69 protein-coding genes, 1 tRNA gene and 1 pseudogene (1 of these 71 running past the window's edge) are annotated in these 53555 nt (G+C 67.9%); 20 read left to right on the forward strand and 51 right to left on the reverse strand.

Going from position 1 to position 53555, the window contains the following annotated elements; all coding sequences use genetic code 11:
• The first annotated feature begins 158 nt into the window (after nucleotides 1-158).
• Nucleotides 159-554 carry a hypothetical protein gene (locus tag ABZS69_RS34030; protein WP_355379477.1) on the forward strand — a complete coding sequence of 132 codons (396 nt, stop codon included), beginning with the start codon at nucleotides 159-161 and terminating at the stop codon, nucleotides 552-554.
• A 45-nt stretch (nucleotides 555-599) separates the two neighbouring features.
• On the opposite strand, the gene pyrE is transcribed toward ABZS69_RS34030, so the two are convergent.
• Entirely contained in the window at nucleotides 600-1121 is a 522-nt protein-coding gene (gene pyrE / locus ABZS69_RS34035) for an orotate phosphoribosyltransferase (protein ID WP_355379478.1), read from the reverse strand.
• 504 nt (nucleotides 1122-1625) lie between these two features.
• Here pyrE and ABZS69_RS34040 point away from each other — a divergent pair.
• The gene (locus ABZS69_RS34040; protein WP_355379479.1) at nucleotides 1626-1973 is read left to right on the forward strand and encodes a hypothetical protein; all 348 of its coding nucleotides are present in this window, start codon (nucleotides 1626-1628) and stop codon (nucleotides 1971-1973) included.
• Nucleotides 1974-2251: 278 nt separating this feature from the next.
• Here the strand turns inward: ABZS69_RS34040 and ABZS69_RS34045 are convergent, their stop codons facing one another.
• A complete protein-coding gene (locus ABZS69_RS34045; protein ID WP_355379480.1) occupies nucleotides 2252-2515 on the reverse strand; it encodes a hypothetical protein in 264 nt (87 codons plus the stop codon).
• Between the two features lie 196 nt (nucleotides 2516-2711).
• Nucleotides 2712-3050 carry a hypothetical protein gene (locus ABZS69_RS34050; protein ID WP_355379482.1) on the reverse strand — a complete coding sequence of 113 codons (339 nt, stop codon included), beginning with the start codon at nucleotides 3048-3050 and terminating at the stop codon, nucleotides 2712-2714.
• 100 nt (nucleotides 3051-3150) lie between these two features.
• Here ABZS69_RS34050 and ABZS69_RS34055 point away from each other — a divergent pair, with 100 nt between their 5' ends.
• Nucleotides 3151-3555 carry a hypothetical protein gene (locus ABZS69_RS34055; RefSeq protein WP_355379483.1) on the forward strand — a complete coding sequence of 135 codons (405 nt, stop codon included), beginning with the start codon at nucleotides 3151-3153 and terminating at the stop codon, nucleotides 3553-3555.
• A gap of 233 nt (nucleotides 3556-3788) precedes the next feature.
• On the forward strand, nucleotides 3789-4094 hold the full coding sequence (locus tag ABZS69_RS34060) for a hypothetical protein (RefSeq protein ID WP_355379484.1): 306 nt from the start codon (nucleotides 3789-3791) through the stop codon (nucleotides 4092-4094).
• Between the two features lie 299 nt (nucleotides 4095-4393).
• On the opposite strand, the gene ABZS69_RS34065 is transcribed toward ABZS69_RS34060, so the two are convergent.
• Nucleotides 4394-5506 carry an MFS transporter gene (locus ABZS69_RS34065; protein WP_355379485.1) on the reverse strand — a complete coding sequence of 371 codons (1113 nt, stop codon included), beginning with the start codon at nucleotides 5504-5506 and terminating at the stop codon, nucleotides 4394-4396.
• A 637-nt stretch (nucleotides 5507-6143) separates the two neighbouring features.
• Between ABZS69_RS34065 and ABZS69_RS34070 the strand changes: the two genes are divergently transcribed.
• Nucleotides 6144-7259: a DUF418 domain-containing protein gene (locus ABZS69_RS34070; RefSeq protein WP_355379486.1), complete on the forward strand. Its 1116-nt coding sequence runs from the start codon at nucleotides 6144-6146 to the stop codon at nucleotides 7257-7259.
• 589 nt (nucleotides 7260-7848) lie between these two features.
• On the opposite strand, the gene ABZS69_RS34075 is transcribed toward ABZS69_RS34070, so the two are convergent.
• The 5 genes and pseudogenes from ABZS69_RS34075 to ABZS69_RS34095 form a co-directional block, all read right to left on the reverse strand.
• Nucleotides 7849-8610 carry a hypothetical protein gene (locus tag ABZS69_RS34075; RefSeq protein ID WP_355379732.1) on the reverse strand — a complete coding sequence of 254 codons (762 nt, stop codon included), beginning with the start codon at nucleotides 8608-8610 and terminating at the stop codon, nucleotides 7849-7851.
• 249 nt (nucleotides 8611-8859) lie between these two features.
• Nucleotides 8860-8967 (reverse strand): annotated as a pseudogene (locus tag ABZS69_RS34080) (hypothetical protein); the annotation flags it as partial.
• Nucleotides 8930-9457: a helix-turn-helix domain-containing protein gene (locus ABZS69_RS34085; RefSeq protein WP_355379487.1), complete on the reverse strand. Its 528-nt coding sequence runs from the start codon at nucleotides 9455-9457 to the stop codon at nucleotides 8930-8932. The pseudogene ABZS69_RS34080 and the gene ABZS69_RS34085, both read right to left, overlap by 38 nt.
• 72 nt (nucleotides 9458-9529) lie before the next feature.
• Nucleotides 9530-10126 (reverse strand): hypothetical protein, encoded by a 597-nt coding sequence (locus tag ABZS69_RS34090; protein ID WP_355379488.1) that lies wholly within the window; start codon nucleotides 10124-10126, stop codon nucleotides 9530-9532.
• Between the two features lie 274 nt (nucleotides 10127-10400).
• Nucleotides 10401-11000 carry a DUF6461 domain-containing protein gene (locus ABZS69_RS34095; protein ID WP_355379489.1) on the reverse strand — a complete coding sequence of 200 codons (600 nt, stop codon included), beginning with the start codon at nucleotides 10998-11000 and terminating at the stop codon, nucleotides 10401-10403.
• Nucleotides 11001-11409: 409 nt separating this feature from the next.
• Between ABZS69_RS34095 and ABZS69_RS34100 the strand changes: the two genes are divergently transcribed.
• Entirely contained in the window at nucleotides 11410-11592 is a 183-nt protein-coding gene (locus ABZS69_RS34100) for a tyrosine-type recombinase/integrase (protein WP_355379490.1), read from the forward strand.
• 84 nt (nucleotides 11593-11676) lie between these two features.
• Here the strand turns inward: ABZS69_RS34100 and ABZS69_RS34105 are convergent.
• Nucleotides 11677-11766, reverse strand: a tRNA-Ser gene (locus ABZS69_RS34105).
• A gap of 162 nt (nucleotides 11767-11928) precedes the next feature.
• Nucleotides 11929-12495 (reverse strand): YceI family protein, encoded by a 567-nt coding sequence (locus tag ABZS69_RS34110; RefSeq protein ID WP_355379491.1) that lies wholly within the window; start codon nucleotides 12493-12495, stop codon nucleotides 11929-11931.
• A gap of 109 nt (nucleotides 12496-12604) precedes the next feature.
• Here ABZS69_RS34110 and ABZS69_RS34115 point away from each other — a divergent pair, with 109 nt between their 5' ends.
• Complete coding sequence (locus ABZS69_RS34115) at nucleotides 12605-13180, forward strand: MarR family transcriptional regulator (protein WP_355379728.1); 576 nt, start codon at nucleotides 12605-12607, stop codon at nucleotides 13178-13180.
• A 1-nt stretch (nucleotide 13181) separates the two neighbouring features.
• Here ABZS69_RS34115 and ABZS69_RS34120 read toward each other — a convergent pair whose 3' ends face one another.
• Nucleotides 13182-13688 carry a SigE family RNA polymerase sigma factor gene (locus ABZS69_RS34120; protein ID WP_355379492.1) on the reverse strand — a complete coding sequence of 169 codons (507 nt, stop codon included), beginning with the start codon at nucleotides 13686-13688 and terminating at the stop codon, nucleotides 13182-13184.
• A gap of 216 nt (nucleotides 13689-13904) precedes the next feature.
• Here ABZS69_RS34120 and ABZS69_RS34125 point away from each other — a divergent pair, with 216 nt between their 5' ends.
• On the forward strand, nucleotides 13905-14852 hold the full coding sequence (locus ABZS69_RS34125; RefSeq protein ID WP_355379493.1) for a hypothetical protein: 948 nt from the start codon (nucleotides 13905-13907) through the stop codon (nucleotides 14850-14852).
• 7 nt (nucleotides 14853-14859) lie between these two features.
• Nucleotides 14860-15651, forward strand: a complete 792-nt coding sequence (locus ABZS69_RS34130) for a MauE/DoxX family redox-associated membrane protein (protein ID WP_355379494.1) — start codon at nucleotides 14860-14862, stop codon at nucleotides 15649-15651.
• A gap of 103 nt (nucleotides 15652-15754) precedes the next feature.
• Here ABZS69_RS34130 and ABZS69_RS34135 read toward each other — a convergent pair whose 3' ends face one another.
• On the reverse strand, nucleotides 15755-16936 hold the full coding sequence (locus ABZS69_RS34135; RefSeq protein WP_355379495.1) for an ATP-binding protein: 1182 nt from the start codon (nucleotides 16934-16936) through the stop codon (nucleotides 15755-15757).
• A gap of 263 nt (nucleotides 16937-17199) precedes the next feature.
• Between ABZS69_RS34135 and ABZS69_RS34140 the strand changes: the two genes are divergently transcribed.
• From ABZS69_RS34140 to ABZS69_RS34150, 3 genes are read left to right on the forward strand one after another with little or no spacing between them, the layout of a single operon-like run.
• Nucleotides 17200-17658: a MaoC family dehydratase gene (locus ABZS69_RS34140; RefSeq protein ID WP_355379496.1), complete on the forward strand. Its 459-nt coding sequence runs from the start codon at nucleotides 17200-17202 to the stop codon at nucleotides 17656-17658.
• Nucleotides 17659-17697: 39 nt separating this feature from the next.
• The gene (locus ABZS69_RS34145; RefSeq protein WP_355379497.1) at nucleotides 17698-18165 is read left to right on the forward strand and encodes a SigE family RNA polymerase sigma factor; all 468 of its coding nucleotides are present in this window, start codon (nucleotides 17698-17700) and stop codon (nucleotides 18163-18165) included.
• Nucleotides 18162-19373, forward strand: coding sequence for a hypothetical protein (locus ABZS69_RS34150; RefSeq protein WP_355379498.1), 1212 nt, complete (start codon nucleotides 18162-18164; stop codon nucleotides 19371-19373). Before ABZS69_RS34145 ends, ABZS69_RS34150 begins: the two co-directional genes overlap by 4 nt.
• A 5-nt stretch (nucleotides 19374-19378) precedes the next feature.
• Here ABZS69_RS34150 and ABZS69_RS34155 read toward each other — a convergent pair whose 3' ends face one another.
• From ABZS69_RS34155 to ABZS69_RS34185, 7 genes are all read right to left on the reverse strand, one after another.
• Entirely contained in the window at nucleotides 19379-20911 is a 1533-nt protein-coding gene (locus tag ABZS69_RS34155) for a radical SAM protein (RefSeq protein ID WP_355379499.1), read from the reverse strand.
• A complete protein-coding gene (locus ABZS69_RS34160; protein WP_355379500.1) occupies nucleotides 20908-21639 on the reverse strand; it encodes a prolipoprotein diacylglyceryl transferase family protein in 732 nt (243 codons plus the stop codon). Before ABZS69_RS34160 ends, ABZS69_RS34155 begins: the two co-directional genes overlap by 4 nt.
• A gap of 1 nt (nucleotide 21640) precedes the next feature.
• Nucleotides 21641-21934 carry a hypothetical protein gene (locus ABZS69_RS34165; protein WP_355379502.1) on the reverse strand — a complete coding sequence of 98 codons (294 nt, stop codon included), beginning with the start codon at nucleotides 21932-21934 and terminating at the stop codon, nucleotides 21641-21643.
• A 402-nt stretch (nucleotides 21935-22336) separates the two neighbouring features.
• Complete coding sequence (locus ABZS69_RS34170; RefSeq protein WP_355379503.1) at nucleotides 22337-22969, reverse strand: response regulator transcription factor; 633 nt, start codon at nucleotides 22967-22969, stop codon at nucleotides 22337-22339.
• Nucleotides 22966-24183: a histidine kinase gene (locus ABZS69_RS34175; protein ID WP_355379504.1), complete on the reverse strand. Its 1218-nt coding sequence runs from the start codon at nucleotides 24181-24183 to the stop codon at nucleotides 22966-22968. The genes ABZS69_RS34170 and ABZS69_RS34175 overlap by 4 nt, the downstream gene beginning before the upstream one ends.
• Nucleotides 24184-24616: 433 nt before the next feature.
• On the reverse strand, nucleotides 24617-24880 hold the full coding sequence (locus ABZS69_RS34180; protein WP_355379505.1) for a winged helix-turn-helix domain-containing protein: 264 nt from the start codon (nucleotides 24878-24880) through the stop codon (nucleotides 24617-24619).
• A gap of 150 nt (nucleotides 24881-25030) precedes the next feature.
• A complete protein-coding gene (locus ABZS69_RS34185; protein WP_355379506.1) occupies nucleotides 25031-25780 on the reverse strand; it encodes a GntR family transcriptional regulator in 750 nt (249 codons plus the stop codon).
• Between the two features lie 133 nt (nucleotides 25781-25913).
• Here ABZS69_RS34185 and ABZS69_RS34190 point away from each other — a divergent pair, with 133 nt between their 5' ends.
• From ABZS69_RS34190 to ABZS69_RS34215, 6 genes are all read left to right on the forward strand, one after another.
• Nucleotides 25914-26291 (forward strand): hypothetical protein, encoded by a 378-nt coding sequence (locus ABZS69_RS34190; RefSeq protein WP_355379507.1) that lies wholly within the window; start codon nucleotides 25914-25916, stop codon nucleotides 26289-26291.
• A complete protein-coding gene (locus tag ABZS69_RS34195; RefSeq protein WP_355379508.1) occupies nucleotides 26288-26620 on the forward strand; it encodes a hypothetical protein in 333 nt (110 codons plus the stop codon). Before ABZS69_RS34190 ends, ABZS69_RS34195 begins: the two co-directional genes overlap by 4 nt.
• An 86-nt stretch (nucleotides 26621-26706) precedes the next feature.
• On the forward strand, nucleotides 26707-27561 hold the full coding sequence (locus ABZS69_RS34200; RefSeq protein ID WP_355379509.1) for a DUF2637 domain-containing protein: 855 nt from the start codon (nucleotides 26707-26709) through the stop codon (nucleotides 27559-27561).
• Nucleotides 27558-27794 carry a hypothetical protein gene (locus ABZS69_RS34205; protein WP_355379510.1) on the forward strand — a complete coding sequence of 79 codons (237 nt, stop codon included), beginning with the start codon at nucleotides 27558-27560 and terminating at the stop codon, nucleotides 27792-27794. The genes ABZS69_RS34200 and ABZS69_RS34205 overlap by 4 nt, the downstream gene beginning before the upstream one ends.
• Nucleotides 27785-28150 (forward strand): hypothetical protein, encoded by a 366-nt coding sequence (locus ABZS69_RS34210; RefSeq protein WP_355379511.1) that lies wholly within the window; start codon nucleotides 27785-27787, stop codon nucleotides 28148-28150. The genes ABZS69_RS34205 and ABZS69_RS34210 overlap by 10 nt, the downstream gene beginning before the upstream one ends.
• Nucleotides 28150-30144 carry a hypothetical protein gene (locus tag ABZS69_RS34215; protein ID WP_355379512.1) on the forward strand — a complete coding sequence of 665 codons (1995 nt, stop codon included), beginning with the start codon at nucleotides 28150-28152 and terminating at the stop codon, nucleotides 30142-30144. The genes ABZS69_RS34210 and ABZS69_RS34215 overlap by 1 nt, the downstream gene beginning before the upstream one ends.
• Before the next feature lie 502 nt (nucleotides 30145-30646).
• Here ABZS69_RS34215 and ABZS69_RS34220 read toward each other — a convergent pair.
• From ABZS69_RS34220 to ABZS69_RS34325, 22 genes are all read right to left on the reverse strand, one after another.
• On the reverse strand, nucleotides 30647-30946 hold the full coding sequence (locus tag ABZS69_RS34220; RefSeq protein WP_355379513.1) for a hypothetical protein: 300 nt from the start codon (nucleotides 30944-30946) through the stop codon (nucleotides 30647-30649).
• A 67-nt stretch (nucleotides 30947-31013) separates the two neighbouring features.
• A complete protein-coding gene (locus ABZS69_RS34225; protein WP_355379514.1) occupies nucleotides 31014-31397 on the reverse strand; it encodes a hypothetical protein in 384 nt (127 codons plus the stop codon).
• Entirely contained in the window at nucleotides 31394-32140 is a 747-nt protein-coding gene (locus ABZS69_RS34230; protein WP_355379515.1) for an N-acetylmuramoyl-L-alanine amidase, read from the reverse strand. The genes ABZS69_RS34225 and ABZS69_RS34230 overlap by 4 nt, the downstream gene beginning before the upstream one ends.
• Nucleotides 32141-32142: 2 nt before the next feature.
• A complete protein-coding gene (locus ABZS69_RS34235) occupies nucleotides 32143-32415 on the reverse strand; it encodes a hypothetical protein (RefSeq protein ID WP_355379516.1) in 273 nt (90 codons plus the stop codon).
• Between the two features lie 87 nt (nucleotides 32416-32502).
• Entirely contained in the window at nucleotides 32503-32781 is a 279-nt protein-coding gene (locus ABZS69_RS34240; RefSeq protein WP_355379517.1) for a hypothetical protein, read from the reverse strand.
• Nucleotides 32781-34604, reverse strand: coding sequence for a hypothetical protein (locus tag ABZS69_RS34245; protein ID WP_355379518.1), 1824 nt, complete (start codon nucleotides 34602-34604; stop codon nucleotides 32781-32783). The genes ABZS69_RS34240 and ABZS69_RS34245 overlap by 1 nt, the downstream gene beginning before the upstream one ends.
• 15 nt (nucleotides 34605-34619) lie before the next feature.
• Nucleotides 34620-36473, reverse strand: a complete 1854-nt coding sequence (locus tag ABZS69_RS34250) for a hypothetical protein (RefSeq protein ID WP_355379519.1) — start codon at nucleotides 36471-36473, stop codon at nucleotides 34620-34622.
• Between the two features lie 69 nt (nucleotides 36474-36542).
• Nucleotides 36543-36980, reverse strand: coding sequence for a hypothetical protein (locus tag ABZS69_RS34255; protein WP_355379520.1), 438 nt, complete (start codon nucleotides 36978-36980; stop codon nucleotides 36543-36545).
• Nucleotide 36981: 1 nt separating this feature from the next.
• A complete protein-coding gene (locus ABZS69_RS34260) occupies nucleotides 36982-37527 on the reverse strand; it encodes a hypothetical protein (RefSeq protein ID WP_355379521.1) in 546 nt (181 codons plus the stop codon).
• Nucleotides 37527-37787: a hypothetical protein gene (locus tag ABZS69_RS34265; protein ID WP_355379522.1), complete on the reverse strand. Its 261-nt coding sequence runs from the start codon at nucleotides 37785-37787 to the stop codon at nucleotides 37527-37529. The genes ABZS69_RS34260 and ABZS69_RS34265 overlap by 1 nt, the downstream gene beginning before the upstream one ends.
• 15 nt (nucleotides 37788-37802) lie before the next feature.
• Nucleotides 37803-40979 (reverse strand): phage tail tape measure protein, encoded by a 3177-nt coding sequence (locus ABZS69_RS34270; RefSeq protein ID WP_355379523.1) that lies wholly within the window; start codon nucleotides 40977-40979, stop codon nucleotides 37803-37805.
• 147 nt (nucleotides 40980-41126) lie between these two features.
• Entirely contained in the window at nucleotides 41127-41306 is a 180-nt protein-coding gene (locus ABZS69_RS34275; RefSeq protein ID WP_355379525.1) for a hypothetical protein, read from the reverse strand.
• Nucleotides 41307-41323: 17 nt separating this feature from the next.
• On the reverse strand, nucleotides 41324-41794 hold the full coding sequence (locus ABZS69_RS34280) for a hypothetical protein (protein WP_355379526.1): 471 nt from the start codon (nucleotides 41792-41794) through the stop codon (nucleotides 41324-41326).
• 35 nt (nucleotides 41795-41829) lie between these two features.
• Entirely contained in the window at nucleotides 41830-42297 is a 468-nt protein-coding gene (locus ABZS69_RS34285) for a hypothetical protein (protein ID WP_355379527.1), read from the reverse strand.
• Nucleotides 42298-42308: 11 nt separating this feature from the next.
• A complete protein-coding gene (locus tag ABZS69_RS34290) occupies nucleotides 42309-42752 on the reverse strand; it encodes a minor capsid protein (protein WP_355379528.1) in 444 nt (147 codons plus the stop codon).
• Entirely contained in the window at nucleotides 42749-43099 is a 351-nt protein-coding gene (locus tag ABZS69_RS34295; protein ID WP_355379529.1) for a hypothetical protein, read from the reverse strand. The genes ABZS69_RS34290 and ABZS69_RS34295 overlap by 4 nt, the downstream gene beginning before the upstream one ends.
• Before the next feature lie 13 nt (nucleotides 43100-43112).
• The gene (locus tag ABZS69_RS34300; RefSeq protein WP_355379531.1) at nucleotides 43113-43430 is read right to left on the reverse strand and encodes a hypothetical protein; all 318 of its coding nucleotides are present in this window, start codon (nucleotides 43428-43430) and stop codon (nucleotides 43113-43115) included.
• Nucleotides 43423-43827, reverse strand: a complete 405-nt coding sequence (locus ABZS69_RS34305; protein ID WP_355379532.1) for a hypothetical protein — start codon at nucleotides 43825-43827, stop codon at nucleotides 43423-43425. The genes ABZS69_RS34300 and ABZS69_RS34305 overlap by 8 nt, the downstream gene beginning before the upstream one ends.
• A gap of 69 nt (nucleotides 43828-43896) precedes the next feature.
• Complete coding sequence (locus ABZS69_RS34310) at nucleotides 43897-44253, reverse strand: hypothetical protein (RefSeq protein ID WP_355379533.1); 357 nt, start codon at nucleotides 44251-44253, stop codon at nucleotides 43897-43899.
• Between the two features lie 2 nt (nucleotides 44254-44255).
• Nucleotides 44256-44582 carry a hypothetical protein gene (locus tag ABZS69_RS34315; RefSeq protein WP_355379534.1) on the reverse strand — a complete coding sequence of 109 codons (327 nt, stop codon included), beginning with the start codon at nucleotides 44580-44582 and terminating at the stop codon, nucleotides 44256-44258.
• The gene (locus ABZS69_RS34320; protein WP_355379535.1) at nucleotides 44582-45802 is read right to left on the reverse strand and encodes a DUF5309 family protein; all 1221 of its coding nucleotides are present in this window, start codon (nucleotides 45800-45802) and stop codon (nucleotides 44582-44584) included. Before ABZS69_RS34320 ends, ABZS69_RS34315 begins: the two co-directional genes overlap by 1 nt.
• Before the next feature lie 17 nt (nucleotides 45803-45819).
• Nucleotides 45820-46482: a hypothetical protein gene (locus ABZS69_RS34325; RefSeq protein WP_355379536.1), complete on the reverse strand. Its 663-nt coding sequence runs from the start codon at nucleotides 46480-46482 to the stop codon at nucleotides 45820-45822.
• 139 nt (nucleotides 46483-46621) lie between these two features.
• On the opposite strand from ABZS69_RS34325, the gene ABZS69_RS34330 reads away from it, so the two are divergent.
• Nucleotides 46622-47014, forward strand: a complete 393-nt coding sequence (locus ABZS69_RS34330; protein WP_355379537.1) for a hypothetical protein — start codon at nucleotides 46622-46624, stop codon at nucleotides 47012-47014.
• Here ABZS69_RS34330 and ABZS69_RS34335 read toward each other — a convergent pair.
• Nucleotides 47011-48234, reverse strand: a complete 1224-nt coding sequence (locus ABZS69_RS34335) for a phage minor capsid protein (protein ID WP_355379538.1) — start codon at nucleotides 48232-48234, stop codon at nucleotides 47011-47013. The genes ABZS69_RS34330 and ABZS69_RS34335 overlap by 4 nt on opposite strands.
• A gap of 21 nt (nucleotides 48235-48255) precedes the next feature.
• Nucleotides 48256-48510: a hypothetical protein gene (locus ABZS69_RS34340; protein ID WP_355379539.1), complete on the reverse strand. Its 255-nt coding sequence runs from the start codon at nucleotides 48508-48510 to the stop codon at nucleotides 48256-48258.
• A 93-nt stretch (nucleotides 48511-48603) separates the two neighbouring features.
• Here ABZS69_RS34340 and ABZS69_RS34345 point away from each other — a divergent pair, with 93 nt between their 5' ends.
• Nucleotides 48604-48771 carry a hypothetical protein gene (locus ABZS69_RS34345; protein WP_355379540.1) on the forward strand — a complete coding sequence of 56 codons (168 nt, stop codon included), beginning with the start codon at nucleotides 48604-48606 and terminating at the stop codon, nucleotides 48769-48771.
• A 26-nt stretch (nucleotides 48772-48797) separates the two neighbouring features.
• On the opposite strand, the gene ABZS69_RS34350 is transcribed toward ABZS69_RS34345, so the two are convergent.
• The 7 genes from ABZS69_RS34350 to ABZS69_RS34380 form a co-directional block, all read right to left on the reverse strand.
• A complete protein-coding gene (locus ABZS69_RS34350) occupies nucleotides 48798-50357 on the reverse strand; it encodes a hypothetical protein (protein WP_355379541.1) in 1560 nt (519 codons plus the stop codon).
• A 12-nt stretch (nucleotides 50358-50369) separates the two neighbouring features.
• A complete protein-coding gene (locus ABZS69_RS34355; RefSeq protein WP_355379542.1) occupies nucleotides 50370-50573 on the reverse strand; it encodes a hypothetical protein in 204 nt (67 codons plus the stop codon).
• Nucleotides 50573-50803, reverse strand: a complete 231-nt coding sequence (locus ABZS69_RS34360) for a hypothetical protein (protein WP_355379543.1) — start codon at nucleotides 50801-50803, stop codon at nucleotides 50573-50575. Before ABZS69_RS34360 ends, ABZS69_RS34355 begins: the two co-directional genes overlap by 1 nt.
• A gap of 105 nt (nucleotides 50804-50908) precedes the next feature.
• Nucleotides 50909-52180, reverse strand: a complete 1272-nt coding sequence (locus tag ABZS69_RS34365; RefSeq protein ID WP_355379544.1) for a PBSX family phage terminase large subunit — start codon at nucleotides 52178-52180, stop codon at nucleotides 50909-50911.
• On the reverse strand, nucleotides 52177-52656 hold the full coding sequence (locus ABZS69_RS34370) for a winged helix-turn-helix domain-containing protein (protein ID WP_355379545.1): 480 nt from the start codon (nucleotides 52654-52656) through the stop codon (nucleotides 52177-52179). Before ABZS69_RS34370 ends, ABZS69_RS34365 begins: the two co-directional genes overlap by 4 nt.
• 112 nt (nucleotides 52657-52768) lie before the next feature.
• Nucleotides 52769-52942 carry a hypothetical protein gene (locus ABZS69_RS34375; RefSeq protein ID WP_355379546.1) on the reverse strand — a complete coding sequence of 58 codons (174 nt, stop codon included), beginning with the start codon at nucleotides 52940-52942 and terminating at the stop codon, nucleotides 52769-52771.
• Nucleotides 52939-53555, reverse strand: the 3' portion of a protein-coding gene (locus ABZS69_RS34380) for a hypothetical protein (RefSeq protein ID WP_355379547.1). Its footprint extends 52 nt past the window's final position; 617 of the gene's 669 nt are visible here — the last part of the coding sequence; its start codon lies off the right edge, out of view — the gene reads right to left on this strand; the stop codon is at nucleotides 52939-52941. The genes ABZS69_RS34375 and ABZS69_RS34380 overlap by 4 nt, the downstream gene beginning before the upstream one ends.

A 53555-nucleotide genomic window follows, 5' to 3' on the forward strand; every position in this document is an offset into this window, starting at 1 on the left:
CCCTGAACGCCTTCGCCATCACCTTCGAAGGCCGCTTGACCCCGACCATCCGATAACTAATCAAGATCGAGATACACCGTTAGCTGGACACACCCCATCGCGCTCATGGTCACAGGCTGGCCCTTCTCGAAGGTCGGAGGCTGAGCCGGGTCCTCCTGGTGTGGGACCTCGACGAGGATGCGTGGTTCTCCGACGGCCTGGTCCTGCTGGACTTCGAAGGCGAGCAGATCGAGATCGTTCACCAAAGATTCGATGACCTCTCGATCACGTGGAACACCGTCGACGTGACTCAGCCCTTGGACTGGGCGGAGGAAGGATTCCGGCTGGGGTGGCGAGAGGACGCGCCCGGTGAGTTGGCCGCGCTCAAAGGGCAGCGGTTGCGCGGCGTAGAGCTTCTCGAATGGGCAGACCAGGACATGGCACAAGGCATGGTGGCCGTCAACTTCACCTTCCCGAACGGCCAGGTGACGATCTACAACGCTCTCGACGAGAACGGCATGGAATTCGACTCCCCCGATCCACGGTACGCGCGGCACAAGCTCGACCGGCCCTGATCCCGTCGAAAAGAGGAGCCGGCGCTCACCAGTGGGCCCGGTGAATCAGTTTGTCGCGCGCAGATCGGTGGCGGTCAACAACGATGAAAGACTGATGCCTTCCGCCGCTAACGCCGCCGCACCTCCCTGTTCGCGGTCGATAACGCACAATGCCTCGCCGACCTGGGCCCCAATGCTCCGCAGGTCAGCAGTTGACCGGACGATCTGGCCGCCGCTGGTGACGACATCTTCAACCACCAGCACCCGCCGCCCCACCACATCGGCACCTTCGGCCAACCGGCAGGTCCCGTAGGTCTTGGCCTGCTTACGAACGAACGCGCACGGCAGGCCGGTGTGCCGCCCGAGGGCGGTGACCACCGGGATCCCGCCCATCTCAAGCCCGGCCAACACCTCGATACCGTCCGGAACCATTGGAGCCATCGCCCGAGCGATGTCATCCAGCAGAACGGGGTCGCCCTCGAACTTGTACTTGTCGAAGTACTCGGTGGCGGTAAGTCCTGAGCGAAGCACGAAGTGGCCAGTGAGGTGAGCTGCAGAGTGAATCCTTCGAGCCAGGTCAGAGCGCATCACAGATACCCATTCTCCCAGACAGCCGCGATTTCTCCACAGCCGATTCGGTCATGAGAACTCACCTGCAGAACCACAGCCCCGGGCGCGGGCACGAGGGACACACTCAGAGCCACTCACTACATCGCCTCACCACGGAAGTCGCCGCCCAACCGACCACCCGTCTTCACGCGCCGCCGCCCAGTAATGACCACCGTCCCGATGGCGTCGACCTCCACGTCGGCCATCCATCCCCTTCCTGCGCAGCCCTTGCAGGGTTGTCGATGAGCCGTCGTTGGTCACCTACTGGCGAAAACCCACATACTTATGCCGTGCACCATCGTCCCGATCCCCTGCCCGAGTTCTATGACTGCGACTGTCCAGACGTTTACTATTGTCCTCAGGTCGGCGAGGTCGAGTGTCCCCGCCATAGTGGCTTCGCTGTCTGCCGCAACGCACCTGATCACCACGTAACAATACGGGCATGAACTATTCTCGTTCCGCCTTGAGACAGGGAGTCAGCAAGTGGACGTTAAGCGCGCGCGATTCGCGCTGATGTGGATCGGCTTCCTGGTTTTCGTTCCCAGCATCCTTCTGGAGCGCTATGCGCTGGACGCCAGAAAGAGCGCCAGATATAGCGAATACTGGAAGCTGTTGCGCGGGCAGGAGTATTTCGGAAGCACGCCAAACGCCGATGCATCCTATGAGACTTTGATCATCAGCGGATGGATCGGCATCGGCCTTGGCGCTGCCTGGATCCTGGCTGCCATTACCTGTTTCTTCCTCTCCCGCCCCCCATTGGACCTCATGCCTTCTACCAGGAGGCCCAAGAAATCCGGGGCGAACACTCCCCTCATCCGATTGTTTCCGTGACTTCCCCGTCCGCCTCGTCGCTTATGAGGCAGCAGTACGCGGCCAGGGGGTCGGGCCGGTAACGTGGCCACCGTCGCCCGCTTCCGGTCCGGTGAGCGACCACGCCTGCTATACGGCCTGGGCGTGTACCGCAACCGCATCGAGCCTTCTCCTGGCGTGACTACCGAGATCCGGTCAGCCCACAGCAAGGCCGTGGGCTGACTTCATTGTCGCCACCAACCGGATGCGCCCGAATCGTGCGCCTGGACACCCCGACAAGCCCATGTTCGCCATGCGAACTAATGTCCCGGCGGTTCGGAAAGGTTCTGTGGTGCCGTCCGCGACCGACGTACGAAGAAGCCGGCACCCCACCGCAATCCGCGCAGGAGAAGCCGGACCACACCGAAAACGAAAGCGATCTGGAACACCGCAGAGCACATGAACAGGACTTCGCCGAGCGACTCCCGGCCACTCTCACGTGCCCATTCAATGAGCACGGACGTGGCAATCATGCCCAGCACGTAGCCGAGCATCGCCAACGCCTCGTTGTACCCGGCCCGCATGAACCAATCGTAGGCCCGCCGCAGTCTTCAACGCAGCGTAGGTACACTCGCCCCGTGTCCAGCATGCGTTGGCCGGACGAGCGACAGGCGCGACTGGCACACTCACCCCCTGGCCCTCTGCCCCGTCCGGGGCCGCCCATAGGCTGTGGCCGTGAGTTGCTTCGCGTTTCGCATAGAGGCCGTGTACCCAGATCTCTTAGACGACTTTGATGGCATTCTGCTCGCCGGTCCTGTTCTGAGTCGCGGGCAGGACTTCGGCGTAGGAGATCCATTGACAGTGCCCACCGAAACCGGGCGAACCATCGGGCGCTGCACCGGCTTTCCACTCATCCGGTGGAGTGAGGATAGACGGGGACGGGTTGGCGTCATGGTGACCGACGTCAGAGCCGACAAGGTTCTGCTTGGCCAGATCGCTGAAGCGGTCGAATAGCCAGTTTGGATCCAGCACATCGGCCACGCCGACGCCGAGTGCGGCCCACTCGTCAGTGGGGCAGGGACGGACCTCCTTCAGAGGAGGGGAATCCTGGAAGTTCACGACCTGATTGTGCCCGCCAAGTGCATCAGTGCCAGACCTGAACTCCGTGATCAGCACCTTCTGCTTCCCCAAGCCCAACGTCTCCAGAGACAATGAGTCAATGAGCTGGGTAGCCAACGTGATGGTGTCGGTCGACTCGTGGGACCGTGCGAATGTGGAGTCGTTGAGTGAGTGGCTGCGTACGCAAGCTCCACTTCGGTGGGATACGCCGGCGCGAGGGTGCGGCTTTCTGCGTGACACCACTGGCCAGGACACGACATGGGGTGGATGGAAGTATCCGGAGTGTGACGTGTGGGCCGGCGCGCTCAACCATGCCGACGTGAAGGCCGTCCTTGATCATATCGCGCAGATGCCCTGGCGCTGCCCCAACGCACTGCAGGTCTTTGTGATGGATCAGGAGGAGTCGTTCTTCAGGGTGTGGATGTTGAGGGATGGCGAGTTGCGGCAGTACGCACCGGTCGAGCCCGACGAAGAGGATGAGGACTTCTACCCGGCCGATCTCTGAGCATGTCCGCACGGAATTGCTCCGGATGTGGCCGAGCTTATGGACATCATGGCAATCGCGGCCACACCGGATGCGCTCTTGACCCGGCGACCTCAACCGGGGCATTCAACCAGCGAGGAGGACGGACCTCCGAATGAAAAGTGCATCGCCCAGTCGCTACCACCATCAGCGGTGTTGATCTTGTCGTGATCGTCTGCCTGTGCTTACGTGTTCGGGTGAGGGCTGATTCGGATATGAGCGCGCGTCTCGAACCCGTTCCGGCGAAAATGAACCCGGCAGGCGGCAAGGCGCAGTACATCACGCCGGCCCTTGCCCTGGGCGCGGTTCCCCTTCTGGTCGCCAACTGGCTCATCACGGCCGTGGTTCTTGGGCGCGAATGCGTCGTGTTGTATGAGGGCGGCAACATAACGGAATGTGGTGGCGGGCTTTCGGAGGAAGAGGTGTCCGCCTCATCGGGAATGATCGCACTGGTGATGCTCGTCATCCAGATAGGACTGACCGTCCTGGTGAGCCGGCGCATCCGCTCTGGCCGGCGGTGAGGTTGCATGGCCTGCGATGGGTGCTTGATACGGCCGAGCGGGCCGCGTTCTCGCCGCCGGTCAGGACCGGCGCCCACACCGCGCGCCCGGCCGAGCGAGCGGCGAGCCGTGCGGCGACGCGGAGCGCTGTCGCCTTGATGCCGCGTGGGCGACCCACGCATCCACACCCCTGATGCTCGGCTGGCCTCCGCTCTTTGGGGAAGTCCCTGGCCGCGGCAACAAGCCCCGCGACTACACCGTCCTCGAAGATCAAAAGGCTCTCTCCCCGGTCAAGCGAGAGGGCATCGCCTCGTGGTAGCTCAAGGATCGGGTGTACCGAAGCGTTGGACGATGATGATCGCGATTACGAGGAGCGTGCCGCACACCGTCAGCGCGAGGAATACCCCGGCGAGGTCGGCGATCGCGGCGACGGCGAGCCCGCAGGCGATCTTCCCCGCGTACTCGGCCTGGGCGAGCAGCGAGTGCACGGTGGCCCTGACGGCACCGACGGTCTGGTTGTTGACCCAGATGGTGCCGAAGCTGCGGGTCAGCGGCAACGCGCCTGCGGCCAGCAGTACAGCGAGGCTGCCGCTGGTCGCCTCGTATGCGAGGGCGAGACCGACGGCACCGGCCGCGGCGACGGCGCACGCGACGATGTAGCCGCGCCGGGCGGTGTGCGGGCCGCCGATCCTGGGCTGCGCGATGCGCAGGGCGGCTGCACCCGCGAGGCACATCAGCACACCCAGGCCGGTGAACCAGACGACCGGATCGACGTTCGGTGCGAGGGTCACCAGCCGCAGTGGATACAGCCGGCCGAAGGCGTCGGCGACGCCGTTGACCAGGAACGTCGCGGCGAAGACGGCGAGCAGCGTGCGACTGCCGCGTACCAGGCGTGACCCGCGGGCCAGGATCGACCAGGCAGCCGACCACCGTCTTACTGGGACCGGGGTGAAGCGCCGCTCACGGAAGCCGACGACGACGTACAGGCCCAGAAGCAGCATGGCCGCTCCGGCGAGCACCATCGCCGTACTGCGCTCGGTGAGCCAGGCCAGTCCGCCGATGCCGGCCAGCCCGGCGACGGTCCCAGTGAGCTGGGCCTGCTCCGCCCGGATCAGCACCACCGGGACGCGCGCCGGATCGTCGAGTTCGTCGCTGATCCACGCCACATCCGCGCCGCCGGCGAAGGTCCACGACAGTCCCCACAGCATCTGTGTGGCCATCAGCGAACCGAAGTCACCGACCAGGCCGGTGGCGAGCATGGCGATACCCATGAGCACATGGGAGACCACCAAGGACCACTTGCGGCTGAGGGTGTCGGCGACGACGCCGGCGGGAACCTCGAACACCAGCGCGGCGACGGCTTGCGCGACGCCGATCAGCACCAGCTGCGACGCCGGCAGACGCGCGTCTACGACGAGGTAGACGCTGGTCACCAGCCACCAGCCGCGATGCAGTACGGCTCGGCACCAGGTCCACCGCACGAACATGGTGCCGTGGCCTGGGCGAGTGCCGCTCACCAGGCCGGTCTGCGTTGCTTGTCCAGCGACACCGGCACGATCACGATCGTACGAACCGGCCGACCGGCTGTGCCAGCGAGCAGGGGACCGTCAGGCGGTGAACCGGAAGGCTGGAGCTCTTGCTCTGGCCAGAAAGGATCATCCATGAGTGCGCAACGACCCCCAAGAAGAGATCAAGGCCCGGGTCGGGAATCATCCTCTGAGCTGGGCGGAAGGCCAGTCCTGAGTGACCGTGGTCGACCCCTCTCAATGGCCCGGCGATCAGCCCGCGACCTGGTATTTCTCGCGCAACGCGCGCATCCCGGCAGCCTGACGCTCCTGTTGGGTTGATACCTCGTGGTGGCTCTGGGACGTCCCGGGGCCGTCGGCACGTGTCCTTCTTGTCAGCCGCCGCACCCGCACACCTTGGGACTACCAGGATGGAGCCTCAGTGATCGCTTGAGGCCGGGCGCCCGCCCTCGCCGACGAACCGGCCGAAAGTATGATCTCGGCCGCCACGGACCCTGCTTTCGACCGGTGCCAGCCCCTGGGTGGCCCTGCAGGATGAGGCCCCATGCCACGCGAAGAACTCCCCCACGAATCGCCTCCCAAGGGGCCCGCCGGTCATCCCGGCCACCGTCTCCCGCACAACGGGCCCGCTGTCTCCCCCGATCCGCCTCAGACTGCCGCGTTCGCGTCGGGCCGGCCCCAGACCGCTGTGCTCTCCTCGGGTCGCCCCCAGATCATCGCGCTCGACGTGCTGCGCGGGTTCGCGCTGTGCGAAATCCTGCTCGCCAACATCCAGCTCATGGCCACCGGCAACTCCGCCGTCGTGGCGCCGCCCATGGGCGACTGGGACCCCTGGCTCGGACTGCCGATCTTCTCCCTGCTGTTCGGTATCGGGTTCGCGCTACTGCTGAACTCCGCCACGAGCCGCGTCCCCCGCCCACGCCTGGTCCTGCTACGCCGGCTTGGGGCGCTGCTCGCGATCGGCCTCGTGCACATGTTGCTGTGGCCGGGCGAGATCCTGACCGACTACGCCGTCGTCGGCATCCTGGTGCTACTGCCCTCGACCTGGCTGCCGCGGTGGGCCATGGCCGTTCTCGCCGCGACGCTCATCCCGGCGGCGCTGATCTTCGGCGGGGGCGGGCCCCTGCTGATCGCGGGGCTGTTCCTGCTGGGCTCGGCATTGGTCCGCTACGGAGTGATCGAGCGCATCGAGCGTTCCACCCGAGGGCCGCTCCTGCTGGGCCTGGTCTTCGCGGCGGGACTGGCCTCTGCCCTGTGGGTACAGGCCGGCATGCGGGCCGTGGGGGCCACGACGTACCTGTCTTCCACGTCCAGCCTTGCCGATCTGCTGCTCGTCGGTGTGTACGTGTGCGGCCTGCTGGTCCTGCTCAGAACGCCGCTGCGACCGGCGTTGCAGTTCGTCTTCGCGCCACTGGGCCGAATGGCACTGACCAATTATCTGACCTCCACACTCCTCGTACTGGCGGCCAGTCACATCCTCGGCCTGCCGATCGACCAGTCCTTGACCGCGGCGTACTGGACCGCAGGAGCCATCCTCACGGCCCAGTGGCTGTTCTCCACCCTCTGGCTGCGCCGCTACCGTCAGGGCCCCATCGAATGGCTCTGGCGCTGGGCCACCTGGGCCCACCGCCCGCCCCTCAGCCGGGCCAGGACGTCATGAGCTCGGGGCCGGAGTCGGTGACCTCCCAATTGGCGCCGCACGCCAGAACAGCATCCCAACGGTGTTGATCGCGGCGATCCGTTTGCCTACCCGGCGTTTCTCTACGTCATCAGGCGAACGCCGAACTCACGATCATGCTGCCACCAGCCGCAGCAGGGCCGGGAGCGGGCGCGGTGGCGTCTCCTGGCGGTAGGGCTCGGAGCCTGTCCTCCGCCGGTTTCCCGCTCCCCCCGATGACCATGGCCAGGTTCATGGCTCCGTTTCCACGTGCATGCGGTTTTCCCTCACACGGCTCACCGACGGCATTCGGCTTGTCCCGCCAGTACACGGACAAGTGCCCGAAGCGCACCTGCGGCGGTCCGATCTTTCAGCAACCCCAACAAGAAGCTCCAAGCCGCCGAACGGCTCGTTGCGGGGCGTTCGGCGTTGATCGGCCCCATGGTGTTTCAGGAGGTCAGGGTCCGTTGCTTGTGCGGTTTGGTTCGGGCTTACGTGGCACGGCGCTGAGTCGTTTGTGCCGTCACAGTGCCATCTGGCACAGCGACATGAGGGTGATGTTGGCGGCGCTCGGGACGCGTCGGCGGTGGGCTCATTCAGCCTCGACCACGAGCTTCTTGGGAGGGGCGATGATGTGCACAGGCGTTCCCCAGCCCTTGTAGAGGACGTTCATCCTCACGGTGTCAGCTATCTGCTTCGCGCCATAGGGCTCGTACACGATCTCGGCCTGGAAACGCCTGGGCAGGTTATCCGGGCCCAACCAGAGCTTCCACTTGACGCGGCCTCCGTCCCAAAATCCTTCTCGCTCGCTGTAGTAGATGCCGGCCCAGCGCGAGCCAATAGAACCGACTTCCACCGTGCCGTCGTAGCGGGAGGTGCGGACGCCGTCGTAACGGTCCTTGGTGGGTACTTTCTCGGCGCTGGCGGAGATCAGTTGCAGGAACTTGGGGTTCAGAGCGTCCACCAGGTTTTGTGACCAGAGAAAACCGTCCTTGTCTCGCCAGTGGTTCCATTTCTTGCCCTTGGGTAGGGTGTCCCAGCCGCTTTGGGTGTAGCTATCGCGACCGATGTTGACCACGCGGGAGGGCACCGGGTCTAAGTCACCCACGGTGAAAGCCCCCGTGACATCGCTGGCGTAAACACCTGTCTTTGCGGCGAAGCGGTGCTTTCCATGAGCAACCGTCAGGCTGGCGTCCGAGCCCAAGCCATTACGGGTTTTCTTGGAGAACAGCACACTGCTCTTTTCTGCGAACTCACCCTTGAGCGCCGATATCGCCTGAGCCAGTGAACCGGCCTGTGCGTGCGCCACACCTGCCAGAGGCGATGTGAGCAGCAGGACCAGGACGCTCAGCAACGCGCATAAGGTTCTCATGGGATCATCTTCGGCGACTGCTGATCTCGGCCTTGTCACCGGATGATTGCAGGAGCGACACCGGCTGGGTCTCCCGCCAAATAGCCGCGGGCGGCTTTGCCATACACAGCCAGTTCGGGCGGTCCCGTGAAGATGCGGGAGTACATCGCGATCTCGTGCGGCCGGGTGACCCGTCATGACGTCAGAGCCTCCGATCGGCTGGTGATGAACGTTCTTCTCAAGGACGATGACTAAACGACGATCGCCCTTGTGCAGGACCTGCTGTTTGCCCACCCGGACCTGTACGGCACCCTCGACGTCGTCAGGGAGGTCGCGGCGCCGTTGGAGCGCGGCCGGCACGGCAGTGATGCAGGCGCGTGTCTGGAGCGGGCCGGGTATGAGGTTGCGGCGTAGAAGCGGAACCGGCGCACACGCTCCCAGAGCGGCTAGAACCGACTCTTGTACGTGGCGGAGCCCTGTGCGTTCCATATGCCGCCATTCGACGAGCATGCCCTCGCTGCCTCCAAGGAGGCGATGAGGTCCTCGGCTGCTCCGGTACTCCACAGTGCCGGCACCACGCCCGTACGTCGTGGGTCGAGGACGGCCGATGTACATGCTCGATCCGGCTGACCTTGGATGCGTGCCAACCTGCCAGCCGCCCAAGCTCGCGCCCCCGCAAACGGGCATCCCTCCGGAGCCTGCGGAGCGGGCGGCCAGGATTTCGAGCGCCTCCTGTGCGCTGGATGATGATGAGCGCAAGGGTCAAGTCGTCGTACGGGATGGCGTGATGCCAGACCGCCTCGAAGACCTCGCTGCACAACTCGGATCTGGCCCGTCCCAATTGGTTCAACCTGGACCGACGGGCGCGGACGATCTACCTGGAACGACATCGGAGGGCGCTGGATTGCAACCAGAACTGTAGCTAAGGAGCGATTATCACGGGAGGCATGACCTCGATGATGCGTGCCGTACCAGAGGGTGGCCGCCTCTCATGCATAGTGATCAGGTCACCCGGCTTAAGGCGCCGCCAGTGCCCTGGTGTCAGAGGAAGCAGTCTCACCAGCCCGCACCCGCCCGGCTTCAGGGAGTCTCGGCCCTCCACCCAGAGGAAAGCGATGTTCCACAGAGGCCCACCCTCGGGTATCCGCTGGCCGATGTCCCACATGGGCCGGTGCACATCGCCAGGAGGTATCGCCAGTGCCCGGCCTCCGTCCTCGGTAGAGGTGAGACACAGTTCAGCCCTGAAGGCACCACTACGGGCCTCACCGCGCCGCCATTCGTACCAGGCAGCGTCATTCTTGAGCCACATCAGGCGGGCGGCGTCGGCCAGCCGGCTCCAGAACTCAGGCGGCTGTGGATCCGCATCACCGAGATCCTCAAGAAGGAGGAGGGCCATCTCCCAGTCGTCGTCTTCCAGACACTCCACGACGCGAGTCGCGTTGATACCGGCATCCTCGATACGCGCGCCGGTGAGATAGAGCTGGACAGCCTTACGAAGCGGGGAGTCCTCGGAATCCACAGCCTGATTGTGGCAGGCTCACGAACCCTGAACCTACGAATTAGAAGATCGATCCCGCGCTCTTCCGGGCAGTGCAATGCAGGTCAGGACGGGTAGACGGTCCCTCCTAAACGCCTCTGGACGGCATGGAACTCCCCACGGTTCCCCTTGATCGCTCTACGAACGAGCACGCAACGGGCACGCGAGGCTGACGCATTGTGGACGGCATTGTCGACTGCCTACCCCACGGCTCCTGACCTGCCGCCGCGCCCGACTTTATGGGCGTTGGATCCAGTCACCGGTCACGGACTGCGGCACCGAGGAATCGTGTGCTCAGCATGTCCTCGGAGAAAGAGAAGCCGGTGATCTTCTTCGCCAGGGCGAACGACCGTGGGAAGGGGGCGTCGATGCCGGGCCCCTCCCAGGACAGGCCGACTTCGCGCATCTCACCGACCAGGCGGTCGGGATCACTGCCCCAGCGTGTATCGGGAACCAATTGATCGAAGCGTGTGACCTCTTCGCTGTCGACCGCGTAGACGAAATAGTCCGTGGCATGGAGGTTACGATAGATCGACACGACCTCAGTCGACTGAGAAAGGCTGCGCAGTAGGAGCCTGTTGAGGCCGATCGATCCGGTCCAGAGCTGGATCAGCACGGTCCAGCCGTTCGTCTCGAGGGCGCCCACGTAGCTGGTGCGCATGTTGTCCGAGTCGATGTACTTCATTGTTCGTGCCTGGTGCTCTTCAAAGGTCACCTCTCCGATCCCGTTGCTGTCTGCACCGAGACGCGTCAACGCCTCACGAGGGCTGAGGGATCGGGCGAAGGTTACACAGGAGACGTCGTAGAACGGGCCGTACTTTGCGAGCCAGCCAAATTCTTCGTGCGAGTCCGTCACCTTAACTCCCGTGATCAGTTACATGCATGATGGCAGCGGTCACCGACAGGGGCAGCATTACTCGCAGCACCTCGAAGACATGGGCGTGAGTGACAATAGGCACGGACGGGGCTGAAGCCACGTTCTCCGGTGAGCCAGGGTGAGGAACGAACCCTGGATCGTCAATCGGCCCCCGAGCACGTGCGGCGTCCAGCCATGCAGTGGCGACCGTAGGGCTGGATCTGTGCCCCGGCGCGGCAACCCCCGGTCAGGGCGTTCGGTTCGTACGGCGGCGCGCCGCCGCCTTGATTCCTGTACGCGCTATTCGGCAGCTGTCCATGGGGACTGCGTATCTCGACTACCTGTATCAGACACAACCTTCGCCCTTTGGAAGGCCATCCTCCAGCAGGCCGGCGTCCGGGACGTCCGAGTGTGCGACGCCCGGCACACCGCCGCAACGCTCCTCATCGAGCAGGGTGTGAACATCCGGGTCGTTCAGCAAGTCCTCGGCCACACCAGAGTGACCACCACCGAGCGATACACCCACGTATCCATACCCCTGATGCGCGATGCGGGGGAGCGGCTCGCCTCCGCTCTCTGGGGACATCCCTAGCCGTTGCAACTAGCCCTGCAACTACGACGCCCTCAAAGATCAAAAAGGCCCTCTCCCAAGATCTGGGAGAGGGCCCTCCACCTGCGGAGGATCGGGGATTTGAACCCCGGATGGGCGGTAAACCCAAACCGCATTAGCAGTGCGGCGCCATAGACCTGACTAGGCGAATCCTCCTGGAAGCCTTCGCGGCTCAGGACAGCGTACCGGCCTTCTGGCGAGGCAGCAAAGTGATTGATCCCCGGACTTCGCCAAGAGTTATCAACAGCCTGTGGGTAACTGCCTGTGGATGAAGCCCGCCCAGAGCGTGGGCGGGCTTCGGGGCTGTGGATAACCAGGTTACGCGGCCGGGTTGGCCTCGCCCTCGACCTCAATCTTGATCTTCTTGCCCACCAGTACACCGCCGGCCTCCAGGGCCTGGTTCCAGGTGAGGCCGAACTCCTCGCGGTCGAACTCCGTGGTGATCGAGTAGCCCCAGACCGGAGCGCCCCACGGGTTGGTGCCGGCGCCGCCGTACTCGACCGTGAGCTCGACCTCCTTGGTGACGTCGCGGATGGTCAGGTCGCCGACGACGGTGAACTCGTCGCCCGAGTGGCCGGTCACGCGGGTGCTCTTGAAGGTGATCGCCGGGAACTTCTCCGCGGACAGGAAGTCGTCGCTGCGCAGGTGGCCGTCGCGGTCGGCGACGCCGGTGTCGATGCTGTCGGCCTGGATCGTGAGCTCGGCGGACGACTCCAGCGGGTTCTCGGCGATCGTGACCGAGCCGCTGAAGGAGCCGAAGTGACCACGGACCTTGCTGACCATCATGTGCTTGACCACGAAACCGATGCGGGTGTGAGCCACGTCCAGGTTGTAGGTGCCGGCGGCGGGGATGGTCAGGGACTCCCAGGTGCGGGTGGCGGTCATCGGGGTTCTCCTCGATAGGGGTTCGTTGCTGTGCGGATGTCTGCGGCAACAAATTTCTACACGAGGAATATTCCGCACGTCAACTATCGTCGGTTACGCTATGAGGGTGATGAACTTTGACGACCACCGGCTGACCGCCGTAGGGCTCCTGGCGGAGGTCCATGGCGGCCTGATGGCCAGGTTCCAGCCGGTGCTCAGCGCCGCGGGGTTGTCGGAGATCGACTTCGAGACCGTCATCCGGCTGGGCCGCTCGCCGGGGCAGCGGCTGCGGATGAGCGATCTGGCCGCGCAGACCGAGCTGTCGACGAGCGGGGTGACCCGGGTCGTCGACCGGCTGGAGCGGGAGGGGCTGGTGACCCGGCAGGCGTGTGCCAGCGACCGGAGGGCCTCCTACGCCGTGCTCACCGAGGCCGGGCGGGCGCGGCTGGAGTCCGTGCTGCCGCAGCACCTACAGGACATCGACGACTGGTTCACGGGGCTGCTGGGCACGGAGGAGCGGGAGGTGTTCCTGGCCACGCTGCGGAAGATCAGGGACGTCGTACGCCCCTGTGCCACCGCTGGGGCGAATGAGGCGCAGGGGGCCGCGGCCGCATGCGCGGCGAAGGCCGCGGATCAGCTGCGAGCCGCACGCCAGGTGGAAGCCCCCGAAGCAGAAGCGCATGAGCCGGAGGCCGCGGCCGGTTAGCTCATGCCTCCCGGCTGTTGGGCGGGAGGCCCAGGGCGTTTCTGAGTTTGGCCATCGCCCGTGACACCGTGCTCTTGACCGTGCCCACGCTGATCCCCAACGTCCTGGCGATCTCCGGTTCGGTCATGTCCTCGTAATAGCGCAGCACGATCGCCGCCCGCATCCGCTCCGGCAGCTCCTCCAGAGCCTGCTCCAACTGCTCGTGCACGTCCCCGTGCGGCTCCTCGGAAGTGCACACCTCGGGTAGATCGTCCGACGGATACTCCTCCAGCCTGCGCCGCCGCCACTGCGAGATGTTGATGTTCACCATGGCCCGCCGCACGTAGCCGTCGAGCGCCCCCCGGTCCTCGATGCGGTCCCAGGCCAGGTATGTCTTGGTCAGCGCGTTCTGCAGCAGATCCTCCGCGTCCAGCGGGTGTCCGGTGAGTTGGTGGGCCGCGCGCAGCAGAGCAGGACCGCGCGCCCTGACGTACTCGCGGAACTCGTCTTCCCAACCGGTGGTCTGCATCGTGGCCAGAATCGCAGCCGGATGCTCTATTGGGCCTGAACCAGAATTCAGGTTTCGGCCCGCCGACGATAAAGGTAGGTCAAGGTCGGTGGCGGTTTGTACGACGCCGGGTGTCATCTCACTTCCCCGGGGATGCGTATTTTGATCCCCTCTGCGCCACCCCGGTGCGGGCCACGCCCAAGTCGTGTGACTCTAGTACCGACGAGGGAGGGGCCGATGGGGTATCCGAGCGTTGAGCGCCGTCGGGTGCTCGCCGCGGCCGCGCTCGGTCGCGAATCCGGCGTTCCCGGCCCTGACCCGGACAATGGGGAGCCTTTACGCGCCGTCGCCGGCGAGATCCTGGACGTCAGCCCGCATCTGATCATCATCGAGACCCCCGGCGGCGTCGAGGAGCGGCTCGTGATCGCCCCCTGGGCCACCGCCTGGCACGGGAAGGACGCCGCGCCCGCCGATCTGCCCGCGGGTTCCCTGGTCGTCATGCGGACGCGCGACGGACGCGTGGTGGAGCGCATCTGGGCCGACACCACCCGCATCACCGGGACGATCCTGTCGATCAGCGGACGAAGAGACCTGACGGTCGAGCTCGACTGCGGGCCGCACCGGGGCCACCGTACGGTCGTCATCCCCTATCGGGCGTCGGGGCGGCTGCAGGTGCGGCATCCGATGTTCGAGCCCGGTTACCTGTTCGACGCGATCGGGATCAGGCAGGAGGAGGGGGCGAGCCTGGCCCTGCTGCCGGCGACCTCGCAGCCCCCGTACCCGGCCCGCGCGGTGCCGGCCCCGCCGCCCGCGTACGCCGGGCAGCAGTCCCGCATCTCGGGCCCCGCCACCTGGTCGGACACGTTCGACGAGGAAGAGCGCGGCGCCGCGTACCCGATGCTGGAGCGCTCCGACGCCGGCTGCCCCGATGCCGGGGTATCGTGCACCGGGCTGCCATATCTCGCCCTCGGGTCGCTGCTCCAGGTCAAGAACCTGTGCTCGCAGCGGAACGCCAACATCCCCGTGGTCGCGTGCGGTTGCGTGGCGGGGCGCTTCTGCGACCGGTGCGTCGAGTGCGACACGTCGCCGCGCGGGCGGGTCGTGGAGCTGTCGCCGTTCTCCTATGTGGAGCTCGGGGGCGACCTGGTCAAAGGCTGCTTCAACGCTCAGATCGGATTGGGGTGACGGGCACGTGGTCGAATCGCAGTTGCCGCTTCTGATCGGGCTGCTCCTCCTGGGCATGGTGGCCAAGTTGATCACCGTGCGCACGGGAGGCGAGCCCGGCTCGCTGTCCAGGCTGGGGCCCGCGGTCCTGGTGCCGGGGCGGATGCAGGGCATCGCGCTGCTGGTCTGCGCGGCGGGCGAGCTGTTCCTGGCGGTCGGGCTGCTGGTCACGACGCATCCGTTCTTCCGGTGGGGCACGGTCGCCTTCTTCGCCCTGTCCACGTACGTGCTGCTGGAGCTGCGCAGGCGCCGGCCGGACGCGGGCTGCGGCTGCTTCGGCGAGGTGAGCTCGGCACCGGTCGGGTTGCGTTCGGTCGGCCGGACGGTCGCCCTGACCGGGATGGCCGGGCTGTCGGTGTGGGCACCGGCGCCGGGGTGGGCGGCCGTGATCCACCCGTCGTGGCTGACGGTCGCGGGGGTGGCCGTGCTCGCGCTGCTCTCCCCGGAGATCGAGGAGCTGATCGACCGCGTACGGTTCCGCGCCCCCTGCGAGCAGCGCCGCGGCCCCGCCGAGTCGGTCACGCTGGCCAGGCTCAGGTCGAGCGGCACCTGGCGGGCCCACGCGGGCGAGCTGACCTCGACCGAGCCGTACGACACCTGGCGCGAGCTGTGCTGGCGCTTCTTCGCCTTCCGGAACCACGACGCGGACGACGTGGTCTTCGCCGTCTACCTCAGCGGCCGGCGCCCGGCGGTGCGGATGGCCGTGATCGGCACGGCGGACCACGGGTCTCTGCCGGAATATACGCCAGTATCGGCCTGACGCTAGAAAGCCGTAGATTCCGCTCGACAGGCATGGCGATATAGCTCTATTGGGCTGTCTAGCTTCCCCACTAGACAGCCCAATAGAGGTCTAGGGGCGTCGCTCAGATCGGCTGAGCGCGCAGGAACTTCCCGAAGTGCGGCACCGTGAACGCGATCAGGCCGCGCTCGGCGCTGTAGATGAGCCCTTTCTTGATGAGGCTGTCGCGGGCGGGCGAGAGGCTGGACGGCTTTCGCCCGAGGGCGTCGGCCACCTCCGCGGTGGCGACCGGCTCGTCGCCGATCTGCGCCATGGCGTGCATGTAGTCGCGCTCGGCCGGGGTGGCGCGCTCGTAGCGGCTGCCGAAGAACCCGACCGCGAGCTCCTCCTCGGCCTCCGGCGCGGAGACCTTGACGTCTTCGATGGTGATCGGGCTGCGCGGCGCCAGGTCCCAGGCGACCTTGCCGTACGCCTGCACGAAGTAGGGGTAGCCGTCGGCCGCCTCGTAGAGGGCGTCGAGGGCCTCCTGGGTGAACTCCACCTCTTCCTCCCTCGCCGGCAGGATCAGCGCGAGATCGGCCGCATCGCGGTCGAGCTTGTCGATGCGCGCGTAGCGGAAGAGCCGCTCGGAATAGCTCTTGCTGGCCGACAGCACGCTCGGCAGGTGCGGCAGCCCGGCCCCCACCACGATCAGCGGCCCGCCCGTCTGGGACAGCTCGTGGCAGGCGGCGCAGAGCGCGGAGACGTCGGCGGCCGGGACGTCCTGCATCTCGTCGATGAAGAGCGCGATGCCCACGGCCAGGTCGGTGGCCACGCTCGCGGCGTCGACGAACAGCTCGGTGAGGTCGATCTCCAGGTCGCCGGAGTCGGCGCGCCCGCGGCTGGCAGGCACCTCGATCCCGGGCGACCAGTGGGAGGTGCCCTTGGCCGCCGCCGGATCGCGCATGGCGAACGCCTTGAGCACGCCGAGGAACTCCTCGATGCGCTCGGGGGCGCGGTGGCGCGGCGCCAGCTCCCGGATGGCCATGTGCAGGGCGGCCGCCACGGGACGCCGGATCGACTGGTCGGGCCGGGCCTCGATCTTGCCCGTGCCCCACAGCCGCTGCATGGCCATGGACTTGAACGTGTTGAGCAGAACGGTCTTGCCCACTCCCCGCAGGCCGGTGACGACCATGCTGCGCTCGGGACGGCCGCGGGCCACCCGCTCCAGCACGACCTCGAACTGCTGCAGCTCTCGGTCACGCCCGGCCAGCTCCGGCGGACGCTGCCCGGCTCCGGGAGCGTAGGGGTTTCGCACAGGGTCCACGCTCTCGGACTTTATTGCCGGATATAGCGGCCGTCTTAGATTTGGGAAGAAAGTGCTACGGCGTGTCCGAGCAGGGGCGGTCGCCAGCACCGTCATCGGACACACCCCCTCTCACCAGGCCGAACCCTTGTTCGATTGCGGTACCTAGAACTGTAGCGCGGACTCGAACACCTATGCGATGGTTTCGAGTAAAGATCTTCGCAACGGGTCGCCGGGGCGCCGAACTTGGCAGCCGTCCCGCCCGCGCAATAGCGTTCGGATCCATGCGGACCTTCGCGAATGTTCAGGAGCTCAAGGCGGCCGTCGGCGAGACGTTCGGTCCGACCGAGTGGCGCACCGTCACCCAGGACCAGGTCAACCTCTTCGCCGACGCCACCGACGACCATCAGTGGATCCACGTCGACGTGGATCGGGCCAAGGAGGGGCCGTTCGGGGGCACGATCGCCCACGGCTACCTCAGCCTGTCGCTGCTGCCGTCGTTCATGTTCTCGATGGTCAAGGTCGAGGGCATCGCCATGGGTGTGAACTACGGCCTCAACAAGGTCCGTTTCCCCCGGCCGATCCTGGTCGGCGCCCGGATCAGGGCCGTGGGCGAGCTGACGGACGTCAAGGGCACCCCGGCCGGCTACCTGTCCAACCTGAAGATGACGATCGAGATCGAGGGCGAGAAGCGGCCCGCCTGCATCGCCGAGACGCTGAGCCTGTACGTTCCCGCCGAGTAGGTTTGCAACAGAAGCGCGTCCCATGTGATCCCTGGGTTCGTGGAGGATTTCGACGAGTTCGTCCGAGCCCGGGGCGACGCGCTGCTCCGGTACGGCTTCGTGCTGGCCGGAAATGCCGAGGACGCGGCCGATCTCGTACAGGAGGCCCTGGCCCGGCTGGGTGACGCCTGGCCCCGCGTGCGCAAGAAACACGACCCCGAGGGGTACGTCCGCACGACCATGGTCAGGCTCCACATCAGGTCGTGGCGCCGGCGGCACCGGGAGGACCTGGTGGCCGACGTCCCCGAGCGCGGCGAGCTCGACCGGTACGGCGACGCCGACCTCTGGGCCGACCTCCAGGAGCTGCCCCGCAAGCAGCGGGCCGTACTCGTGCTCCGGTACTACGAGGACCTCTCGGACATAGAGATCGCCGAGATCCTCGGCGTCTCCCGCGGAACCGTGCGCAGCCAGGCGGCCCGCGCCCTGGACAAGCTCCGGATCAAGCGAGTGCTGCAGGAGACGCGATGAGCGGGGCCTCGGGAAGGCGTGATGACGCGGTGAGGGACGAGCGGGACCTGGTCCGTACCCTGCGGACGGCCGCCGTCCAGGTCGAAGGCCGTGATCTGGCGGACGGCGTGGCCCGCCGGCGCCGCGCCCGGCGTACCAGGAAGCGCGTGCGGGTGGTGCTCGCCGCCGCGGCGGTGGTGGCGGTCGTGGCGGGTACGGCGGCGGTCGTCTCACGCGTCGGCGACGGCCGCCGGGCCGAGCCCGCGACGGTCCTGCACGGCTGGGACTCGATCAAGTCGGCCGCCGAGTTGTGGCCGAGTGCCGTGGTCAAAGTGCCCGCCTACGACTCCGAGGGCTGGCGAACGCAGGTGGCGACCAGCATGAGCGCGACCGAGGTGCTGCTGCTGGCGAAGTCCAAGAAGGACCGGCGGCTGGAGGTGTACGACTCGGCGCGCGGCGCGATCCGGATCCTGGGTTCCATCCCCGAGGCCCAGGATCTGCGATACGTGGCGGTGGGAACGCAATACATCGCCTGGTACACGGGCCCGCTCGCCGGTGGGCCGGTAAATTTCTGGATCATGCCCCGAGCGGGCGGCGTGGCCAGGCGCGTCGGCGAGATCGTGCAGGATGTCCAGTCGGTCGGGATCCCGGGAGACACCCTCGTGTGGTCGGTCAGAGGAGGAGGCGGCGTCTACCGCATGCCCGTGACCGGCGGGGCCCCTCAGCGGCTGCCCGGCACCGACGGGCTCCAGTTGACCTACTGGCCCTGGGCCGCGGGCCAGAACCAGATCGTCAACCTGGAGACCGGCGAGTCGACCGAGGTCTCCCTGCCCGACGGAGTGCGGTCGATGCAGTGCCATCCGGAGTGGTGCGTCGGAGCGCAGGAGCGGCGCGCGATCGTACAGCGCGTGGACGGGTCCGAGCGGCAGGTGCTGCCCCAGCAGCTGCGGCCGATCGGAAACGTCAGGCTTGGGCTGCTGGGCGACCGTTATGCGATCTTCAGCGTGCTGGATGAGCCGATGAAGCGGGGGGTGCCGCTGAACATCGTGTACGACTTCGCGACCGGGACGATGGCCAAGCTCGGGGAGAGGCCGTTCGCCGCGGGGGACGGTTCGGTCGGATACGGATACTCGTCTTCGCCGTCGACCACGCCCTTCTGGTTCACCGCGGCGAGAGTGCAGGACGCCAAGGAGTACATCGTTCTGAACACGGCGGCCATCCCCCGGTGACTCCCCTACAGGGCCGCCTCGAACGGGCCGCGCGGCCGGGCCGCCACCGCCGACAGGCGCTGCCGCGAGAGCTGGGGCCAGGCCTGCACGGCGCAGAACGGCGCGCACTGGTCCTGCTCGGCCCGCGTCCCCACGTGCACGCAGCACTGCGCGAGCCGTTCCTCGATCATGGTCGAGATGTCCATGAACGGCTTGATCGTGATCCGGACCACCCGCTCCCCCAGCATCCTGCGCAGCTTCTTCCGCCTGACGGTCAGGGCGAGCAGCGTGGAGATGCCGAGGTCGCAGTTCTCGCTGATGGTCTGCCACAGGTCGCCGATCTGCGGGTGCGACAGTGACGACTGCTCCGACAGCAGGCCGAGCAGCGACTCCTGTACGGCAAGGCGCAGCTCGCGCGGCAGCTCGGTGTCGGCGATGCGGTTGGAGACCAGGCCCAGGTTCTGCTTGAGGCGGTCGTGGCCGATCAGCGCGGTGAGCGAGCGCCACCTTCTCGAGTCGTCGCGCAGGAGGTAGCCGACCGAGCAGCAGTGGGGGTGGGAACAGGGCAGGGCGGTCAGGTCGCGCCAGGTCACGAGGCCGTCGGTCTGCGGGCCGAGGCGCTTGAGCACGCCGGTGTGGGTGAGCCGGTCCATGGGGTCGATGGCGCCCGACCGGCCGGACCCGAACTGGGGTTGGATCGACACGCCTCCCACGTACGGCGCGTCGAGGGCGAGGCGTACGACGTCGCCGATCTCACCGTCGTTGACGCCCAGCGCGACGGTCATGACGAGGGTCGTGAAGATCTCCCGCTCGGACAGCCTGCTCACGGCCTGGGCCTTGATGCGGGTCAGGTCGCCGCCCCGGTGATGCTTCGAGGACTCCGCCGACGGGCCGTCGTACTGGAGGTAGACCTCCACCCGCTCCCTGTGCTCGGTGAGCAGGTCGAGGAGGGAGTCGTCCCTGGCTACGAGGACGCCGTTGGTGTTGATCAGGATGCGGGTGACCGGGCGCCGTTCGAGCTCGGTGAGGAGGGTTTTCAGCTCGGGGTGGAGCGTGGGCTCGCCGCCGCTCAGCATGAGGACGTCGAGCTTGCCGTTCTCCCGTTCGAGGCGTTGGTCGACGTTCGCGAGGATGTCCGCGACGGGGACGACGCCGGTCAGGTCGGGTGAGCTGTCGGCGAAGCAGGTGGGGCAGCGGAGGTTGCAGGCTTCGGCGATGTCCTCCAGGAGGATGCAGGTGTGCTGGGTCTGCATCTCGGGGAGACCGTGGAGGTAGGCGGAGGGGATCGGGAGGAAGTTCCCGGAAATATCGGGTACGTGCTGCTTTGTCGGGGCAGTCCACTCTTCGAGATATTTCAGGATTTCTGGGTCTTCGTCGTACAACGTCTTGATTAGGCCGTGTTCGCGGCAGCCGCGCTCCAGCCAGATCTTGCCGTCGCGTTCGGCGAGGTAGCCGCTCAGCCGTTCGACCCCGTCGAGGTCCTGGCCGTGGCAGTGGGGGCAGAACGCGTTGACGTACCTGTGGATGCGGTCGCCCCGCAAACCCATGCCTGCACTCATGTCACGACCTTCGCTCGAAAAAGGGGAACATAGTAGCCGCGCCGCCAGCCGTACCCGAGCCTGAGGGCGAGCAGCAGCAGGCTCGGGACGAGGAACCACTGGGGCCTGGTCAGGTCGAGCCACACCGTCTCGTTCGCCCTGGTGAACTCGACGAGGAAGCGGAAGGCCGCGTACGCGGCGAGGTAGAGCGTGAACAACTCGCCCGGCTGGGTGAGCCGCTTGCGCGCCCACTGGAGCGCGGCGAAGGCGGCGAGCTGGAAGATGATCTCGTAGATGAACGACGGGTGCATGGCCTGCCCGGTGAGGCAGCCGGGGCACTCGGGAGTGGTCGGGGGCGCGTGCACTCCCCACGGCAGATCGGTCGGCCTGCCCGGCGCCTCGGTCAGATGGCAGCCGATCCGGCCGACCGCCATGCCCAGCGCGACGGCCGGGGCGAACAGATCGCCCGTCCGCTCCTTGTAGCCGATGATCTTCTTGGCCAGCAGCACGCCCACGTACGCGCCGGTCAGGCCGCCGAGGATGCTGCGGGAGCCGTACAGCCAGAGGTCCTTGAGATCCAGCGTCTCCAGCCAGCCCGCCAGCCGCATCCCGATGGCTCCCCCGACCAGCGCGCCGGCGACGGCGGTCAACGACTGCTCGTTGAGCGCGCCCCTCCGCCGCGCCTCCCGTACGAACACGACGGAGGCCACGAGCACGCCCAGGCCGACGAATATCTCGTGGTAGGGCATGTCAGGTGTACAGGCCGGGGTTGAGGCCCGTGCAGAACCCGGCGGTCACGATGGACCAGAGCGCCCATCCGATCATCAGGCCGAGGCCTATGCCTTTGGTCCACGGCTTGTGTACGAACTGCAGCCCTGCACCGGCGCCCAGGCCGATGAGGGCGAGCGCGATCGCGCCGACCACCAGGTATGGGGTGGTGGCGCTGTCAGATGTGCCGAAGGCGGCGACGAAGACGAGCAGCCCGATGACGATGTTGAAAACGCTGTAGACGGCCACGCCGGCGAACGCCAACGCGACGAACACCCCCGTTGACGTACCCCCAGTCACCGGCGCCCCCTGTGGATAGGGCGGCGGCCCGTACTGGGGCGGCCCGTACTGGGGCTGCCCGTACGGGGGCTGCCCGTGGGGCGGCTGACCGTACGGAGGCTGTCCGTGGGGCGGTTGCCCGGGACCGCTCGGGTACGGCGGAGGCGGCGGTGGCCCGTACGGCGGTTGCCCGGATCCGCCACCCGGAGACGGCGCCGACGACGGGGACGACGACGGGGGCAACGATGGGGGCAACGATGGGGGCTGCGACGGGGGCTGCGATGGGGGTACCCAACCCTCCCGCCCGTCGGATGACCCTTCCCCCGAAGGCGGGGTGGGCTCTCCGGGCTGCTCCGGGGGCGGAAGCGGGGGCATGCTCACAACGCCCAGATTAAGCCTCTACGCCCCTTCTCCCGAGTAGTAAATCGCCGCCTGCACCCGGCTCTTCAGCCCCAGCTTGTTCAGCACCCGGCTGACATGCGTCTTCGTCGTCGCCTCCGCCATGTCCAGCTCTCTCGCGATCTCGGCGTTCGACAGCCCCCGCCCGATGCAGGCCAGCACCTCCCGCTCCCGAGGCGTCAAACTCCCCGGATCGGCCACCGGCTCCCGCCGCGGCGCCTGCCCGGCGAACGCCGCGATCAGCTTCCGCGTGACCCCGGGCGAGATCAGCCCATCCCCTCGCGCCACCAGCCGCACGGCCTCGACCAGCGATTCGGCGTCCGTGTTCTTCAGCAGGAACCCGGCGGCTCCCGCCCGCAGCGCCCCGAAGACGTACTCGTCGAGATCGAACGTGGTCAGGATCAGCACATCGCAGACCCCCGCCAGCTCCCGGGTGGCCGAGATGCCGTCGAGCCGCGGCATCCGCACGTCCATCAACACCACGTCGGGGCGTGCCTCCCGGGCCATGGCCACGGCCTGCTCCCCGTCCGCCGCCTCACCGACGACCTCGATGTCCTCGGCCCCGTCCAGAATCAGCACGATCCCCACCCGCACCGCCGCGTGATCGTCGGCCACCAGCACCCTGATGGTCACCGCGCCCCCTCGGACCGCGCCTCAACCCCGGACTCCCTTTCACTGGACCCAAAACCCAGAACGATCGCGTACGGCCCCGCCTGCTCATCACCGGTGGGCAACTCGGCCGACACCCGCCACAGCTCACCGCCTTCCAAAGCCCCGGCCTCAAACGAACCGCCGACCAACAAGACCCGCTCCCGCATCCCGATCAACCCTGCCCCAGCACCAGGCAGCCGCGCCCCCCGCCCGCCGACCGCGTTCTCGACGACCAACAGAACCCGCCCGACCTCGTACGAAATGACGATCTGGACGGGTGATTCCCCGTGCTTGAGCGCGTTGGTGAGCGCCTCCTGCAGAATCCGATACCCAGCAAGATCAACAGGTGCGGACAGCTCCCGAGGCTCCCCCTCGACCCGCAACTCGGCGACCAACCCGGCCCGCGTGACCCTCTCGACCAACGTCTCCGCATCGGCCAGCCGCGGCCGCATGGCCTCAGCGGGATCATCGCCCTCCTGCCGCAGCAGCCCGATCATCGTCCGCATCTCGGCCAGCCCTTTCACGCTGTTCTCCCGTACGGACTCCATGACCTTCCGAACGGTCTCCCGATCGAGATCCTTACGCGAGAGCGCGGCGGTGGACTGGATGGCGATGGCGCTGAAATGGTTCGCGATCATGTCGTGCAGCTCGCGAGCCATCCGCGTACGCTCCGCCGCGACAGCCGCCTGCCGGTCGAGCTCGGCCAGATGAGCCACCTGCTCGGCCCGCTCCCGCTCCGCCGCCGCCCGATCCCGATGCTCCCGCAACACCAGCGCCGTGGTGACGGGCGTCACCAGCACCAGCCCCGCCTGCACTCCCATGACGGCCAGCAGCCGCCAATCCGCGGCAAGGAACCCGGCCACAGCCCCGGCCGCCACCGCCAGCACGGCAGTGATCCCCAGCAACCACCGAGCGAACCGAGCCGGCCCATAAAGCGCCGCAGCATAGAGGTTGTCAGTAAAAATCAGAACCGTCGCCAGCGAAGGCCCCACGAACGCGTCGATCGTGATCGCCACAACCCCCAGCCCCAGCGAGGCAAGGGGCGCCCGCTGCCGCACCAGCACCCCGGCACAGGTGATGGCGAGCGGCACGCACAACAGCCAGATGGGCACACCCCGCTGGAGCGCGGCCCCACCCGCGATGAGCACCACACCCATCGCAAAGGCCACCCCGGCCCCCAACGCCACCCGATTCATGTCCCCATCTCACCACCCCACACGCCCCGTTCCCTCCTACGCGGGGCCCGCCTGTGGATACACCCTTCGATGTACCACCACCTTGGGGACAACCACCGAGATCACCCTCCACCCCGACGCGCCGCACCCGGCCCCTCGCGGGCCGTGCCGGTCGGGGGAGCGGGTGCAGGCAGCCCATGATTGCCGTATCTGGTTCGAGGCACTCCCCAAAACCCGCTATGCTTGCTTACGCAGCAAGCGGCCGTAGCTCAATGGATAGAGCATCTGACTACGGATTAAATACCGTATAGCAGCGTACGACAAGCCGTTTGACCAGGTCCGGCATAAGCAGCGTACGCGCCGAATCAGAACGCTAAACAGCGATCAAGGAATCCGCAGGTCAGACACCGAGAACCCTCGCCCAGCACCGCACTGGCGAGGGTTTCGAGCGTCGCTAGTCCTCGTCTTCAGGCTCGGGGCCAACGAAAGAGCCGAGACGGAGTCGCGTATATATCAGCCCCTGCTCGCGCAAATCCGTGAACGCTTTCCGCACCGTATTCGGCGCAACCCCGAATTCCTGGGAAATAGTGTTTTGGGTAAGCATGTGGCCGGGCCTGTATTTGCCTTCACGAATGCGTTTCCGGATTTCGTTGGAAAGCTGGCGCCAAACCACCATGTCTTTCCGCCATTGCGGTTCGCCGTTCCGGAACTCGATCACGTGCAGCAGCGTAGATGATCATGCTTGAGCCCTCTTCAGCCGCCACAAGCACGCTTCAGCGTGCTGCAGCATGCACAAGCGTGCATAAGAACCCTTGGGTGCGGGTAGGAGGCTGGCCGCGGTCGGTGCGGCGCCACCCGCGCCGGCCGCTCAGCTGTCGCCGACCGGCCCGTTATAGACCAGCTTCGTGCTGTCGGCCGGGACGATGATGTCTGCCACCTCCACCACCTGCTCGCCAGCGAAATACGCCCGCTCGACCACCAGCACGATGCTGCCGGCGCCGATGCCCAACTGCCTCGCCTCATCGCGGGCCGCAGCCCGCGCCCACACCTCCTCATCCCAGGCGTCCACCTGGACGCTGATGGCGGCCATACGGTGGGTGACGCCCTTGCCCGCATGCGGGCCGCCCTCGGGAAACGCGATCAGCGTGCCCTTCGTGAGCGCGAGCGGCTCCCAGCTGGTGGAGAGCATCCATGGCTGGTCGTCGTCGGCGGACGCGAACGTGTAGATGGTGCGCATGACGTCGTGGCGGTCGCCGTCCGGGTCGGCCAGACCGAGCCGCTCCCGCACGTCCGGGGGCGCCTGCATCGTGTCCGAGCTCCACTCCCAGGAACCTCGCCTGCCCTGCTCCTCCATCTGCTGGGCGAACGGGCTCCCGGCCTGACGTTCGCGGAACCAGGACCGCACGAGCGACCGGCGTTGGCGTCGTTGCCTGACGAACATCCCGGCTCCGGGCCGGGATACCAGGAGCCCTTCGCGTACGAGGAGTTTCGTCGCCTCGGTGATGACGCCGGGTGCGACACCGTACTCGGCGGCGAGCTCCTGACGGGCGGGCAGCCGGTCGCCTGGGGCGAGGTCGCCGCGAGTAATGCGGGTGCGCAGATCGGCCGCAATCCGCATGTACAGGGGTTGATCTCCAACATTGGTCACGCCGTACAGCTTGACGTGCTGCATATACAGCTTGCAAGCTAACCGTGCGGCTAGACAGCCGCATATACAGCTCCTCTTTCTGATCTGGTGGTGATTCCGCGCCGTGACAACGTGGACCCAGGACTACCTGGCTCACCCAGGCAGCATCAGTGCTGCCGCCGATTACGCGGAGGCGATCGTCAGCGCGCGTATCCCGGGGCGCGGAGACGACGCCCGCCAGGTCGTGCACGAGCTGTTCGCCGCCGCGATCGCCCGCTCGTCGCCGCTCTCCAACCTGAACCTGACGACGATCTTCACAGACACGCCGAAGATCATGCTTCGCTTCGAGTTGTCCTTCCCCAACGACGTCGACCGCGCAGATACCGCGCTGGCCACCGTGTCTGCGTTGTCGGACGCGTACGGCGAGCGCCGTGACCGGCAGGGCGGACGGATGGTGTACGCGGAGCTGTGGTCGTGGCCCCAGACAGGCGGCGCTGTATGAGCGGGTTGGCCTCACTGCCTTGCGGGCGATGCGGCATCAACGTCATCGAAGCCCGCGCCCTGGGCGGCGGCAAGTATGTGCTCGACGCCGTCCCGGTGCATGGCGGCGATATCGCCATCTGGCCGATGGGCAACGATCCGAGTCAGCTCACGTGGCGGTGCAAGGCGCGGCCGGCGGAAGTGCCTCAGCCGTACAGCTCGACGACGGGCCGGCTGCTGGACATCCCGGGCTGGGATGGGGGAGCCGCCGCCAACGCCCGCAAATGGTACGTCGAGCACCAGCACGGCTTGACGTCCGCTGAGATCGTCGCCCGGCGAAGAAGCTCATAAGCGAAGAAGGCCCCCGCCCCAGGTTGCAGCCCGGGACGGGGGTTCTTCCAGCTCAAGACACCTAATGCAACTAGGAGTCCTAAACCATGCAAGAAACTACGGCCGCGCCCGCGATCGCGCCAGCCGTGTCCGAGATGTCCCGGCCCGCACCAGCCCAGCCCGCCTGGCCGCGCGCCGGGACGCCCGTAGCTGGCGGGCGGGTCATCCGCGGCGTCGCCATCGTCGTCCTGCTCGGTGTGGCCGCCGCTGCCGCGTACGTGTCGTACCACCACTTCTACGCCCTCGCCATCCAGTTGGGCGAGCGGCACGACATGGCGATCCTCTACCCGGCCATGTCCGACGGCGTCATCGTCATGGCCTCCCTGGTGATGGGGTACTGCTCCCGGCGCGGCCTGCCTGTACCGGTCCTCGCCTGGGTCGCCCTCGCCCTGGGCGGCGCGGTCACCTTGGCGGCGAACGTCGCGCACGGCTGGGACGGCGGCACCGGGTCCCGGCTGCTCAGTGCCCTTGCGCCGCTCGCGTTCGTCGGCGCCTACGAGCTGCTCATGTGGCTCGTACGGTCCGGCCAGGCAGCCTCCGAGCCGGAACCCATCGAGCCGGCCGAGCGGGTCGTGTACCAGACCGTGGAGGTGCCGGTCGAGGTGGTACGCGAGGTGCGGGTGCTGCCGCGAGACCAGTTCGAGGCGGCGCAGTGGGAGTACGAGGAGAGCCTCCTCCCCGACCGTCGTCGGGCTGGCCGCCGGTCGCTGGCGTCCCACTGGGGGATCACCGAACGGGAGGCGGAGCGCATCCAGAACGAGGTGGACGCCGAGCGGGCCCCCGCCGCCGAGGACGACCAGCCGATCGAGGAGCGCGAAGAGGTCGAGGAGGCGGGGCCGTCCCGGCCCGAGCTCGTCTACGAGCTGCCGGTCAACGGCTGGCGCGAGGAGGTCGGCCTGTGAACGGCCGCCGACGCGCCCGCGCCAGCCGAGCCGAGTGGGCCGGGTTCGTGGCCGTGCTGCTCGTGTTCGGCGCCGCCTGGGCGTGGGCCGCGCGCACCCCGGCCATCCCCGTCTGGGTGGCCGGGGCGGTCGGGTTCGTGGCCGGGATCGCGGCCACCGTGTGGTGGCAGCGGCTCGTGGCGCGGACCGCCTACCGGTTCGGCTACGTCAAGGTTCGGGGCCGGTGGTGGTGATGGCTGGCCATCGCAAAACGCCGGCCGGGCTCGATGTGATCGAGTTCGACGGCAGCGAAAGCGTCGCGAAGTACGCCGCGGCGTCCCGCGACCACAACCGTGCCCTCAGCCAGGAGTATGAGGCGGCGGCCGAAGACCTGTACGGCATCCTCAAGGAGCTCGGCGACGGCGCCTGGTACAAGTTCGGGTTCGACGTGAAGCGCCGCGCCGGGAAGGTCGCCGCCCGGTTGGAGCGCATGTCGGAGATGGCCGGCTGGGTGGCCACCGAATCGGTGCTGCTCAATCTGGAGTATCGGCGGCAGTTCTCCGAACTGATCAGCCCGGAGCCGGACAAGCCGCGGATCTGGGATTGGTGATGGCGCGACGCACCCCCACCGGCAGCACGGTGGATGTCACCGAGCTGCAGGACACCTCGTGGGATCGGCTGTGGGCTCGGGAGGCGTCCCGCATCCTCGTTTATGTCCCGCCGTGGATAGCGGTCGCCTTGGTCTTCGGGCTCGGGTCGGCGTTTTATTGGATTCTCGCCTCCGATGACCCGGCGACGATCGCGTGGACGATGTTTCTGCTCGTGGTCTGCACCCTGGCGTTGGCCGGCGGCACCTGGTGGTGGTCGCACGCCCGCTCCACCGGCGGCAGGCTCTTCTCCACTCTCACGACCGCCGCGGGAGGGCTGTGGGTGTGCGCGGCCACGATCAACGGCCCGGCCGGGGTCATCACCGGCCGGGCCGTCCTGATCGGCGGAGTGGCGTTCGCTCTCGCCTGGAACATCCGCAGCACGCTCAGGCGCAAGGGCGTCGACACCGCGGCCGCCCTGGCAGACCCGCTCGCGGTGCTGTTCGGCCGCGGCGCCGAGAAGGCCGGCATCGACGCCCAGGCGTCCACCACCAAGGCGGGCGAGCACAAGGTCGAGGGCGACGTGCAGCTCGACGAAGGCCGCGCAGTCGCCGAGGACCTGCAGAAGAAGGCCGCCTACGTCGAGTCTGGGATGCGGCTGCCGCCCGGGTCCATCACGGTGTCGATCGACCCCGACGACGCCTCCAGAGCGAAGGTGACGATCAGCGACCCGCGCGTGTTGAAGAACCGGATCCCGTGGCCGGGCGCGTCCCGGCCGGGCGGGAGCGTCGCGGACCCGGTCAGGCTCGGCCTGTGGCAGGACCTCGACCTGGTCGAGGTGATCTTGCACGGCTACCACCTGCAGATCATGGGGATGTCCGGCAGCGGCAAAAGCATCGGCGCCTGCTGGAACATCCTGTCCGAGCTGATCACCCGCTACGACTGTGCCGTGTTCGGCGCTGACGTCACCAAGGCCGACCAGACGCTCGGCCCGCTCGAAACCGGCCTGCACCGCGTCGAGTACGAGATCGGGCGCGTTCGGGCCATGCTGCGCGACATCCAGGCCCAGATACCAGCGCGCACGGCATGGCTGGCCGAGCGCGGATTCCAGAAGTGGAAGAAGGGGTGTGGCCTCACCTACTGGGTGGTGTGGCTGGAGGAGGCGCCCGACATCCTGGCCGCGCTCCCGGAGAAGGAGCTGGAGGACTTCCTGTCCATGGTGAAGGCCATCAGGTCGGCGGGCGGGACCGTGGTCATGAGCTTGCAGCGGTCGGACTTCACGCAGATGCCGACCCTCGCGCGCGGCCAGCTGGCGAAGATGTGCCTGGGGGTGGAGTCCCCGGGCGACGCCAAGTTCGGGCTGTCGACGGAGCAGCGGGAGCGTGGCGCGAAACCGGAGCGGTGGGCGCAGAAGCAGCCCGGCATGGCCTACCTGGACGCGCCCAGCATCCCCGACGAGCGGATCGCGATGGCGCTCCGCACCTGGGACTGGGGCGAGGACGACCAGGAAGCTAACGCCCGCATGCGGGCGCACGCATCCGACTGGCCGGCCAGCGCCAAGGAGGTCGACGAGTTCACGCAGATCGTGGCCGCCAACTTCGGCGCCGGCGCGGCGGCCGGACTCGACGACGACCCACCAGAGGAGAAGGAGCCGCCCGTGGGCGACCTGGTGAAGACCGAGAACCCGAGCCCCAACCTGACGGCAGGGATGGACGACCCGATCGAGGCGGCCGACAACGCCAAGTTCCCGGCTCGGAAAGGCCCGCGGATGGAGGCCGGTGAGGCGCGCGGCGTGCTGCTCGACCAGCTGCGCGCGTGGGTGCGCGAGGAGCGGCTGGAGTTCGCGGTGAAGGATCTGAAGGAGGTGAAGGAGCGGACCGGGTACAGCTCGCGCGGCTGGCTCAACGACCAGTTGGCGATCCTCGCCGACGAGGGTGTGATCGAGCGGGACGACGCGAAGCGCTGCTACCGAATCATCCGCGCGGACGTGCTCTCTGGGGAGCCTGCCGGGGTGTGAGTGTCGCGACAGGGGCCCGGGGTGATCGTGAGGGAGGTACAGGTCGGTGGCATGCGACAGGTGTCGCGACAGTCGCCGACACTCTCCCGCGACACCCTTCCGACACCCGAAGCAAGATCAAAAATGGGATCGCGACCGCATCCCACGCGCAGCCGTACGTGCGGGGGCGCCCGGCCGCTTCCCCACGACCGGGCGCCCCGAACCAGGCTACGCAACCTGCATGTCCACTTTTGGACATGCCGATCACATAGTTCTCGCCAACCACTCCCGGCTCTCGAACGTCCAACCCCCACCTGATTCGGAGGCTGAGCATGAACATCGGTCCTGCTGAAATCCTTGTACTCCTGGTGATCCTCGCCATCGTGGCGCTGGTCGTGGGAGGGGTCGTGTTCGCCGTGGTCAAGCTCGCAAACCGCGGTCGGCGCTAGAAACGACAAAGGGACGGCCCCCGCCCCCTCCCGTGACGGGAGGAGACGGGGGCCGTCTCACGTGCGGTGCCGAGCTACAGGCCGTTCAGGTCCCGACCTGTGTGGACGCCCGGGTGGTAGCTGGTGCTCGCCGCTGCAGGAGCACTGTACGAGGGTGCGGCCTTCCAGCCGAGCAGCACGCCGAAGACGGGCCAGCGCGCCTCCAGCAGCCTGACGAGCGTGTAGTAGCCGGAGATCGCGAGGGAGACGATGGCGACGCTGGACGGCTCGACCGGCAGGTCGATGCCGAACCCAGCCAGCCAGGCCGCCGCGACGGGGATCCAGGCGGCGACGTTGGTGCGTAGCCAGGACACGAGCCAGTCGGACAGGGACATGTGCCTCTCCTCCTCAGGAGACGACGAAGCCCCGGTCTGCTGGCCGGGGCGGGGATGACGCTGGGCGTCAGGAGGTGGGCGACGCCGTGGGGCTCGGCGTGACGACCTTGGTGCACGCGAACCGGGGCAGGCCGGCCGCGTTGCTGCCGTTGGGCTTGCAGACGCCGGTGGCTCCGTCGAAGGTCAGCTCGAAGCCCTTGAGCGGCTTGACGAGCGCGTCGACGCCGGACCGGCTGTAGAAGGTGACCTTCCGCTCCGTGGACTTGCAGCCGCCGTTCACGCTCTTGGCGAGGTTGTTCCGTTCGAGCACGCGGAGGTAGCCGGTCGACTTGCTGACGCAGCCGCCGTACGCCTTCGCGGGCTCAGTCCAGGCGGTCGCGGCCATCGCGCCAGCGCCGCCGGCGACGAGTACGAGGGCGGCGGCCGAGAGGACGACGAAGGGCTTCTTCACGATTTTTCCTTCTCCTGATGGTTGAGGATGGCCCAGCAGGCGGCCGTCCAGACGGGGCCGACGCCGAGCTTGTGGGCGGTTTTGAACTGCTCGACCAGGGCCAGGAGGTCCGGGTCGGTCGGGTCGTACACGGTGCTGGTCTGGTTGGCGGCACCCAGCGCCTTGCGCAACGTCACCACGTGCTCGGAGGTGGCGCCGGGGCGGAGCTCGGGCAGCCGGGCAGGCAGCGCGGGCGCGCGCCCGGCGAGCAGCTGGGCGACGTCCGCCCGGAAGTCGCCCATGTCGATCGAGTGCGGGTCCGGCTTGCCGGTGTTCACCTCGCGGTGGGCTTTCACCCGGGACGCGGGCAGGCTGTACTCCCGGCAGAGCTCGGCGCACAGCCGCCGGTACGCCTCCAGCTGACGGACCGGCCACGCCTCGCGCCCGTTGTTCTCGGCCTCGATACCGAGCGAGGCCGAGTTGGTGTGGTGCGGGCTCGTGCTCGGCGCGTTGTGCCAGCAGCGGCCCGCAGCGACCACGAAAATCGTGCCATCCCGCCTCAACCAGAACTGGGAGAGCGGCCCGTCGAGGCCGGGGCGGCCGTCGCGGACGATGTGCATGTCGTCCCGGCCTGCCGTGTGGTGGCAGACGACGCCTTCCACGCTCGGCTGTGGCCCGTGGCCGCGGGTCCTCCAGCCGGCCACCTCCACTACGGGGAAGCCGGTGCGGCGGGCGACGGTGGCGAGGCGAGTGAGCCACGGCATGGTCAGCCCCCCTTCTGCATGAACGTGATCAGCGTGAGCACCAGGGCGGCGAGCGAGATCAGCGCGGCCAGGGACGGGAGCGGCCACCGTCCGCGTTCGAGGGTGCGGATGCGGGCCTCGTGGTCGGCGGCGTCCTTCACCAGCTCGCCGTGCGCTTGGGCGACCTGGGCGACCTCGCCGCGGATGCCGTCCACCTTCCGGTCGGTGGCGAGCAGCTGGTCGTAGATTTCCCTGGCTCCGATCGTGACGGGGCCGAGCGGGTCGAGCTGAGTCAACAGGCGCTCCAATCGAAGGGGAGGGGTGGGCCGCCCGCGCACCCCTTGTCGGGCGCGCATCCCTGGCCTGCGCAGACGGCCCACGACTCAGGAGGAGGCTTGCAGGTTGGAGTCCCGCAACGCCTGCATCTCCGCAGCGACGGTCGCGCGGAGATTGAAGATGTCGAGGCGGAGCGACGTCGCGTACGTCGAGCTGTACGTGCCGGGCGCGGTCTCGGCCGCGGTCATGGACGGCGCGTGCGGCACGTACTCGGCCTGCGGGAGCGTGACGCCTTCCTTGATCCGCTGCGCCGCCTCAAGCTTCTGCAACCTGCGCTCGATGTCGCGCAGGATCCGTTCGAGCGACGCGCCCTGCTGATCCGTCATTACGGCACCTCCACAGCAGCCAGGGTGAGGACGGCTTCTTCCCGACCACGTCCGCGGCCGGTTGGCGAGACTTCGATGGCGATGATGCGCTCGCTGATGTCGAGGCCGGCGCCGCCGTCGACGCGCTCGTGCCACACGTCGGTGATGAGCAGGCGGGCGGTGTCCCCGAGGCTGTTGACGTCGAGGCTGGACCGTTTCGGCAGGAGCACGGTGACGGTGCGCACCCAGAGGGCGCCGCCGGCCACGCCCGCGTAGTACTCGGCCAAGTCGTCCAGTTCGGCCTGCACCGTCGACTGTGTCGGATGGTCGACGAGGTGGTCCAGGCGTGGCCAGCCAGCTGCGCGGTGGGCGGTGGTGACCATGTCCGAGTAGACGGGGAGGCGGGTCTCCGTCGCGTCGCCGTCCGGCGTTCCGCCCCTCACCTGCCAGTCGGTGCCGCCTCGCAACGCGTCCATGTCGAGGCCCGTTTCGGCGATGTCGCCGCCGCGCGGGCTGCTGGAGAAGACGTGCGTCACGCCGGTGTCGATCTTCGGCGACCCCCACCGCCAGGTGGACACGATCCCGGTCTCGTCGACGCCGTCCTCGACGAAGTACTCGAAGCCGTTCGAGCTCCTGGCGAACTCTTGCACCGCGCGACCATAGGTGGTGCCTTCGGGTTTCGTGGCGCCGAACACGCGCGAGCTCACACCTGAGGTTCCTTCTTGGAAGACGATGCCCAGATCCGCGCCGGAAATCGTCTGGGCGTGTTCGAGGAAGGCGATGACCTTCTCGATCTGGTCCTGGTCGTCCTGGTAGATGAGGTCCTCGGTCACCCTGAGGCTGTGCCAGAAACCTTCGCGGGTGACCGCCCGCAGCTCGACGCTGATCTTCCCGTCGCGGCCGCGGGTGAGCCGGGCGCCGGTCAGCCAGTAGCGGGCCTTCAAGTCGCCGTCCCGCCACACGCGGATCTCGACCCGGCCGGGGCCGGTGGTGAGATCGGACCTGGTCTTGGGGATGATGCGCCGAACCGCGGCCGCCACCCGACTGTTGGGGATCGGCAGGGAGCCGGTGAACGTGCCCGGCTCGGACAGGCGCTTGGAATAGCGCGGATCCCGGGGGTAGATGTCGTCGATGTACGTGCCGGTCAGAAAATCGTGGGCCGTATACCGGTACAGCGCTCTGCCCTTGGCGGCGTAGGCGGGCACCGGCGGTGGGGGTGGCACGTAGTCGCCGGGCGGTACCACCAGGGTCCACGCCTGCCACGTGTTGACGATCGCCGGTTCGGGGCGGATCCGCTTCACCGGCAGATCGGCCGATGACATGGTGGTGCGGGCGCCCAGGTAGGCGCCCAAGTCCGAGCCGCCAAGGGCCTGGTCCTCGACCGGGTATCCGGCGCTGAGCCAGGTGAGCGGCAGGAACGCGCTCACACCGACCACATAGCGGACTTCGATCGCCGCGACCTGGCCGTCCGCCGCCGGGCAGGGGATGCCGGCGTCGGTGCCGAACGTGCCCGCGTCCGAGACGAGCTCGATCCCGGCGAGGGTGGCGGCCCGGCCGTGCAGGATGGCGACCATGCCGTCGCCGTCCAGCTCGACCCCGTACGAGCTGGGGCTGAAGACGCCTGCTATCTGGCCGTAGACGCGGGTGTGCAACACGAAATCCGTGCGCTCGTCCAGGATCGTCCAACCGGAGCCGCCGGTGATCTCGCTTTCGATGTTCTCCGTGGAGGTGATGATGGCCAGGATCGTGTCCCCGGCCTGGATGTTGTCGGGGGCGTCGACCTGGTCGAACGGGCCGCTGACGGCGGTGACGCTGGCCACGCGCGGCTGGGCTGTTCCCGGCACGAGCTCACCCCCTTCCTAGCTGACGGCGTCCCGCCAGAACGTCTCCATCCCGGCCGTACCGCCCGAACCGCACGTGAACAGCAAGGTGTTGGCGCCAGGCGCGAAAACGCAGTCCTGGATAGAGGTGGAGCCGTCGACGATGTCGTTGAGATGGTCGACGTCGCCGATGTAGGCGCGGCCCTCCTTGACGTCGATCACCAACGTCTGCCCGGACCCGATCACCGTGTTGAAGGCCAACACTGTGTCCGTGGTCAGGTTCTCGACCTGCGGCGCGGTGCACGGGCCGGGAAATCTGAGCTCCCCCGGGGTGGCGTCGTTTCCGGCGTTCAGGATCGCCGTCTCGACGTCCTTGACGATCGTCAGCGAGGAACGTACCGGGTTGAAGCGGCGCGGATCCGATGCAGTCCACTGCAGCCCGCCCCGCATCAACCCGAGGCGGGCATTGCGGTCGATCGGGCCCGGCTTCCGGTCGGATAGGTGCGCCCGCACCAGCCAGGGTTGGATGTCGTCGAAATCCCAGATGACCAGCCAGCCTTCGTTCTCGTCTTGGGCTGGCCCGGTGGCCATCACCAGGTCGTGCACGATCTGGCCGACCATGTCGCGCGGCATCTTGAGGAGCGTGGCCCAGTTGATGACGCGTTCTGCGAGGTACGGCTGGCCGGGGTAGGAGCCGGAGGAGTCGGGCCGGTCGACGTTCCCGGACACGAACGGAGCGGAGTCGACCCACCCCTCCAAGCCCTGCCAGGAGTACGGGGTCAGCGCCCCGAGGAGGAAGCCGTTCCACTCGATCTGCCCCGGCCGCGTGATGGCGTCACCCGGCAGGACCGGCACGGTGACCGCAGGCGCGGGCACATCGGCCAGGACCGCGACGGGGGTGAGGGTGACGTGGGCGTCGGACTGGATGGTGGGCGCGTACATCTGCACCACCGCGGCGATCGTGGCGAGGGCGGCGTTCGTGCTGGTGGCCACGGCCGGGGCTGGCATCGTGGTGGTGGCGGCGATCGTGTCCGGTTCGACGATCTCGGTGTTCTCGGTCGTCACGCTCGGGGCCGGCACGTTGGCCGCGGCGGCGACGGTGGCCAGGTGCACGTTCGACCCGGACGACACCGCCGGTGAGGGCATGCCGGCCACGGCGGCTACCGTGGCAGGGACCGGCGACGCGGAGACCGTGGTGGTCGGCGTCGGGACGGCGGTGACGACCGCCACGGTGTCCGTGGTGATGGGCGCGTCAGTGGAGGCGGGCTTGATTTCCAGCGCCGCCCACGTCCAGGCCGCCGCGCCAGCGCCAGCAGCGTCGGCGTTGAACGTGACCGCCGTGCCCGAGGTGGGCGTGTTGGCCGCCTTGCGGACCGCGATACCCGAGTAGTCGCCGAGCCCGAAGCTGGCCGTCCACGCGAACCCCGTGTCGGAGGAGGTCGGGTTGCCGAGGCCGTTCTCCTCGAAGAACGCGGCGAATCCACGCGAGTTGTCGGCGCTGGAGGTGTAGCCGGTGGGGGTGATCGCGTTGGTCGTGCTGGTGCCGCCGCCGCTGTTGCCGATCGGGCTGGAGGCGTGCGCGCCGGTGACGCCGTCCACCTTCATCGCCAGCCCTTGCAGGCTGCCGGTGACGGTGAGGGTGACGGTCATCGCCCCGGAGCCGGTGACCGGCGCCGTCCAGATCTGCGCGTAGGTGCCGCTGTTGACCTGCTGCTTCTGCAGCGTCCACGTCAGCGAGCCGCCGGACACGGCCGGGGCCGAATCGGACGTACACATGACCATGGCGACCAGCAGCGACCCGGCCACCGGGCGGGTGAAGCTGGCGGTGGTGACCGTGGTCGTGTTCCCCGCAGAGACGACCGCTGGTGAGTTGCCGTCGATGCCGATCGCCATGAATCCTCACCCCTTCCGGGCATGAAAAAACCGCCCGGAGGCGGCAGCTTCAGGCGGCGTTCGAGCAGGTCAGGGAGTGAGGTCGAAGGTGACAAGCCCGTTCGAATGGGGTGTCACCAGGAGAGTGCCGTCGCTGGTGTTGTAGGCGGACACCAAGTCCACGCCGAACATGAGCGGGTCACCGGAGACGGCCTCGGCGAAGAAGTCGATGAACCGCACACCGCTGAGCGTCGAGCTCGTCCACTGGAACGCGTTGCTGCTGAACTTCATGACGCCGGCGCCCGGCCGAGTGAACGCGGTACCGGTGACGACGACGCCCTTGGCCGTGTAGCCCGTGCCCGAGATTTCGTTCGTGGCCGAGTAGGCGGTGTCGGAGTTGAAGTTGACGGCGCCGGCCTTGGTGGCGTTGTAGAGGGCGGCCTGGTGGTCTTCGGCGTCCCACACCAGGTTGAGTGCGGTGGCGTCGAGGATGTCTTCCATCGTCGGCAGGTACACGCCGGAAGCCATGTCAGCCGTCCCTTCTGGCGGTCGCGCGGGTCTGCGACTTCACCGTGATGCTCGGCGCGGTCACCTCGGCTGAGCCGGGCGGCAGGTCGGGCGGTGCAGGATCGCCCACCACGACGCCGCCGAGCGCCTCCAGGTCCCGCCGTAGCGGGATCGCCAGGGCGGTGAGGTCTTCCAGTTCCTGGCGTGCCGCGGCCAGCGCCTGCTCGACCTGCGCGCGCGCCGCCGGGTCCTCGCGGGCGTCCTTGTCGCCGTGCTTGACGAGCATCGGCTTGGCGAGGATCTCCTCCAGCCGCGGAATCGTCCGCGTCTGCAGCCGGATGATCTCGGCCTCGCGGCGGAGCCAGGTGCGGGTCTCCTCCAAGCTGGTGGCCGCCGCCAGCTTGGCCGCTTTCGCTTCCCGGATCGCGGCCGGATCGCCCGCCTCGACGGCCTCCCAGTACGTCTCCTTGGCCGCGTACAGCGCCTCTTCGATCGGCTCGCACGCGTCTTCCAGGGCCCGTTGGGCTTGGCGTGCCCGCTGGCCGTGGCGGACGATCCTTGTCGCCATCACCTGTACTCCTTGCTGATCGTGACCCCGGTCCACGGGTTGATGTTGATGTGGGGCAGGACGACGCGGGCGTCCTGCCCCTCCCAGCGCATCCGCAGCCGGTTGCCGAGCGCGTCCTTGACGACCTTGATCCAGTGGCCGGTCTGCTCGTCCCGGTACTCCCGCACCACCGGCCGGATCTGGTGCGACCAGCCGCGCGGACGCGCCTGCACCGACCGGAGTTTCCGCAGGTCGGCTTCGGTGTAGCCTTGCACGCCCATCGCGGTCTCCTTTCCCTACGCCAGGCCCTGGGCCATGACGTTGAACGCCACCTTGGAGCCGATCTTGTCGATGTCGGGTTCCTCGCGAACCACCGAGTTGGACATGTCGATCTGCACCGTCACCCCGCCGCCGCTGGGCCCGACCTGTGTCTCGGGTGCCCGCCCGGTCGGGTAGGCGACGCCGGTGCCGGGCGCGCCCGCGTACCCGATGCCCATCCCGGGACCGGCCCCGCCCTGGGCGGGCACCATCCCGGAGAGGGTGTTGGAGGCGGCGGTGGCGACGCTGGAGGCTGCTCCGGTGATGGCGTCGACCGCGAGCGATGAGCCGTTGGAGATGCCGGCGGCGAGACCAGCGATGGTTTGCTGGCCGATCTCCATCATCACCTGCGACGGTGATTTGATCTTCAGCTCTTTCTTGATCGCCGACACCAACGCTTTGACGATCTTGGCCATTTCCTTGTCGAGCGCCTTCAGGCTCTCCTGCAGGCCCTTCAGGTAGCCCTCACCGGCCTTTTTGCCGGTGTCGTACATGGCGTCCGCGCTCGCCTTGCCCAGCTTCTTGCTGGCCTTGTCGACGGCGGCCTGAGCCTTGTTCAGGGCCTTGATCTCGCTGCCGTCGGAGCCGACCAGCATCTCGGCGAAGGTCGCGCCCTTTTCGACGCCCGCGTCGATGATGTCCTGGATGATCTTCTTGTTGAGGCCGCGTCTCGCGAGGGTGTTGATGTTGTTCGCGAAGTTGTTGATCGCCGACGCCTTCGCCTGGAGCTGGGCAGCCATGTCACCGGCCCCGCCGATGTCCTCCGGCTTCAGGCCGGTGATGTCGGCCCACTCCTGAGCCGAGCCCGCGACCTGTTTCGCGTACTCCTTCGCCGCGGCCAGCCGGGCGACCAGGTCCTCGCGCTGCTTCGCCAGCGCGGCGAGGGAGTCGTTGCCGATCGACACGAACTTGAGCAGGCCATCGGCGACGTCCGGCTTCGACGCGAACGCCTTCTTGATCTGGTCGACCATGCGCTCGACCGTGGAGACGGCCTGGCCCTGCTCGGACTCCAAGCCCTGAATGAGGCCCTTCACCGACCACTTGCCGATCTCCGCGAACACCGTGCTGGGGCTGTGGATGCCGAGCAGGTTCTTGGCCGCGTCAACCGCCGACTGGACCGTGCCCCGGGCCGCGGCGGCGAGCTCGCCGGCCTTCGCCTTCACCCCGTTAATCATGCCGTTGATCAGGTCCCGGCCTGCCTGCAACAACCATGTTCCGGCGGCAGCGAACTCGGCTTTGATCTTGCCGGGCAGGCCCTTCAGCCACGCGACCAGATCTGACGCCTTATCCGTGGCCGCCTTCTTGATCCCCTCCCACTTCGCGGACGTGTCCGATTGCAAATCGGACCAGCCGGACGAGAAGAAGTCGCGGATCTTGCCGGGGATACCGCGCAGCCATTCGGCGGCAGCATCAGCCTTCTCCGTAGCAGCCTTCTTGATCGACTCCCATTTCGCAGATGTGTCCGACCGCAGGGACTCCCAGCCGGAGGAGAAGAACTCTGCGACCTTGCCGGGTGCTTGGCCGAGGTCGTCAGCGATCTCGGATGCTTTCGTGGACAGCCAGTCGCCGATCCCGTTCCAGATTTCTAAGGTCGTGTCCGACACGGCGGTCCAGGCTTCGGAGAAGAACGGCCCCACGTTGGTGTCGAACCAGGCCGTGAAGGTGTTCCAATCCGCTTCCGCATCGGCGGGCGACGGGAACATCCTTTGCAGCTCGTTCATGGCCTGCTCGCCGAGCCACGCGAACGCGCCCTCCCACGACCGCGACCATTTGTCGGCATCCGCGGAAGCGGTGTCGCCGAGAGTCTTGGAAGCCGTGTCGACCGCGCCCTTGAAGTCGCCGACTGCGGTCTTCGCCTTGTCCAGGTTGAGCCCGTTGATGCTGCGTGCCATGTCTTCGGCCTTGGTGCCGAACAGGGCCACAGCGAGCTGAGACCGCTTGGCCGGGTCCTCGATCTCGCCGAGCTTCTCCAGGATCTGGGACAGGGCTTCGCGCGCCTTGGGGCCGCCCTTCGCGAACGCGCTGGCCATCTCCTTGGCGTCGAGGCCGAGCGTCTTCAGCGCCTTCGCCGCGGACAGGTCCTTGACGCGGATGTCGAGCTCTTTCAGGGCGTCGGCGACGGTGTCGGAGTCGCGGGCGCCGGCCTTCAACCCCTGCGACAGGAGGCTGAGGGCGTCCTTCCCGGACAGGCCCAAGTCGCGGAAGATCGTGGAGTACTCGTTGAACGTATCCAACAAGTCTTCGCTCTTGTTGACGCCTTCCTGCTGGCCCCTGATGAGGATGTTGAACGCTTCTTCCGCGTTCGGCGCCAGGTCGTTCCGCAGGATCTGTGAGACGGCGCGGGTGACTGCCCCGACGTCCTCATCCATGGTCTTGCCGACCACCAGCGCCTGCGCGGTCATGTCCTTCAGAACCTGATCGGAGGCTTTCCCGGCGCCGTCGATGTTCTGCAAAACCCGCGCCAGCGCGTCAGTGACATCGCCCAGGCTCTCGCCGTAGGCGTCGGCGTACAGCTCGCCCGCGATCTCGCCGAGCCGCTCGGATTCCTTGCCGAAGGCGCCGACCTTGACCGCGAGCGTGGCGAACAGATCTTCCTTCTCCATCGCCGTCTTGATGGCGCCCATGAGCGCGTCACCGATCGCCGCGCCGGCGGCCGCCGCGACGCCGATCGCGCCCGCCTTCAGCCCGCCCATCAGGGAGGAGCCGATGCCGGCCATCCGGCCGCCGCCCCCGCCGCCCCTGCCGCCGCCGCCGTTTTCGACGCCGTCGCCGAACTGGCGTCCAGCATCCTCGCCAGCGCCTCGGGCAACCCGCTCGGCGTCCTTCAACCCCGACTTGAGGCCGTCGACGAGCTGCTCGCCCGCCTGCTCCCCGGACTTCTCCGCGACCTCGTCGGCGCCGTCCAGGCCGGTGCGGAGGCCGTCGACGGCCTGCTGGCCGCCGCGCTGCGCGGCGTCGTCCAGGTCGCCGAACGCTTCCTCCATGGCGGCGTCGAGCTCTGCGGCGAACCGGTCCGCCTCAGCGTCCATGTCGGCCATAGAGGCGTTGAGGGCGGCTTCGAGCCGGTCCAGGTCCGCGATGGCGGCCGCCGGGTCGAGGCCGTCGGCGATCGCGCGCTCGATGTCGGCGAGGGAGCGGGTGACGCTGGTCTCCATGGACTGCATGGAGCTGCTGGTGGACGACTGCAGCGTCCGCATGTCGGAGGCGACGTCGCGGGTGCCGCGCTGGAAGTCGGACCGGTCGAGCTGGGCGTAGGCGACGAGCTCGCCGACGGTGAGAGCCACGAGGAGAACACCTCCTCGTCAGTAGTCGTCGAAGCTCGTCTCAGGCCGGCGCGCGGGCGGCGGCTGTTCCCTGCGGTCGCGGAAGGTCCGGAACAGGCGGCTGGACGGCTCCGAGAAGAGGCCGATGATGCGGGTCCTCAGCCAGGGGCCGGTCCGCTCGCGGAGGAGGCCAGGGGTGCCGAGGTCGACGCCGTACACCTGGTGGAGGTCGACCTCTACGAGGGCCCAGCGTTCGAAGATGTCCGCCCACGTGATCCCCGCGCCCTCTTCGGGGTCGGGGCTGTACCAGTCTCGGAGTCCGGTGTCGGGGTCGATGGGGCCTCCGCCGGGGTCTCCGTCGGCTCGTCCGTCTCCGATGTCGACGATCGTTTTGGGACGCCGCCCACCCACACCTTCATCGCCTGCTCTTCGCCCTGGACGTGCCAGGACAGGGCTGTAAGGCCGCACCGGCGGATCTGCTCCCAGCCCGCCCGATCAGCGACGAGCTGCTCGTAGACGGGGCCGAGGCAGCGCTCCCACAGAGCCGTCTCGGATTCGTCGTCCACCTCTTCGTCGTCGCGGGCGTTGAAGCGGACGGTCAGCCACGTCCACGTTTCGGCGTCGACCGGCGGCACCTTGTACTCCTTGACCTGCCCTGATGGGAGCGGGACGGGCAGGTCCAGCGTCTCCCCGAGGGAGGCGTCCAACTCTGGGAACTTGGGCATGGCTCGGTTGCCCTTTCTTACGCTGCGGGGTTGGTAATGGGGGTGCGCTCGCCCTGGCCGTGCAGGATGAACGAAAACGGCTCCAGAACCTTGACTTCGCCTCCGCCGCCCTTGTACTCCACCGAGACGTAGCCGCTCCAGGCCTGCTCATCGCCGTCTCGCCGGAAGTACCGGATCTGGACGTTAGATCCGACGCCGACCAGGTTTCCGGCGTTGAGGACGAACTGCTGGCCAGGATCTGGGATGAAGGTCGGGCTGCCGGTCTGCTTCTTGCGCTTCGCCTCGCACTCCAGCTTCCACTTGCGCTGCGTGACCTGGTCGCTTCCCCAGCCGTCACTGTCGAAGTCCGAGTCATCCTCCATGGACGATTCGATGCTCTCTTTGAACGAGGTGAGGCCCTTTACGGCAACCCAGTTGGGTGCCCCCTCAGTGCCGGTGTTTACTTCGAGGGCCCACGCGGAGGCCAACATCGATTCGAGTGCCATTGATGGTCTCCCTATCCGGGGCGGAGTGTGGTTGGTCGGTGGCAGAGCAGGTGGTAGGAGTCGGCCCGCTCCCACCGCTGGTTGGTGTCGACGCCCATCGGCGCGTTGATACGGCGCGTGCAGAGGATGATCCCGGCCGCCGGGTTCTGCCAGCCGTGCAGGGCGTTGAAGACGGCGTCGGCGATGTCGTCGACGCTGGTCGGGTCTTCGCGGGCGCCGCGGATGCGGGCCTGGACGCCCTGCGTGGAGTCGGTGTTGACGGGGTCGTCGGCGAACTGGTCGACGCCATACGCGGCGAGGGCGATGGCCCGGTCGGGCGTGGACGGGAGCCGTCCGAGGGTGATGGCGATGTCGCCGGCGGCGTACACGCCGGTGCCGGGTGGCTTCCACACGCCGGCGCCCTGCTCGTGCAGGCGCACAGCGATGGCGGTGAGCAGCTGTTTGGTCCAGGTCATCGCAGGCTCCGCCGGATCTGGGCCGCGATCAGCTCCAGCATCACGGCTCGTTCGGCGTCGGCCGGGTCCTCCAGGTATTTGGCTTTGCGGCCCTCGTCGTGGCGGAGGGTGAGGTCCTCGTGTTGGCGGACTGCGTACGGCGTGTCGTAGGAGACGGCTCCGGTCAGCGTGGACTCGTCCACTGATGTTGTGCCGGAACGTTCGAGGGTGCCCTCCTCGTGCGGCACCTCCTCGCGGCTCTTCTGCAGGAGGTGCTCCATCGCCACCGCCAGGCCCTTCACAGCCCCGGCTTCCATGGCCTTGTCGAGCTGGCCGACGTCGAGCTTCAGGGTGGAGCGCTGCGCCACCGCGACCACCTCCCTACTGGAGTGCGACTTCGAGGTGGTCGGGGGTGGGCAGGCCGCCGCCGTCGTGGGGGGCGGAGACGATCGCGTACGTGACACGGCCGGACGGCAGGGTGACCCGCGATTCGGGCGGGCACACCGTGCCCAGCGGCGCATAGAAGGTCGTCTCCGAGACGACTTCCGCGCCTTCGGCATCGCGCACGAGACGGCGTTTCTCCTCTACCAGGCACCGCACTGGGGTCTGTTCGCCGTACTCGGCGCCGATCGGGCCGCTGCCCTCGAACGGCTCCACCAGCACGGTGTGGCGCAGCAGCCAGGCTGGGACGCTACCCATCGGCCGCCTCCGCGCACCGGTAGGTGTAGGGCTCGTGCCCGGTCAGGCCAGCCAGTTGGAGCGCGGTGAAGGCGTGTGGTGCGAGGGGGCGGGCGGCCGAGCCTCCACCCGCCCCCCCGGCCTGTGCGCGCGCGAGCCGGACGGAGCCGATCTGCACGTCGGAGTAGACGGCTTGGCCTCCGGTGCCGGTCGTGTCGCCGGTGTCGAGGTAGTAGGCGGCCTGCTCGATCGTCGCCGTTTTCAGCGCGGCCTGGACGTCGTCGTTGTCGACGTCGTAGACGGCGCTGATGAGGGCGGCGTCCACGTCCAGGCTGGCGAGGGTGAGCAGACGAGTGATGTTGGCCGGGCCCGGCGTGCCGATCTCGTCCGCGTACTCTTCCGCAGTCGCGTACGCCACGGTGCACCTCCTCCAGGGCGGGTGCGGGCGGGCGCGCACCCTCACAGCCCCGAGCCCGCCCGCACGTCTTCAGGCGTCCAGGACGGCCGCGGTGACGGATACGGGCGTGGTGCCCGCCCAGTTGACGTACACGTTGCCGTCGGCCTGCCGGAACTCGGGACCGAACGGGCCGTAGATCTTGTAGGCGCCGGCCGCGATCGCGTTGCCTGCGAAGTCCGCGACGGCCAGCTGCTGCCGTCCGACGGTGCCGGGGGTGAGGAAGGTGGGGGTCACCGCGGCGTCGTCGCCGTTGAGGACGTACAGCAGCCGGTGCTCCTTCCACGGGAACGAATTGCCGTCGGTGGCTTCGATGGCGCCGTCGACGGCGGTGGGGTCGATGCCGGCCTCGGTGAGCGTGGTCGAGGCGGTGATGGCGGTGCGCGCCATGCCTACTCCTTGTCGAGCTGGTCGGCCAGCTCGATGAGCTGGTTCTTGGTGAGGTCGTCGGCCTGCTCCGGGTCCATGCCGTTGGAGACCGCCCAGGCGTGCCAGACGTCGACGGAGGCGTTCTTGCGCGGTCGGCCGCTGGTCGCGCGGTTGGGGGTGGTGGGGGCGGCCCCGTGGACAGCCGCCCCCTCCACGTTGTCGGCGCGTCGCCAGCCGCCCGTCTCCGAGGAGGCGAGGGCGGCGTGGCGTGCGTCGTCGTCACTGCCGTCGACGGTGAACGCGCGGCCCACCTTGTTGCCGTCGGCGTCGTACTGCTCGTAGATCGGCATTAGACGTCGAGGCCGCGCAGCAGGGCGTGCGCCCGCTCGGAGCCGTAGGCGAGGCCGATCTCGCCGTACAGCTGGACGTCGTCGGACGCGCCGGTCTTGGCGAGGGGCTCTTCGAAGAAGACGCCCTTGTCGGGCACGTTGAGGAAGACGGGCTTGAGCATGTCCATGGAGACGACGGCGATGGCGTCCTGCGGCATGTGCCGGTCCATCATGATGTTCAGCACCCCGAAGTCCGTCTCGATGGTCTGCACGGACACACCGCCGACGGTGCGGCGGGACTCGGTGGAGATGAGGACCGCCTTGCCGTAGGCGTCCGCGTAGGCGGCGGTGATCGCCCGCTTCTGCACCGAGTTGCACAGCAGGGTGGCCGTCTCCTGGTTGGAGATGCCGCCGTTGTCGTACGCCATCTGCAGGATGTCGTCGATGACGGCCGGGGTGAGCGCGGTCGTCCACGGCACCAGGTAGTCGATGTTCGACGTGGACGTGCCGAGCGTGATGGCGGTGCCGCCGGCGGTGGCGGCCACCTTGAACGTGTTCGTCGCCTTGTTGACCACGAAGTAGATGCGGCCGGCGACGATGCCGGTGGCGTCACCCGTCTTCGTGAACACGATCTTGGTGCCGTCGGTGAGGGCGGTCGCCGTCTCCGTGATCGTGTCCGTCGCCGAGCTCAGGCCGGTCACGGTCGAGGTGGCCTTGGAGACGCGGTTGGTGGTGATGGCCTGCAGAAGGCCGCGCGTCTTGCGGGCGGTGGTGTTGTCGGTGGGCAGCTGGTAGAGGCCGTTGATGAACGAGTAGTTGACGTCGAGGGCGATCTGGCGGAGCGCCTGCTCGACCTGCCAGTCCAGCTCGTTGACGACCGGGTTGGGGCCGCCGCCCGGGTGGTTGAACGGCGCACTCTGCGGGCTGGCCAGTTGCTGGGTCGCAGACTGCTTCGTGTACGACACTGACACCTTGGACTGGTGGACCTGGACGACGTTCTTCACGTTGGCCCGGACCCGGCCCTCCGGGGTGGGGGCCGTCGCGCCTTCGAGGGCGACCCGCTGGGCGGGGTCGCGGAGGTCGTAGGTCTGCCACTCGAATTCGGTCGAGGAGGCCATGCCGCCGCCGGTGAGGCCGCCGATCGCGGACAGGAGCGGGGTGTCGGCCGGGGTCAACGCGAAGAGCTGACCCGTGTAGTTGGGCAGGTTGAACGTTGTGCCCATCGCGCTGATACCGGACAAGGTGATCTCCTAGAGGGTTACTGGGCAGCGGCGCGCTGCCGTTTGAGAGCGATCGCGAGGGCGTGGTTGCCTGCCTTCTCGGCGTCGGCGATCTGCTGGTCGAGGCTGGGGCCGGCCGGTTGGCCGCCGGCGCCGGTGAAGTCGCCGCCCGACACCGGGGGGACCGGCGTAGGCGCCGGGGCGCTGGTCTGTGCGGCCATCCACGGGTTCGCGGTCAGAGCGGCCTGGATGGTTTCGGCGAGCCTGGCCGGGAAGTCTTCTGCGTTCGGGTCCAGGTTGGCGGCCGAGGCAGCGAACACGGTGGAGCCGAGGAGGGCGGCCGGGTTGACGCCGTGCTCGGCCGCGGTCGTGTACGCGTGCCTGAGGACGGTCTCGGTTCGGGCCTTCACCCGGTTGGAGGCGTTCTCGCTGCGCAGGTCCTGGATTTCCTTCTGCCACTTCTTCGGCAGCTTGGAGATGTCGTCGATCCCGCCGTCGTCGACGGGCGGCGGGGGCGGCGGCGTCCAGGTCGGGGGTTGCGGAACCGGCGGCGCGGCCGGGGCCGGCGCGGGCGGCTGGTTCTGTGGTGCCGGTGCCTGCGGTGCGGCAGACGGCGGCGGGGCGGGGACGGCCGGGGGCGCGCTCGCGGGCGCGGGCGGCTGGCCACCGTCGGGGTTGGCGGGCGGGGTGGGCATGGTCATGCGGACCCTCCAGGGGAGCGCGGGATGGTGCTCGGCGCCTGGCCGAACAGGGGGTTTGGACCGCTCCGGGCGGCCTGTTTCGGGCATCCGTTCGATAGCAATCGGACGGAAGTCAACATGTGGGGCGTACGGTGCGCGCATGCGAAACACCCTGATCACCGTGTGCGCGCTGCTCGCGCTCGCAGGCTGCAGCTCTCCACAGCCGTCGCCCTCGGGCGACCAAGGCAGCCACGCCAACGCGTCGACCTCTGCGACCGCGCGGGCCGAGCCGGCCGCGGCCGGGATCCCGTCACCGGACGCGCTAGAGTCCGCGCAGCTGCTGGATGCTCTCGCACTCGTCGATCCGGCGCTCGATCACAAGCGGTCGATCTCGCGGGCCCGCGACACGTGCCAGTCGATCCTCGCGGGCGGGGACCAGAAGAAGCTGTTATCGGCTGTGCGACAGCGGTTCGACGGGACGGCGAGCATCAGCACGGCAGACGCTGCAGTGATCGTGCAGGTAATTCAGGACAGCGGATGGTGCCGCCGTTAGACGAGCACCTGTTGGACGGGGGGTTGCAGGTCCTGGACGGGTCCGCCCTTCGGCCCGCCTGCCTTGGGGATGTTGCCGGCGCCGATCTGCTCCCTGTAGGTGAGCCGCTTCAGCTTCGGGTTGGCGGCCAGGTGGCCGCGTAGCGCGGCCTGGGCGGCGGCCACCCGCGCGTTCGCGTCCTTCTTCGCTTCAGGGGTGAGCGCGCCCACCAGCTGCTCCTTCGCGGCGCGGATGCGGCGCTCCAGCGCGCGCTGCTTCTGCCGCGCCTTGTCACCCTCGGGGTCGGCCGTGTTCTTCTTCAACGTGGTTACGCCCGGCAGGTAGGCGCTGGCGGAGTGCCGGCAATTCGGATGGAACAACCCCTTCGCCCTGGCGCCGTCGAGGGTGTCCACCACGTCGACGGTGATGAAGTGGTCGTCGCGGGTGGCATGCTCCACCCGGATCTTGCCGACCGGGCCAGGATCACGCCGCAGCACCTTCGACTCGAACGGCCTGCAGCGCTTGCACTCCTGGACGTTGTCGGAGATGTAGACGAGGTCGATGTCGAGCTCGGCGAGCCGATCGGTTTGGCCCTGCACGGCGGCGCGCTGCGCGTTGGTGCGCGCCAGCATCTCCACGTAGGTGGAGAGTTTCCAGCGGCGGCCGGCGCGGTCGGTGAAGTCGACGATGCCGCGATCCATCAGGCGCTGCCAGGCGGCCTGTGAGGCTTCGCGCCGGGTGAAGGCTCCGGAGGTGACGCGGCCGGCGGCGCCGGCCTGGACGGCGCGGTAGGCGTCGAGCGGTGCTCGCAGGATGTTCTGGTCGACGCGGCCGACGTCGCGGTGCAGCGCCTGGGCGATGTTCTCCAACACCCTGGCGTTCGGGACGACCGCGGTCGCCTGGCGCGCGGCCTGGCCGACACCCGACTTGGGGAACCACTTCTCTGGCAGGTCGGCGACGGCCGCATCCTGCCCGGACCGGTACGCCCTGGCGATCGCCTCGCGGATGATGCGCGCCCGACGCTCCTGCAGCGAGGCCAGGATCAGCCGGGCGCTGGCCTGCAGCTTCCGGACCGAGTCGAGCTTCTCCTGGTAGAAGGCGACCGGCTGGGGCTGCTCGTCGCCGGGCAGGTCCTTGCGGAGCTGTTGGGCGACGGTGCGCACCAGCGCTACCTCTACTTCGCGGTACAGGTCGGCGACGGTGGCGGCGATCTGGTCGAGGAGGTCCTGGTCCACAGCCACGAGCAGGACCTCCCCAGCGAGCTACTCCGCCGTCTTGCGCGGCCGACCGCCCTTCCGCGCTCGGCGCTCGGCAAGCTCGGCCTCGGCCTGTTCGAGCGCGGCGACCTCCTCAGGGGTGCCGTGCTCGCGGATGGTGGCACGGATGTGGTTGAGCAGGTCCTCGCTGCGGTCGTATCCGAGGCGGGCGCAGACGGTTTCGTATGCGTCCCACAGCAGGTCAGGGGCTCGGAAGCGCCTGATGGGGGTGTGCGCGTCGGCGGGTTTCTGTGTGGTCACACAGAAAGTTTGCCACAACTATTGTGTAGCCACAAGGCTCCCTGATACTGTGTGGCTACACGGAAAAGAGAACATCTAATCAGGGAGAACGAAATGACGAACAAGATCTACACAAGCGCCTCGCACACCGTGTACAAGACGGCCGAAACGTGCTTCGAGGTCTACTACGCCGACGACTTCTTCCGGCAGAGCTTCAGCACCGAGGCCGACGCCATCGCCTACGCCGACGCGCACGAAGAGCGCCCCTGGAGCTGGAGCTAACACGCCGGGCCCCGGGAGACCGGGGCCTACTTCTCCTCACGGGCGGGACCGTCACCAGGCGGCCCGCTCTCTGCGTCGTCGGAGCCGACCATCTCGCCGGGAAGCGCGAACGGATCCGCCACCGGATCCGGCCGGGCCTCCCCGATCGCCTCCACCTCCGCCTGCACCTGGTCCTCATCCCAATCCGGGTGAAGCATCCGCACCGCGGTCTCGTCGCTGACGGCTTCAGCGCGGCGCATCAGTTCGACGGTTTGGGCGAGCTGCATGATGTCCGGCGAGACGCTGTCGGCCATGGTGATGGTCGGGCGTTCCGGCGTGACCGCTCCCTCGAACCCGAGCGCGGCCTCCAGCTCCAGGAGCATTTCGATGCCGTCGGCGAGCGGCGGCACCGTGTACAGGTCCTTCTTGCTCTTCGTGATCAGCGACCGCCGCTCCTTCGCGGAGACTTCGGTGGCGGTGACGGCCACCTCGCCGCTGAGCCCGAAGGATTGGGCGCTGTAGCCCGTTGCCCGGAGGATCGCGGCCAGGAGTTCGGCCTGGGTGTCCCGATGTTCGGCCACGCGGATCGCGAACTGCTGCGCGCTGATCTCCATACGGTCGTCGCCGCCGAGGATGTTGAGCGCCTCGTAGATTTCGCGGTCGGGGTCGAAGTAGGCGCCCTGGCCTTTGCCGAGGGATTTCAGGTAGGAGTCGGGCACTATCAGGCGGGCCTTGGCCAGGCGGATGTCCCGCATCCACGAAGTCCACACCTCGTCGAGCGCGTCCATGAGGCCAAGCACGGGGCCGTCGAAGTCCGAGCGGCCGAGGTTGGCGCCGGCCGGATAGTTCCGCCAACCGCGGTTGGGCCGCATGTTGGGGACGTAGACGGCGGTGCACCGGTCGAGGCCGGTGTCGATGACGGGCTGCATGCCCGCGGTCTCGGGGTGGGCGGTGAGCGGCAGCTGGCCGCCGAGGTCGCCGGGCTTGCCCTTGTACAAGCCGTTGTAGATGTAGCCGGGCTCGTGGCGTTCGAGATGCCAGAAGCACGTGTCGTCGTCGAGTTCGAGCACGCGCCAGAAGGTGACCGCCCACAGACGCCCCCAACGCCATTCCGGCACGGCGGCGTCCGCGTGGACGGCGGCGAGCCACGGGAGGTCGGCGACCTGCTTGTCCCAGACGGCGCGCAGGTAGTAGCCGCCGAGGGCGGCGCCGACTTCGGCCCCTTCGAGGAGGGTGGCCTGCAGTTGGGGGAGCATGTCGTCGATGCGCTGCTGGGTGTCGGGGTTGTCGCATGTGATGGTGGGCGGCTCGGAGAACAGCAAGTCGCTGGACATGGTGCAGATGTCGGACGCGACCGGCACGTGGAGTTTCGTGCGCTTCTCGCCTTGCGGTGTGGGGTGTCCCCAGAACCATCTCGCCGCGGTGCCGACCAGGCCGCCCCGGTACTGGGAGGGCCGGTTGGCGGGCACGTTGCTGTTGCGGGGATCCCCGTACAGTGCGGCGAGCCGGTCACTGTCGCCGGTGTACCAGGCGTCCAACACGGCGTACTGCTGCTGAATGGGTTGCAGGTTGCGGGGCGGCCAGGATCCTCCCGAGGGCAACGGCACGATGGCCTCCCTTCAGGACTTGTCGAGCTGATCGATCACGTACTCCAGGAGCGCGCGGCAGATGGCGCGGTCGCGTGGCGGCATGTGCTCGACGACGGCACGGTCGAGAGTCGTGATCGTGGGGCTGTCGCCCTCGGTGATGTACAGCAACGCAGGGCCTGGAGGCACGGTGATCGTGCGCAGCGCTTCCTGCATGGTGTCGACATGGATCGACATCAGGGCTTGTCCAGCGCGGCCCGGACGAAGCAGTCCTTCGCCTCCAGCAGCTTGCGCAGGCCCGCGGTGACCTCGGGACCGTCGGGCAGCGCGTTGATCATCTGCTCGGCGAGGTCGTGGCACGGCTTGCTGATCGCCTGGAGGTGGGTGGGCAGGTGCTCGTACTCGAAGTAGCGAGAGATCTGGTAGGTGCTCGGGTGGCGGCCGATCAGGTTCATGGTGATCTCCAAAGGCTCGATTTTGGATCTTGAAATGCGACTTGCGGGAAGTAGAGATTCCCAAAAGTTAACGGCCGGTAGAGCAGTGCTCACAACTTTGCGGAGGTGCGCAAAGTTTCAGCGCCCGCTCGCCGGGGCGAGCTGCCCGTGCCAGATGTTGCGCGTCGTCCTGATCCCGTACCGGAGCGCGTCACAGCCATGGTCGGCCACCTTCAACGGCTTGTCCTCGCCCTTCTCGGACGCGTCGGGGTCCCAGGCGTACCCGGGAATCTCCTTGATCAGCTCCCGGCACCCGGCGTGCACGAGGAGCCGGCCGGTGGCGAAGAGGGAGGCGACGTCGCGGATGCCGTCGACCACCTCGTTGTCCGCGAGGGTGCTCGTGGTGCCGTCGCGGTGCATCTGCACCCTGTACGACTTCGCGGACGGGTCGACGACCCAGTACGACGGCGTGATACCCAGGGAGGCGACCCAGGCGCGCACGCGCTCGGAGTATTCGGCGTCGGTGAGTGAGCCTCGCTGCTTCTTCGAGTCCCAGCGCCATTCGTGGCCGACGTACAGGCGGCCGTCGACGCCCAGGCCGATCGCCAGGGCGTGGAACGGGTTCGTGGTCCCGTAGTCGAGGGCGATGCATAGCCATTGCGCGATCGGCGGCAGCTCGGCGATGACGTGCCGGGCCGGATCCCAGGATTCGTAGACGACGCCCTCCGCCAGGCACCACTCGCCGAGGATCAGGCGGCGGTACCAGAGGCCGGTGAACTCGGAGGAGACGTCGGCGACGTATTGGGCGGTGAGGTTCGGGTTGTCGGCCAGCTTGAAGCTGAAGCGGTGAAGGTTGAGCGTGTCGGGGTCGTCGCTGTGGTCGTGGACCTGGCCGTCGTGGTCGAGCCACAGCCGGGCCCGGTCCAGGTAGTCGGTTTTCAGCCAGTGCTGCGGCCCGTCCGGGTTCGTGGTGGCCAGCAGTTGCGCGCCCGGGATCGAGAGGCGGGTGAGCAGCATGACCCAGAAGCTCTCGGGGATCGTCGAGGCTTCGTCCACGTAGGCGCCCACCAGGGACAGGCCCCGGATCTTGTCCTCGGAGCCCTCGTTGTAGGCACCGGCTACGTAGATCAGGCGGCCGAGCAGGTGGAGTTCGCCGGCGCCAGCGACGAACTTGCAGCGCTTCTCCCCCAGCATCTCGACCAGCGGGTCGATGATGTTCCGCTTCAACGTCCGCTCGGTCTTGCCGACCATGAGCAGCGGCCCGGCCGGGGCCGACCTGACGAACTTGAGCCACTTCATCAGCGAGCTGATCGTCTTCGAGGATCGGACCGACCCGTCCCAGATGTTCAACCGGGCGGTCGCGAGCTGCACGGATTCACGTTGCTTGCCCACGAGGGGGGTGACGTTCACAGGCCCGTCATCTCCTGCAGCCAGAGGTCGACGGCGGCCTGCGACTCACCCGAGTTGTCATGCCGCTCGACCGCGAGATGCTTGTCGATCGCGGTGGCCGCGGCCACGATCAGGTTCCGCTTATCGCCAGTCGGGGGTTCGTCGAACGTCTTCTCGTTGTACGTGTTGTCCTTGCCACCGAAATTCCACGCGGTGTGCGGCCGATGCAGGTCGTCAAGGAACCGGTTGCACTCCTCCAAGAACCGGCGCGACGTGCTGGCCCTCAGCGCGGCGTTGTCGGCCCTGGCCGCCTCAGTCGCGTTCTTGGTTTTCGATCGATCGAATGCGTTCGCGATCCCGGCGTCTTTGGCCAGCTTGGAGACGGTGGACTGCGCTACTCCGTGATCGCGAGCGATCTGGCGCGCGGACTTCTCGCCAGCGCGGATGTCGTCGAGGATCTCAGCGCGCTTCTGGTCCGAGATGGTCGGTCGGGGCACACGTGCTCACCCCCGAACATGCGGAAGCCCCGCACGGTGGCGGGGCCGGTTTTGAGGCGTGCTTCGCCCACTGCCTGTGGATAATACCCGCCCCTGCAGGTGGCCGCAATGATCAGGGAATCCGCTCCACGATCATGCCGGGGCACGCGGGAGCGTGGCGGGCAGCGAGCCGCGAGGGCGAGACGATCCGCGGAAACGGAACATCGACGTCGAGCCTCTCCTGGCAGCGTGTGCAGTGCAGGCTCGCGCTGAACAGCCGGTTCAGCATCACGAGGAAGCGCCTCATGACGCCAGCTTCTCACGTTCTTCGGCGGCATGGATGAGTCGGGCGAGCCGGGGCCAGTCCTGGATGGGCCAGACGGGTTGTCCTCCCCACCAGGTGCCGACCTGGTCGAGCGGGGGTTCGCAGACGCCTTCGCACACGACGGCGACCATGCCGCCGGGCAGTTCTCGCACCCGCCACACGTCCGTGTTGTGACACCACGGGCATTCGACGTCGAGGTGCTGGCCGTCGTACACCATGCACAGCAGCGAGGCGACGCGGTCGACCATGGCGGCTGCGACCGGTGCCACTTGCTCGACCAGCTGCTCGGGCAGGTGCCGGGCCGCGTACAGCAGGTAGGGGCGGGCGTCGAGCTCGCCAGGCCCGGGTGAGGGAAGCCATCCCCGCCCGTAGTGGCCGGCGATGGCGGCGGCGAGGTCGTCGGCCTGGACGAGCATGTCGAGCACGGCCTGCAACACGTTCACGTCGAGCGGGGCCGGCGACGCCCCGAGGGACAGCATGGACCGTTCGAAGCGTTCGATGCGGGCCTGCTCGTCGAGTTCGGCGCGCGCTTCCGGGGTGAGTTCTATTTGCCGCCACGGGCGTCGGGTGCCTGGAATTCTGGCGTCGACAAGGT

It is taken from the genome of Nonomuraea sp. NPDC005650 (assembly GCF_040605375.1).
Lineage (GTDB): Bacteria > Actinomycetota > Actinomycetes > Streptosporangiales > Streptosporangiaceae > Nonomuraea.

Coding starts and splice junctions, on each gene's coding strand:
- pyrE (WP_355379478.1), bottom strand. CDS start 1,121: ATGCGCTCTGACCTGGCTCGAAGGATTCACTCTGCAGCTCACCTCACT.
- ABZS69_RS34045 (WP_355379480.1), bottom strand. CDS start 2,515: ATGCGGGCCGGGTACAACGAGGCGTTGGCGATGCTCGGCTACGTGCTG.
- ABZS69_RS34055 (WP_355379483.1), top strand. CDS start 3,151: ATGAGCTGGGTAGCCAACGTGATGGTGTCGGTCGACTCGTGGGACCGT.
- ABZS69_RS34060 (WP_355379484.1), top strand. CDS start 3,789: ATGAGCGCGCGTCTCGAACCCGTTCCGGCGAAAATGAACCCGGCAGGC.
- ABZS69_RS34070 (WP_355379486.1), top strand. CDS start 6,144: ATGCCACGCGAAGAACTCCCCCACGAATCGCCTCCCAAGGGGCCCGCC.
- ABZS69_RS34110 (WP_355379491.1), bottom strand. CDS start 12,495: ATGACCGCCACCCGCACCTGGGAGTCCCTGACCATCCCCGCCGCCGGC.
- ABZS69_RS34115 (WP_355379728.1), top strand. CDS start 12,605: ATGAACTTTGACGACCACCGGCTGACCGCCGTAGGGCTCCTGGCGGAG.
- ABZS69_RS34120 (WP_355379492.1), bottom strand. CDS start 13,688: ATGCAGACCACCGGTTGGGAAGACGAGTTCCGCGAGTACGTCAGGGCG.
- ABZS69_RS34125 (WP_355379493.1), top strand. CDS start 13,905: ATGGGGTATCCGAGCGTTGAGCGCCGTCGGGTGCTCGCCGCGGCCGCG.
- ABZS69_RS34140 (WP_355379496.1), top strand. CDS start 17,200: ATGCGGACCTTCGCGAATGTTCAGGAGCTCAAGGCGGCCGTCGGCGAG.
- ABZS69_RS34150 (WP_355379498.1), top strand. CDS start 18,162: ATGAGCGGGGCCTCGGGAAGGCGTGATGACGCGGTGAGGGACGAGCGG.
- ABZS69_RS34155 (WP_355379499.1), bottom strand. CDS start 20,911: ATGAGTGCAGGCATGGGTTTGCGGGGCGACCGCATCCACAGGTACGTC.
- ABZS69_RS34160 (WP_355379500.1), bottom strand. CDS start 21,639: ATGCCCTACCACGAGATATTCGTCGGCCTGGGCGTGCTCGTGGCCTCC.
- ABZS69_RS34175 (WP_355379504.1), bottom strand. CDS start 24,183: ATGAATCGGGTGGCGTTGGGGGCCGGGGTGGCCTTTGCGATGGGTGTG.
- ABZS69_RS34185 (WP_355379506.1), bottom strand. CDS start 25,780: ATGCGGATTGCGGCCGATCTGCGCACCCGCATTACTCGCGGCGACCTC.
- ABZS69_RS34195 (WP_355379508.1), top strand. CDS start 26,288: ATGAGCGGGTTGGCCTCACTGCCTTGCGGGCGATGCGGCATCAACGTC.
- ABZS69_RS34200 (WP_355379509.1), top strand. CDS start 26,707: ATGCAAGAAACTACGGCCGCGCCCGCGATCGCGCCAGCCGTGTCCGAG.
- ABZS69_RS34215 (WP_355379512.1), top strand. CDS start 28,150: ATGGCGCGACGCACCCCCACCGGCAGCACGGTGGATGTCACCGAGCTG.
- ABZS69_RS34220 (WP_355379513.1), bottom strand. CDS start 30,946: ATGTCCCTGTCCGACTGGCTCGTGTCCTGGCTACGCACCAACGTCGCC.
- ABZS69_RS34230 (WP_355379515.1), bottom strand. CDS start 32,140: ATGCCGTGGCTCACTCGCCTCGCCACCGTCGCCCGCCGCACCGGCTTC.
- ABZS69_RS34240 (WP_355379517.1), bottom strand. CDS start 32,781: ATGACGGATCAGCAGGGCGCGTCGCTCGAACGGATCCTGCGCGACATC.
- ABZS69_RS34250 (WP_355379519.1), bottom strand. CDS start 36,473: ATGGCGATCGGCATCGACGGCAACTCACCAGCGGTCGTCTCTGCGGGG.
- ABZS69_RS34255 (WP_355379520.1), bottom strand. CDS start 36,980: ATGGCTTCCGGCGTGTACCTGCCGACGATGGAAGACATCCTCGACGCC.
- ABZS69_RS34260 (WP_355379521.1), bottom strand. CDS start 37,527: ATGGCGACAAGGATCGTCCGCCACGGCCAGCGGGCACGCCAAGCCCAA.
- ABZS69_RS34265 (WP_355379522.1), bottom strand. CDS start 37,787: ATGGGCGTGCAAGGCTACACCGAAGCCGACCTGCGGAAACTCCGGTCG.
- ABZS69_RS34270 (WP_355379523.1), bottom strand. CDS start 40,979: ATGGAGACCAGCGTCACCCGCTCCCTCGCCGACATCGAGCGCGCGATC.
- ABZS69_RS34285 (WP_355379527.1), bottom strand. CDS start 42,297: ATGGCACTCGAATCGATGTTGGCCTCCGCGTGGGCCCTCGAAGTAAAC.
- ABZS69_RS34290 (WP_355379528.1), bottom strand. CDS start 42,752: ATGACCTGGACCAAACAGCTGCTCACCGCCATCGCTGTGCGCCTGCAC.
- ABZS69_RS34300 (WP_355379531.1), bottom strand. CDS start 43,430: ATGGGTAGCGTCCCAGCCTGGCTGCTGCGCCACACCGTGCTGGTGGAG.
- ABZS69_RS34310 (WP_355379533.1), bottom strand. CDS start 44,253: ATGGCGCGCACCGCCATCACCGCCTCGACCACGCTCACCGAGGCCGGC.
- ABZS69_RS34315 (WP_355379534.1), bottom strand. CDS start 44,582: ATGCCGATCTACGAGCAGTACGACGCCGACGGCAACAAGGTGGGCCGC.
- ABZS69_RS34325 (WP_355379536.1), bottom strand. CDS start 46,482: ATGACCATGCCCACCCCGCCCGCCAACCCCGACGGTGGCCAGCCGCCC.
- ABZS69_RS34330 (WP_355379537.1), top strand. CDS start 46,622: ATGCGAAACACCCTGATCACCGTGTGCGCGCTGCTCGCGCTCGCAGGC.
- ABZS69_RS34345 (WP_355379540.1), top strand. CDS start 48,604: ATGACGAACAAGATCTACACAAGCGCCTCGCACACCGTGTACAAGACG.
- ABZS69_RS34355 (WP_355379542.1), bottom strand. CDS start 50,573: ATGTCGATCCATGTCGACACCATGCAGGAAGCGCTGCGCACGATCACC.
- ABZS69_RS34375 (WP_355379546.1), bottom strand. CDS start 52,942: ATGAGGCGCTTCCTCGTGATGCTGAACCGGCTGTTCAGCGCGAGCCTG.